Annotated in this window: 44 protein-coding genes (1 of these 44 running past the window's edge); 16 read left to right on the top strand and 28 right to left on the bottom strand. The window is 44.8% G+C overall.

From position 1 onward, the window contains the following. Window positions 1-12: 12 nt before the first annotated feature. Window positions 13-1,161 (bottom strand): NrfD/PsrC family molybdoenzyme membrane anchor subunit, encoded by a 1,149-nt coding sequence (gene nrfD / locus L4C44_RS11765; RefSeq protein ID WP_428805088.1) that lies wholly within the window; start codon window positions 1,159-1,161, stop codon window positions 13-15. After that, a complete protein-coding gene (gene dsrO, locus L4C44_RS11770) occupies window positions 1,158-1,994 on the bottom strand; it encodes a sulfate reduction electron transfer complex DsrMKJOP subunit DsrO (RefSeq protein ID WP_146491020.1) in 837 nt (278 codons plus the stop codon). The genes nrfD and dsrO overlap by 4 nt, the downstream gene beginning before the upstream one ends. 209 nt (window positions 1,995-2,203) lie before the next feature. On the opposite strand from dsrO, the gene L4C44_RS11775 reads away from it, so the two are divergent. The 3 genes from L4C44_RS11775 (at window position 2,204) to L4C44_RS11785 (ending at window position 6,207) form a co-directional block, all read left to right on the top strand. Further along, window positions 2,204-4,075 (top strand): sensor histidine kinase, encoded by a 1,872-nt coding sequence (locus L4C44_RS11775; RefSeq protein WP_428805089.1) that lies wholly within the window; start codon window positions 2,204-2,206, stop codon window positions 4,073-4,075. An 11-nt stretch (window positions 4,076-4,086) separates the two neighbouring features. Beyond that, window positions 4,087-4,689, top strand: coding sequence for a response regulator transcription factor (locus L4C44_RS11780; protein WP_146491018.1), 603 nt, complete (start codon window positions 4,087-4,089; stop codon window positions 4,687-4,689). Window positions 4,690-4,995: 306 nt separating this feature from the next. Further along, window positions 4,996-6,207 carry a tetratricopeptide repeat protein gene (locus L4C44_RS11785; RefSeq protein WP_285953934.1) on the top strand — a complete coding sequence of 404 codons (1,212 nt, stop codon included), beginning with the start codon at window positions 4,996-4,998 and terminating at the stop codon, window positions 6,205-6,207. A 177-nt stretch (window positions 6,208-6,384) separates the two neighbouring features. On the opposite strand, the gene sstT is transcribed toward L4C44_RS11785, so the two are convergent. The 7 genes from sstT to malT form a co-directional block, all read right to left on the bottom strand. Further along, window positions 6,385-7,599: a serine/threonine transporter SstT gene (sstT, locus tag L4C44_RS11790; protein ID WP_132942507.1), complete on the bottom strand. Its 1,215-nt coding sequence runs from the start codon at window positions 7,597-7,599 to the stop codon at window positions 6,385-6,387. Between the two features lie 389 nt (window positions 7,600-7,988). After that, window positions 7,989-9,053, bottom strand: a complete 1,065-nt coding sequence (rsgA, locus tag L4C44_RS11795; protein ID WP_428805090.1) for a ribosome small subunit-dependent GTPase A — start codon at window positions 9,051-9,053, stop codon at window positions 7,989-7,991. 404 nt (window positions 9,054-9,457) lie between these two features. Beyond that, entirely contained in the window at window positions 9,458-9,916 is a 459-nt protein-coding gene (locus tag L4C44_RS11800; protein WP_146491016.1) for a copper chaperone PCu(A)C, read from the bottom strand. Window positions 9,917-9,999: 83 nt separating this feature from the next. Further along, window positions 10,000-10,596: an SCO family protein gene (locus tag L4C44_RS11805; protein ID WP_371714276.1), complete on the bottom strand. Its 597-nt coding sequence runs from the start codon at window positions 10,594-10,596 to the stop codon at window positions 10,000-10,002. After that, window positions 10,593-11,033 (bottom strand): hypothetical protein, encoded by a 441-nt coding sequence (locus tag L4C44_RS11810; RefSeq protein WP_285953842.1) that lies wholly within the window; start codon window positions 11,031-11,033, stop codon window positions 10,593-10,595. Before L4C44_RS11810 ends, L4C44_RS11805 begins: the two co-directional genes overlap by 4 nt. A 203-nt stretch (window positions 11,034-11,236) precedes the next feature. Further along, window positions 11,237-12,157 (bottom strand): polyprenyl-phosphate transporter, encoded by a 921-nt coding sequence (locus L4C44_RS11815; protein ID WP_146491013.1) that lies wholly within the window; start codon window positions 12,155-12,157, stop codon window positions 11,237-11,239. A 605-nt stretch (window positions 12,158-12,762) separates the two neighbouring features. Beyond that, on the bottom strand, window positions 12,763-15,471 hold the full coding sequence (gene malT / locus L4C44_RS11820; RefSeq protein WP_285953840.1) for an HTH-type transcriptional regulator MalT: 2,709 nt from the start codon (window positions 15,469-15,471) through the stop codon (window positions 12,763-12,765). A gap of 566 nt (window positions 15,472-16,037) precedes the next feature. Between malT and L4C44_RS11825 the strand changes: the two genes are divergently transcribed. The 3 genes from L4C44_RS11825 (at window position 16,038) to glgB (ending at window position 23,206) form a co-directional block, all read left to right on the top strand. Continuing rightward, window positions 16,038-18,491 carry a glycogen/starch/alpha-glucan phosphorylase gene (locus L4C44_RS11825; protein ID WP_371714277.1) on the top strand — a complete coding sequence of 818 codons (2,454 nt, stop codon included), beginning with the start codon at window positions 16,038-16,040 and terminating at the stop codon, window positions 18,489-18,491. 175 nt (window positions 18,492-18,666) lie between these two features. After that, window positions 18,667-20,847 carry a 4-alpha-glucanotransferase gene (malQ, locus tag L4C44_RS11830; protein WP_061016348.1) on the top strand — a complete coding sequence of 727 codons (2,181 nt, stop codon included), beginning with the start codon at window positions 18,667-18,669 and terminating at the stop codon, window positions 20,845-20,847. Window positions 20,848-21,022: 175 nt separating this feature from the next. Then, window positions 21,023-23,206, top strand: coding sequence for a 1,4-alpha-glucan branching protein GlgB (gene glgB, locus L4C44_RS11835; protein WP_428805091.1), 2,184 nt, complete (start codon window positions 21,023-21,025; stop codon window positions 23,204-23,206). A 71-nt stretch (window positions 23,207-23,277) separates the two neighbouring features. On the opposite strand, the gene L4C44_RS11840 is transcribed toward glgB, so the two are convergent. From L4C44_RS11840 to L4C44_RS11865, 6 genes are all read right to left on the bottom strand, one after another. Next, window positions 23,278-23,748, bottom strand: coding sequence for a TetR/AcrR family transcriptional regulator (locus L4C44_RS11840; protein WP_210454463.1), 471 nt, complete (start codon window positions 23,746-23,748; stop codon window positions 23,278-23,280). A 224-nt stretch (window positions 23,749-23,972) separates the two neighbouring features. Further along, window positions 23,973-24,812, bottom strand: a complete 840-nt coding sequence (locus L4C44_RS11845) for an energy-coupling factor transporter transmembrane component T family protein (RefSeq protein WP_428805092.1) — start codon at window positions 24,810-24,812, stop codon at window positions 23,973-23,975. Then, complete coding sequence (locus tag L4C44_RS11850; RefSeq protein WP_428805093.1) at window positions 24,809-26,503, bottom strand: ABC transporter ATP-binding protein; 1,695 nt, start codon at window positions 26,501-26,503, stop codon at window positions 24,809-24,811. The genes L4C44_RS11845 and L4C44_RS11850 overlap by 4 nt, the downstream gene beginning before the upstream one ends. 6 nt (window positions 26,504-26,509) lie before the next feature. Then, complete coding sequence (locus L4C44_RS11855) at window positions 26,510-27,058, bottom strand: ECF-type riboflavin transporter substrate-binding protein (protein WP_048662433.1); 549 nt, start codon at window positions 27,056-27,058, stop codon at window positions 26,510-26,512. A gap of 326 nt (window positions 27,059-27,384) precedes the next feature. Beyond that, a complete protein-coding gene (locus tag L4C44_RS11860) occupies window positions 27,385-28,515 on the bottom strand; it encodes an HlyD family secretion protein (RefSeq protein ID WP_146491006.1) in 1,131 nt (376 codons plus the stop codon). Continuing rightward, window positions 28,515-28,910 carry a DUF3302 domain-containing protein gene (locus L4C44_RS11865; RefSeq protein WP_372385714.1) on the bottom strand — a complete coding sequence of 132 codons (396 nt, stop codon included), beginning with the start codon at window positions 28,908-28,910 and terminating at the stop codon, window positions 28,515-28,517. The genes L4C44_RS11860 and L4C44_RS11865 overlap by 1 nt, the downstream gene beginning before the upstream one ends. Window positions 28,911-29,160: 250 nt before the next feature. On the opposite strand from L4C44_RS11865, the gene L4C44_RS11870 reads away from it, so the two are divergent. Then, a complete protein-coding gene (locus tag L4C44_RS11870) occupies window positions 29,161-30,063 on the top strand; it encodes a DMT family transporter (protein ID WP_428805094.1) in 903 nt (300 codons plus the stop codon). Window positions 30,064-30,092: 29 nt separating this feature from the next. Here L4C44_RS11870 and L4C44_RS11875 read toward each other — a convergent pair whose 3' ends face one another. The 4 genes from L4C44_RS11875 to deoD all read right to left on the bottom strand — a co-directional run bounded on the left by L4C44_RS11875 (window position 30,093) and on the right by deoD (window position 35,590). Then, the gene (locus L4C44_RS11875) at window positions 30,093-31,673 is read right to left on the bottom strand and encodes a diguanylate cyclase (RefSeq protein ID WP_428805163.1); all 1,581 of its coding nucleotides are present in this window, start codon (window positions 31,671-31,673) and stop codon (window positions 30,093-30,095) included. Continuing rightward, on the bottom strand, window positions 31,673-33,142 hold the full coding sequence (locus tag L4C44_RS11880) for a tetratricopeptide repeat protein (RefSeq protein WP_428805095.1): 1,470 nt from the start codon (window positions 33,140-33,142) through the stop codon (window positions 31,673-31,675). The genes L4C44_RS11875 and L4C44_RS11880 overlap by 1 nt, the downstream gene beginning before the upstream one ends. Before the next feature lie 185 nt (window positions 33,143-33,327). Then, window positions 33,328-34,797 carry a lactate dehydrogenase gene (locus tag L4C44_RS11885; protein WP_048661020.1) on the bottom strand — a complete coding sequence of 490 codons (1,470 nt, stop codon included), beginning with the start codon at window positions 34,795-34,797 and terminating at the stop codon, window positions 33,328-33,330. 82 nt (window positions 34,798-34,879) lie between these two features. Beyond that, on the bottom strand, window positions 34,880-35,590 hold the full coding sequence (deoD, locus tag L4C44_RS11890; protein WP_048661021.1) for a purine-nucleoside phosphorylase: 711 nt from the start codon (window positions 35,588-35,590) through the stop codon (window positions 34,880-34,882). A 348-nt stretch (window positions 35,591-35,938) separates the two neighbouring features. Between deoD and L4C44_RS11895 the strand changes: the two genes are divergently transcribed. Beyond that, on the top strand, window positions 35,939-36,913 hold the full coding sequence (locus L4C44_RS11895; RefSeq protein WP_146491001.1) for a L,D-transpeptidase family protein: 975 nt from the start codon (window positions 35,939-35,941) through the stop codon (window positions 36,911-36,913). Between the two features lie 184 nt (window positions 36,914-37,097). On the opposite strand, the gene L4C44_RS11900 is transcribed toward L4C44_RS11895, so the two are convergent. Beyond that, window positions 37,098-37,364 carry an Lpp/OprI family alanine-zipper lipoprotein gene (locus L4C44_RS11900; RefSeq protein ID WP_004737730.1) on the bottom strand — a complete coding sequence of 89 codons (267 nt, stop codon included), beginning with the start codon at window positions 37,362-37,364 and terminating at the stop codon, window positions 37,098-37,100. A gap of 361 nt (window positions 37,365-37,725) precedes the next feature. On the opposite strand from L4C44_RS11900, the gene L4C44_RS11905 reads away from it, so the two are divergent. Then, window positions 37,726-39,057 carry a DEAD/DEAH box helicase gene (locus L4C44_RS11905; RefSeq protein WP_428805096.1) on the top strand — a complete coding sequence of 444 codons (1,332 nt, stop codon included), beginning with the start codon at window positions 37,726-37,728 and terminating at the stop codon, window positions 39,055-39,057. Between the two features lie 167 nt (window positions 39,058-39,224). Here the strand turns inward: L4C44_RS11905 and L4C44_RS11910 are convergent, their stop codons facing one another. Beyond that, on the bottom strand, window positions 39,225-40,475 hold the full coding sequence (locus L4C44_RS11910; RefSeq protein ID WP_428805097.1) for an SGNH/GDSL hydrolase family protein: 1,251 nt from the start codon (window positions 40,473-40,475) through the stop codon (window positions 39,225-39,227). Between the two features lie 426 nt (window positions 40,476-40,901). Between L4C44_RS11910 and L4C44_RS11915 the strand changes: the two genes are divergently transcribed. Together L4C44_RS11915 and L4C44_RS11920 are read left to right on the top strand one after the other, a co-directional pair. Further along, window positions 40,902-41,843, top strand: coding sequence for a lipase family alpha/beta hydrolase (locus tag L4C44_RS11915; RefSeq protein ID WP_226088547.1), 942 nt, complete (start codon window positions 40,902-40,904; stop codon window positions 41,841-41,843). A gap of 37 nt (window positions 41,844-41,880) precedes the next feature. After that, complete coding sequence (locus L4C44_RS11920) at window positions 41,881-42,774, top strand: lipase secretion chaperone (RefSeq protein ID WP_428805098.1); 894 nt, start codon at window positions 41,881-41,883, stop codon at window positions 42,772-42,774. A gap of 108 nt (window positions 42,775-42,882) precedes the next feature. On the opposite strand, the gene L4C44_RS11925 is transcribed toward L4C44_RS11920, so the two are convergent. Further along, window positions 42,883-44,526: a methyl-accepting chemotaxis protein gene (locus L4C44_RS11925; RefSeq protein WP_428805099.1), complete on the bottom strand. Its 1,644-nt coding sequence runs from the start codon at window positions 44,524-44,526 to the stop codon at window positions 42,883-42,885. Between the two features lie 465 nt (window positions 44,527-44,991). Between L4C44_RS11925 and L4C44_RS11930 the strand changes: the two genes are divergently transcribed. From L4C44_RS11930 to L4C44_RS11950, 5 genes are all read left to right on the top strand, one after another. Beyond that, entirely contained in the window at window positions 44,992-45,813 is an 822-nt protein-coding gene (locus tag L4C44_RS11930) for a phosphate ABC transporter substrate-binding protein (RefSeq protein WP_017108956.1), read from the top strand. 111 nt (window positions 45,814-45,924) lie between these two features. Then, window positions 45,925-46,854 carry a phosphate ABC transporter permease subunit PstC gene (gene pstC / locus L4C44_RS11935; protein WP_019822958.1) on the top strand — a complete coding sequence of 310 codons (930 nt, stop codon included), beginning with the start codon at window positions 45,925-45,927 and terminating at the stop codon, window positions 46,852-46,854. A 15-nt stretch (window positions 46,855-46,869) separates the two neighbouring features. Continuing rightward, entirely contained in the window at window positions 46,870-47,733 is an 864-nt protein-coding gene (gene pstA / locus L4C44_RS11940) for a phosphate ABC transporter permease PstA (RefSeq protein ID WP_017064256.1), read from the top strand. Between the two features lie 90 nt (window positions 47,734-47,823). Further along, a complete protein-coding gene (pstB, locus tag L4C44_RS11945) occupies window positions 47,824-48,573 on the top strand; it encodes a phosphate ABC transporter ATP-binding protein PstB (protein WP_004732036.1) in 750 nt (249 codons plus the stop codon). A gap of 336 nt (window positions 48,574-48,909) precedes the next feature. Continuing rightward, window positions 48,910-51,054, top strand: a complete 2,145-nt coding sequence (locus tag L4C44_RS11950) for a sensor domain-containing diguanylate cyclase (protein ID WP_428805100.1) — start codon at window positions 48,910-48,912, stop codon at window positions 51,052-51,054. A 95-nt stretch (window positions 51,055-51,149) separates the two neighbouring features. Here the strand turns inward: L4C44_RS11950 and L4C44_RS11955 are convergent, their stop codons facing one another. The 6 genes in view from L4C44_RS11955 to L4C44_RS11980 are tightly spaced (at most 10 nt apart) and all read right to left on the bottom strand, a layout consistent with a single transcriptional unit that may run on beyond the window. Further along, on the bottom strand, window positions 51,150-52,829 hold the full coding sequence (locus L4C44_RS11955) for a BatD family protein (protein WP_428805101.1): 1,680 nt from the start codon (window positions 52,827-52,829) through the stop codon (window positions 51,150-51,152). A 2-nt stretch (window positions 52,830-52,831) separates the two neighbouring features. Next, the gene (locus tag L4C44_RS11960) at window positions 52,832-54,775 is read right to left on the bottom strand and encodes a vWA domain-containing protein (protein ID WP_428805102.1); all 1,944 of its coding nucleotides are present in this window, start codon (window positions 54,773-54,775) and stop codon (window positions 52,832-52,834) included. Then, window positions 54,768-55,760 carry a vWA domain-containing protein gene (locus L4C44_RS11965; protein WP_428805103.1) on the bottom strand — a complete coding sequence of 331 codons (993 nt, stop codon included), beginning with the start codon at window positions 55,758-55,760 and terminating at the stop codon, window positions 54,768-54,770. The genes L4C44_RS11960 and L4C44_RS11965 overlap by 8 nt, the downstream gene beginning before the upstream one ends. After that, window positions 55,753-56,238, bottom strand: coding sequence for a DUF4381 domain-containing protein (locus L4C44_RS11970; RefSeq protein WP_428805104.1), 486 nt, complete (start codon window positions 56,236-56,238; stop codon window positions 55,753-55,755). The genes L4C44_RS11965 and L4C44_RS11970 overlap by 8 nt, the downstream gene beginning before the upstream one ends. Continuing rightward, window positions 56,235-57,161: a DUF58 domain-containing protein gene (locus tag L4C44_RS11975; RefSeq protein ID WP_428805105.1), complete on the bottom strand. Its 927-nt coding sequence runs from the start codon at window positions 57,159-57,161 to the stop codon at window positions 56,235-56,237. The genes L4C44_RS11970 and L4C44_RS11975 overlap by 4 nt, the downstream gene beginning before the upstream one ends. Before the next feature lie 10 nt (window positions 57,162-57,171). After that, window positions 57,172-57,671 carry the 3' portion of an AAA family ATPase gene (locus tag L4C44_RS11980; protein WP_146490989.1) on the bottom strand. Its footprint extends 457 nt past the window's final position, so only the last 500 of its 957 coding nucleotides appear in the window; the start codon falls outside the window, past its right edge; it ends in the stop codon at window positions 57,172-57,174.

The following is a 57,671-nucleotide window of genomic DNA, read 5'->3' on the forward strand; positions in this document are numbered from 1 at the left end:
TGATTCCTCAGACTACAAGCTATGTGAACGGTTAAGTGGTGACGATGTATTTTGGTTTGGCTTCGATGTTGTCTTTGGTGCAGAGCCAGTTGTTCTTGTAGATCCAACAGACACGATTTCAGAGGCGAACAACGCAAGTGCTAACCAAAGACCACACATACCAACAATGCCGAGCAATCCCGCGCTACCCATAGGCAGTTCATAAGGGAATGGACCCACATCAAAACGTGGAATGGTTTGAACTTCCATCATGGTGACCCAACGCACCGCCCAGGCTGAAACCATGGTCGCAAGCGCGACAAGGATGACGCCAAGCTTGCTTTGCGATAGACGCTGCAGCGGAAGAACCAAGATCATGCACAGCAAAATACTGGTGGTCATGATGCCTAAATTGATGCCCCAAGCGTCGTTCTCATAAAGATTGAAATGACCATGGTTAGATGCCCAAATCGAGGTAAGAATGATGGCAAGGCCGCCTGTTAAGGTAATGGTTCTTTGTACTAGAGCGAGGTCTGTTGGTTTCAAGCTTGGTTTGCTTGAAGGCAGCAGAGCCCAAATCAACAGCGTTAAACCCGTTGCAGCAAAGAATGCGGTCGTGAACCAAAGTAGCGGTGAAGCCGGTTGATGCCAAAGCGAGCGGCTCGCCAAAATCGCAATCTCTGCACCTGTGTAAAGCGCGATGCTTAAGCCCGAAACTGCCGTCACTGCAGCGAGTGCAATCATTAGTTTTGTTGAAACCTGCCATTGCCCTAGCGTTAGCCAAGACAAACGTTTTAGAAGCGGGTTTTCACTCTCTTTAAGTTGTGCGATGTCACCTCGTAGATATATCCATGCGGTTGCAACAGCCAGACCAGAGAACAAAGGTAGGAATAGAGAGCCTAACGACATCCATGACCAAGGCGTGATGTGGGCGTAGAAGTGCCAAGCACGTCCTGGTTGATGTAAGTCACCAGTTAGTGCTAGTGGCCCAACAATCGCGCCGATGGCCATCACAAGCACCAGGGCTGCACGAAATTGATGACTGGTTGAATTTTTAAATATCAGGGCAATCAAAAACAGAATCGCAGCCGCGTAAGCCGAACCTATGTAGAAGAAATACTGAACCGCCCACGGTAGCCAAGCGATCTCTTGAGCGGGAACTAACACCTCAGTGATATTCATGCTGTCTCTCCTTGTTTGCTTTGTGTCGCGATTGCCAATTCTTGTTCGCTAGAGGATGAGTTATCGATGGCGGCTGGATCATAAATCGCAGGTTGCCCTTCAATGTGGCTAACGAATCGCTCGTTCATGCCGATATAGAAAACATGTGGGTTGGTATTCTGCTCTGGTTTAAGCACCTTGATGTCGTCTTGGTTTTCATTGAGCAGGCGGTTAATTTCGCTGTTTGGGTCTTTGAGATCACCAATGACACGCGCGCCACCAACACAGGTTTCTACACAGGCGGGCAGCAAGCCATCTTCAAGGCGGTGTGCGCAGAAGGTGCATTTGTCTGCGGTAAGGGTGTCGTTATTGATGAATCGAGCGTCGTAAGGGCAGGCTTGAACGCAGTAAGCACAGGCTACGCAGCGTTCATTGTCGACCATCACGATACCATCTTCGCGTTGGAAGGTCGCTTGAACTGGACAAACCTTGATGCAGGGAGCGTTGTCACAGTGATTACAGAGGCGAGGCAACATGAAAGATTTCACGTCTTGTTGAGCAGTCGAACCATCATCAAGGGAGACTTCATACTGTTTTACGGTGGTTCTGAACTGGCCGATTGGTGCTTGGTTTTCAACGCTACAACCCACTGTACATGCCTGACAGCCCACACATTTACGTAAATCAACCGCCATGGCGTAGCGTTTACCTATTTCGCCTTTGCGGTCAGGTTGGTTGTTATTGCGAATGGCTGTGCTTGCGACTGCGGTATTGATTCCGGTAATGGGAATGAGTGCAGCACCCGCGGAAACTTTGCCGAACTGGCTGAGAAACCGTCTTTTCAATGAGTCCATATTGGTACCTATAAATGGGTATTGGTTCTGTTGAGTTCATTGTCAGATTTTGACCCTACACGGGGTATTGTGGATTTCCACATTCCCAGATCAAAGTTGATCTAGAACAAATGTGGTTTTCGCTATCTAGCTGTTATGCTTTATTTAAAAGTGCTTCAACGCGTTGATAAATCCTTGAATAGGTAACCCGATTGAATAAAGAGATGTCCATGACCGCTCGCAACCTCATCACATTCATCAGTACGTGCTGGCTGAGCTTGAGTGCAGGTAATTGTGTCGCTGCTCAAACGGAGCCCGTTTCGGTAGCGATAAATACGATTGAATCAGAACAGACGATTGAAGTGGGTGTTTTAGCTATCAGGGGCAAACTTGCAGCGCAACAACGCTGGCAACCAACGATGGACTGGTTGTCTGAGCGTATCCCGGGAAAACACTTTGTTCTCAAGCCCTTTAACTTGGAAGAGATGGCCGAAGCGGTAAAGAAGGTCGAGGTCGATTTTGTAATCACTAATCCAGGTCAGGCGGTTCGTTTAGGACGTCAGTATGACCTCTCTTGGATGGCGACTATGACTAGCCACAACTACAACGATCAAGGTGTGAGCAGCACGCGTAGTATCGGGTCTGCATTAGTGGTCAGAAGAATGTCACCTTATATCTCTCTAGAACAATTGAGCGGTAAGCCGATTGCGGCAGTATCTGAAAATGCTTTTGGTGGTTACCTCACTATGCGTTACCAAGTGATGCAACAAGGGCTCAACCCCAATCACTTTTTCTCTAATACTCAGTTCTTAGGTTTCCCTATTGATGCCAGCTTGTATCAACTGCGTGAAGGGCACATTGAAGCTGCGGTGGTGCCTGCGTGTTTGGTCGAGAGCATGATCAGCGAAGGTTTACTGGTGGCTAGTCAATATCGTGTTATCGACAATGAAGCACCAGAAGGGTTCCGATGTCAGGTGTCTACGCCTTTGTACCCTAACTGGTCGTTTGCCAAAACAGAGCGAGCCTCTTCAGCATTAGCTAAGCAGATGAGTCAGGTGTTATTTGCGGTGCCAAAAAGCAGTGCGCCAGCCATTGCAGCGAATGCATCGGGTTGGACTTCACCGACAAGCCTGCTGTCGATCGATAAGCTATACCAACAACTCGACATGCATCCACTGCAACAACCTTGGTGGAAAGAAGCGTTAATCTGGCTCAAATACAATCAACAGTGGGCATGGGCGTTCTTTATTCTTGTCGTATCGCTGAATGCTTACCACTTCTGGTTGGAATACAAATTCAGTCGCAGCAAAAAACAACTAGAAGCGACGCTGTACAAGCTGAAAAGTAAGAGTGAACAGCTAGAGCACTCACAACGTATCGCGGTAGTTGGTGAACTAGGTAGTAGCTTGGCACACGAGATCAATCAGCCTCTGGCAGCAATTCGGAATTATAGCGAAGGCGGTTTACTGCGGATTTCGAAGAACAAACCGCTGACTGACATAGAGCCTGTATTTGAGAAGATCCAGTCTCAAGTGGACCGTGCTGATGCGATCATCCAGCGCTTAAGAAACATGATAAAGAAACGTTCATCAGAGAAGTCTCAGACAGATATTGAGCAGTTACTAACAGACACCATTGAGTTACTGCAATTCCGATTACAGAAGCACAAGATCAGCATTGAACGTTATGCGGTGGGCAAACCTATCAAGCTAAATGTTGACCCAGTGGGCTTGCAACAGGTAGTTGTAAACCTGATCAACAATGCGACTGATGCGTGTAATGCTCAGATGCATCGCGAACAAAGCGCTACGTCTGATATTGGCAACAAAAATAACGAACCATCGACAATTAAAGTGATTACCGAGTATCAACCGGATAAAATGATGTTGTCGATTATCGACAACGGCACGGGCTTAGATTTCACTGAACAAGAAGTGACTCAAGCTTTTGTGAGCAGCAAAGAAAACGGCTTGGGGTTAGGGCTCGCGATTTGCCAAGATGTCATTGAAGATCACAGTGGGCAAATGACGATCACGTCACTTACCCCACATGGATGTCATGTTGCGGTGACACTGCCTTTCTCTCTTTTACGTGATTCATAAGGAATCTTGTTATGTCTGAACTTCATCAAAGGCTTCCTGTTTATGTGGTTGATGACGATGAGTCGATGCGCGACTCGTTGGTGTTCCTATTAGAAGAGCATGATTTCACCGTGTCAGCTTTTGAAGATGGCCCGAGTTTTTTGGACTCAGTAGATTTGAGTGCACCGGGATGTGTGGTATTAGACAGCCGAATGCCAGAGATGAGAGGGCAGCAAGTTCATGAGTTTATGGTGAAAGCGCAGAGCCCACTGTCGGTGATTTACCTGACGGGCCATGGTGATGTGCCAATGGCGGTTGAAGCCCTACAAGCTGGCGCGGTTAACTTCTTTCAAAAGCCTGTCAAAGGTAATGAGTTAGCCGAGGCAATCAAACAAGGTTTGGACGCTTCTGAAAAGCACTTACAAATGAATGTGTATCGCCAAGCGTACGCATCATTAACCGAGCGTGAGATAGACATCCTCAAACAAATTATCGACGGCAAGCGTAACCAGAAAATTGCTGATGAATTGTGCATCGCCATGAGAACTGTGGAAGTACACCGAGCGAGTTTGATGAAGAAGTTTTCTGCGAAAACAGTTGCTGAGCTAGCATACATTTATGGGCAGCTTACCTAAGCATAGATGTAAGGTATTAGGGATGGGGAATCATTACTTTTACCACTGATTCTCTGATGACAGGTGGTCTTCATAATTAATCGATATTGAAGCAAGATCACACCATTTATGGAGTGCATAAGGATGGGTCTTAGGAGGCTTTTTATCGCTATGTATTCCTGAGATACTGAGCTAAGTTCATTTTAGGGCGGAACGTTTTAATAACGGCGCGTTTCCCTGTAATTCGAAACATTCACTATAGGTTGATAACTCCTCGATACCGAGGCTGATATCAGCCGAGTTAGGTTAAAATATTTTATGAGTACAATGGGAATCGCAATTGGTGCGACGGCTCTTTCGTTAATACTTGTCGCGGTGTGGCTGATCTCTTTATCGCTAAGAAAGCAGCGCTTGGAACAAGAACGTAAGGCTCGTGCTGTCGCTTACCGAAAAGCGATTGAAAAAGCGCGCATACAAGAGCAAAAAGAGCGTCACTTTAAAGCCGAAACTGGGCATGTACCGTCGATTCTGTATTTGGCGAAAGAAGCTGAACGTAACAATATTAAGGAAGCTCTGTATTGGTACGACAAAGCGGCGCAACTCGATAATATCAATGGCATGTACGGCATTGTACGCCTAAGCATGAAGCGCAAAGAAGACCTGATTTTAAGAGAGAAAGCCAACTTTTGGCAGCTAGCAATCTCTGCTTTAGACAATGATGTATCGGCGAAATTCGAGATGGGTAAAGCGCTCGTCTTTGGTCGTGGAACCGATAAGAACATCCCTAAAGGCTATACCTATATCGAAGAGTCTGCGGCTGGTGGTAATACCGAAGCGATGCTGTTTATCGGTGACTGGTGTCTAGATAAAGAAAATCCAGATTATTCTGCTGAGAGCTCTGTTGAGTGGTACCAAAAAGCCGCCGAAAAAAATAACCTAGACGGCAAGATCAAACTGGGTATGAGCTATTTGAACGGTGTGGGTGTTGAGCCTAACCATGGCGAGGCTGTTTACTGGTTTGAGACGGCTGCAGAAAAGAACAGTGCAGAAGCGATGTTTAGAGCGGGCGAAGCATGGATCGACCATGGCGAACACGGTAATGCCATCGCTTATATCTGGTTATTCCTCTCAGCTCATTTTGGTTACTCAGAAGCAAAGCATTTAAGGGATAAGGTCGGCGGGGAGCTTGGTGTGGATGCCGTCGTGGGCTTGCAGGCTCTGACTAAGCCGATAATGACTAAGCTGACACAAGAAGCAATCACTAAGCACTCAATAATTAAAGCGCTCAATAAGCTCTACAAACGCAATGTACCTGTTCCTAAGAAAGTGAAAGAAGTGCTCGATGAAGAAGGTAACGAGTTGAATGTAGATACGAGCCGCATAGAGACTCAAGCGCCTAGTGAACAAGAGACTAACGTTGATTATAGCCAACAGGTGAATATCGAGCAGGTACCAACAGATAAACAAGCTAGTCAGAATAGTGGTTCTCTAGACTTTAGTCAGTCTGCGGTTGACTCTAGTTGGAACAGAAACCAGTAAGTTGTGCTCATTAGCTGTGTACGATTATCTATGGAGCAACTTGCGATTAGTCGACATATAGCTTTAGCTCTAATCGAGAAACTCAAGACAACAAAAAGGGAAGCTGATGCTTCCCTTTTTATTTATGTGCTATTTGCTTTTAGAGCTTAGAGCTTAGAGCTAATACCTAAGAGCTTATTAAGCTTTGTTTTGTTCAGCTTTACATACAGCCGCAGTGAACACGACGTCAGTTGAGCTGTTAAGCGCTGTTTCAGCTGAATCTTGAATCACACCGATAATGAAACCAACCGCTACAACCTGCATCGCTACATCGTTAGAAATACCGAATAGGCCACATGCTAGTGGGATAAGCAGTAGTGAACCGCCAGCAACACCCGATGCGCCACATGCCGATACTGCAGCAACAAGGCTTAGTAGAATCGCCGTGAAGATATCAATCTCAATACCCATTGTGTGTACAGCTGCAAGTGTCAACACAGTGATGGTGATTGCAGCACCCGCCATGTTGATTGTTGCACCTAGTGGGATAGATACAGAGTAAGTATCTTCGTCTAGGTTTAGTTTCTTACAAAGGTTCATGTTCACTGGGATGTTTGCAGCACTTGAACGAGTGAAGAATGCCGTTACACCAGATTCACGAATACATTGCAGTACAAGTGGGTATGGATTCTGTTTTGTCTTTACAAAGACAAGCAGTGGGTTAACCACAAGAGCAATGATCAGCATTGAGCTTAGTAGAACCGCTAGAAGTTGACCGTAGCTTGCAAGTGCATCGAAGCCCGTTGTTGCGAATGTTGTCGAAACAAGACCGAAGATACCGAATGGCGCAAGACGAATAATGAAGCGAACAATGTGTGAAACACTGTGGCTAAGGTCTTCGAAAACTGCTTTGGTTGTTGCAGATGCGTGGTGCAGTGCAAGACCAAGGCCGATTGCCCAAGCAAGAATACCGATGTAGTTCGCGTTCATTAGCGCGCTAACTGGATTATCTACAAGTTTGAATAATAGGGTATGAAGAACTTCCGCAATACCTTGAGGTGGGTTAGCACCTTCAGCGCCAGCAACCAGTGTCAAAGTGGTCGGGAACATGAAGCTCAATACTACTGCGGTCAGTGCAGCAGAGAACGTACCAATCAGATAAAGCACAATGATTGGACGCATATGGGTATGCTGACCTTTCTTTTGGTTTGCGATAGAAGCTGCAACAAGAATGAATACTAAAATTGGGGCAACAGCTTTCAGAGCACCAACAAACAGACTACCTAGTAGGCCTGCATCTTGAGCTGCTGAAGGAGAAACCATGGCGAGAACGACACCGAAAACAATACCAGCAAGGATCTGTAGAACGAGATTTCCACGAGCGATGCGGGCGAGCATGTTGTGATTTTGCATAAAATACCTGCAATTGTTAATTTATTATAGTGATGTATCTTTTTATAAAGTTGTACCAAATCCGACTATACACTAGTGGAATGGGCGGTCATATTAGCGGGATCTAAGAGGGTGTCTAGGAATAGTTTACTTTTAGGGTGATTGTTTGCGCTACGTGGTGTTTTTAGAGCTAAATGTTAAATAAATGTATTCTTAATGAGCTATAAATCTGCAATGTGGCATTTGGTTAACTCATTATAGTGAAAACATCGAAATGTAAATCACTACTAATAAGAACATTGTGTGCATAAATAGTCACACTACGACCAAGTTGAAACAAAAAGCCCCACGTCTTTAATAAGGTGGGGCTTAGTTGTTTAAATAAAGCTTATTGTGATTACCTCAAGGGTTTAGTCAGAAGCTTTTTTAATGTTGCGGCTTTCTGATTGCACGGTTTTGTACATCTTGGAAAGCTGTTTGCTGTTCGCGCGTTGCTCTGCCAATGAGGCGCCATTTCTGGCTTGCTCTCGCAATAGCTTTTGATAGTTATTAAATCGTCGTTCAGACAACTCACCACTCTCAATAGCTTTGCGTATTTTGCACCCTGGCTCTGATTCATGATGACAATCAGAGAATCGGCAATGCATGGCTAACTCTTCGACATCAGAAAAGGTTTCACTCACGCCTTCAGCGCAGTCTGCAAGTTGTAGCTCTCGCATTCCTGGAGTATCGATCAGTAAACCACCTGATGTTAGCAAGTGGAGTGAGCGTGATGTAGTTGTATGACGGCCTTTACTGTCGTCTTCACGAATACCACCGGTCGCTTGCTGAGTTTCACCGAGCAATGAATTGACGAGCGTAGATTTTCCGACGCCAGACGAACCCATCAAAGCAACAGTTTTGCCCGTTTTACACCAAGGTGACAATACTTGAGTTGAGTCTTGGTCTAGGCTGTTTACCGCTTCGATCATTAGCATAGAATCTAAGCTTTGCACTTGTTGTACTTTGTATTGGTAGTCGTCACACAAGTCTTTCTTGGTGAGTACGATAACGGCTTCAACGTGCGCTTCATTCACGAGAGCGAGATAACGCTCGATGCGGCTTAGATTAAAGTCGTTATTTAACGAAACCACGATAAAAACGGTGTCGATATTGGCTGAAATATATTGTTCAGCTACGCGACTGCCAGCAGCTTTACGGCGGAAGAGCGATTGACGGTCTAGTAAGCGGTCGAATTGCAGATCAGAGTTCAAAATCACCCAGTCGCCAACGGTCATTGCCGGTTGGTTTGGGTGGATGGGTAGAACAATTTCACCTTGCTCTGATGCTAATGTATAGCCACTACGGTGATGTGCGACGATACGAGCAATGGCGGAATGGTCATAGTCTTCGAGTGTCAGTTGTTGTTGGAATACAGGTTGCCATCCAAGTTGTTGAAGTGACATTGGATGAGAAAATGCGTTTTGTGAATTCATGTCTATTTACCCAGACGTGCGAGCTTTGATGGTATGAATTTAAAAGCGTCGAAACGTCAAAAATGCTTTAGAGTTTGGGGCGAATTCAAATAGATAGGACCCCGGATTGATTCATGCGTCATGTGCATGCCTTGATCATGTGCGAGCAAGTGTAAACCGGGTAAAAGTGTGCGGTCGTCAATGGATGACGATAAGTTGGTAGCTCGGTGTTTAAGTTTGATTAACCAAACAAATTAACGCGTTACTTTTACTGCCAGTTTTAGTGTGTTCATTACAATCATCTTCTATTCTCCTTGGTTATTAATGTGGTCAGGCTTTGAATGAAAAGCGAGCTCAGTTTAGCAAAAAGCCACGATGGCGAGAAGTCATCGTGGCTTAATTTATTTCATTGATTGTGAATCCGATTAGTGATGATCGTGATTCATCTTTTTCATGCCGCTCATTACTTTCTTAACTGGCGCTTCAAAGGTTTGCGTTTCACCGTTAGCGAAGGTCAGAGTCATCTCGATCTGCTCACCTTCTTTTAGACCATCTTTTAGGTCGAACAACATAATGTGCAGGCTGCCAGGTTTAAGTACCGCTTCACCATTCGCAGGAATTGTGATCTCATGAACTTGGCGCATCTTCATTACGTCGCCATCAACGATAACATCATGAAGCTCTACTTTGCCTGCTGCGGGTGTAGTCGCAGAAACAATAGCGCGATCTTTGTCACTGTGGTTCATCAGAGTCGTGAATACCGCGCTGTTCACTGCTGAGGGCGGTGTTGCACGTGCGTACGCGTCGTGAACCATAATGTCGCTATTCGCGTGAGCAAAGGGAGTGAGCAATAAGCCTGCTAGAGCAAGTGCTTTTAACTTCATGTTGTTGTCCTTATTTTTATGTTTTGGTCTGGGACCTGACTTTAGGTTTGAACTTTATTCGTTAAGTTCTTTGTTGTTACGTTTTACTGCGTCAGCTTGTTGATAGCCTCAACAATTGGTGCAGGTGTTAACGTGTGCGGTACTTTAGTAATCAAGGTACCGTCGGGCTTTAAAAAATAAAAATATGAGCTGTGGTCAAGGGTATATTCCAACTCTGAACCTTCAAGCTTGGTCTTTCTGAAAATAACACCGTAGTTATGTGCAAGCGTTGTTGTCACATCTAACGGGCCACTTAACCCTTCCATCATTGGGTGGAAGTATTGTGCGTATTCGTATGAGGCTTCTGCTGCATCACGCTCAGGGTCAAGAGATACAAACATCGGGCGAATCTTGGCTTTTGCTTCATCAGAAACTTGGTTAAGTGCACCGGCTAACATAGCTAGAGAAGTTGGGCAGACATCTGGGCAACGTGTGAAACCGAAGTAAACGATACGAATTCTGTCATCGGTTTGGTCAAAGATTTCCGTTGGCTGGTTGTCCTTGCCGAAAAGAGTCGTTGCGGAGAACTCTTGTTTTGCAGCGTGTTTTTCTTGAGTTTCGTTTTGCCCATCAAGATAACTTTTGATACCAAAGCCAAGTACAAAAGCAACAACCAATGCTAACGACCAATTTCTACTCATCTTGCCATCCTTATTGCAGGGTTTACAGTATCGACACCATCAGTGAGCTCACCGATCCATGTCATCTTATCTAAAGTGCATACAGGTAAAATCACATCACCTTCATAGGTATTATTGCCAATGCTCTTTAATTGAAAACGAGCAGATCCCATTTCCATTTCTAAGCCAATAAGAGACAGCATTAATGTGTCAGAAGCTGCGCCTTCCCAAACTACTTTGATTTTGCTTGGAACGAGTGGCTGAGCCGTTTCACTATCGAGTGTCATCGCAACCGCATTTTGCTCACACGATGTGGTTGAAAGCATGCAGTAATCATCTAAGTTAACGTCAGCAGAGGCTTGCTCCATCGCTGATTTAAATTGCTGAATTGCTTGCGGCCCATAAAAGCCTGCCACGAGAGCGATCCCAACAGCAGCAACCTTTAATGCAGAGTGCATGTCGTGTTCTCATCTAATTTTATAAGAGCGGCGATGTTATCATACCCCTCAATACGTGCTTGTATCAAAAAGCAATTTTGTGCGTATGGTAGAACTAAAAAAGCGAAGCTATTGGCTTCGCTTTTGTTTGTTTAATCGAGAGGTGAGCTTAGTATTTTTAAGCATTATCCGTTTTAAACGCTTTCCAGAAGTTGGCTGAATGATTAGTCAGCGTTGCGCTCTGCAAATTTCTCTAGTCCTAGAACCAAGGCAATCGCAACAAACATCATCACAATCGCCATGACCAGCTGAGAAGGCTGAGAGGTTACGGCTTCAAAATCAAACGGTGATAGGTTTTCTTGAATCAGAGGAACTTGTTCACCTTTTGAGTTTGTGCGCCAGCTGATGGTCTCTTTCCACGGCCAAATCTTAGGTAGCGTACCGATCATCAAACCGGTTAAGAACACAAGCGTGAAGTCGCGGAATGAACGCAATAGCCAAGACAGTACATGTGAGAAAGTCAGTAGACCAATCACACAGCCGCCAAGGAATAGGGCAAGCACATCGATTTGAAACGATTTAACGGCGCCAAGTACTGGGCCATACATGCCAATTAGAAGCAGGATAAAGCTGCCTGAAATACCCGGTAAAATCATCGCGCAGATCGCAATCGCACCTGCAATCAGAACATTGATGCTGGTTGGTTCCATTTGCAGCGGCTTAAGCACGGTAATGCTGTAAGCGAAAGCAACGCCAAGCAGTAAAAACACGAATCGAATCATATCGCGCTTTTCTACTTGCTTAAGAATATGGAAAACCGACACCAATATCAGGCCAAAGAAGAAAGACCACAGTGGAACGGGGTGGGTGACCAACAACCAAGAAATCAGTTTTGCAAATGTCGCAATGCTCGTGAATACGCCTGCGAACAGTGAAATTAGGAAGAAACCATTGATGTGATTAAACGCGGCTTTGAAGCCTTCACGTTTCCATAAGCCAAGTACGCTAGGGTTAATTCTTCGAATGCTTTCTAGCAGCGTATCGTAGATACCAGTGATGAATGCGATGGTTCCGCCCGACACGCCAGGAACAACGTCTGCTGCGCCCATCGCCATGCCTTTGAAAAAAGTACTTAAGTAGTTCATTGCTTCATAGAGTTGAGGGTGATTTTGTGCAGTATACAAACTTTAGTGTAAAAAAAGTATGAATATGCCATTGGGGAAGGGCTTTTATTACTCTCTTAACTGTAAGGCAATAAGTTGAAGTGAACATTTGCCTAACATTTAAAATACAACCACTTAGTAATTTGTCATTAACAGTAGAGATGAAACTGATCTCTTATCGATATTGCATCTTGGTTGCATTATGCAAATGCACTTTGCAATTCGCATGACAAATTCATGGTTTTTATGCGATGCAGGGCTTATAAAACGTCGAATAAAAGTTGGCACGCTAACTGCATTATGTACATTGACCCTTCTTAAGCCGAGGGTCACCTAGCCAACTGACGTTGTTAGTGAACTTATGATTTGTTCACAAATATATAGAGCCAATCGCGATTATTGCGGTTGGCTATTTTTTTGCCTGTCGTTTGGTTATCTCTAGTTTTTATCGGTTATCCCTCATTTTCCAAGCGAAAAAAAAGCCAGCCACCATCGGTGACTAGCTTATGCTTTCTCGAATCAATCTCGAATCAATCTCGAATCAATCTCGAATCAATCTCGAATCAATCTCGAATCGTGAACCTGTTTTAGTACCCCATCAACTGCAGCAAGTTCTCCGCTGTGCTGATCGCTTCTTTACGGTTAGCAATGTTGAGCTTTTGGTAAAGGTTACGGATGTGAGTCTTGATCGTGGTACCTGCTACATCGAGTTCTTGAGCGATCTGCTCATTACTGAACCCTGAATAGATCAGACCAAGTACTTGCCATTCACGCTGGGTGAGTGGGCTAGTGCGCACAAGCTCAGGAATATTCGGGTGATTAACCAAGTTCTCAACAAAGTCTTCATCGAAGTGAACCGAGCGACTGCGCTGGGTGGTGGAGATATCCTTCATGATTTGTTGTGCGCGGTGACGTTCTAAGTCACCTAAGCCAGGCTTGTTGCTCAACTTATCCAAGATATGCCCGATAGTCCCACCGTCTACTAAGAAGTTACCGACCATACCGGTTTGGTTAGTCATATGAAGCGCTTCCTCAAGCAGTACACGTGCGCTGTCTTCATCGTTAATTTGTGTACGTAACACGGCTTCAACGATCAAGTTGCGGTTGGTGTCTGTAATCAGGTGCGAACGCTGGGCTTCACTCTTAAGGAAAGTCAGCGCTTCTTCGGCCTCTTCGTATTGCTCAAGGATGATGTGAGCACGAACGATGTTTCTCCATTGAAGCTGGCAGAAGTGGTTGCTTGCCGATTCAGGTCGAACAGCAACGCTCAACCAGTCGCGGATTGCGTCTTTATCGCCTTTCACTTGCCAGAATAAGATCAGAGAAAGTGACGCATTCGCTGTCCAATCTACGTGGTAAGTCGATTGACGCAGAAGGTGTTGGATTTGGTCAATAAATTTCGACGCTTTATCAATCTCGCCGCGACTTAGTGAAATACGAGCCAGCATAGAATAGCTGTGCAGATGTTTACTCGGAGAGTGGTGGCCAAGGATATCTAAGCCTTTGTAGCAGCACTCTTCCGCTTCATCCAATCGGTTCCAACACCAGAAGATCTGAGCGCGGACACGCAATAAGAATTCGTGCAGAGGTACGTATTGAAGCTGATGTTCTTCAATCAATTTGAATGCACTGTCTTGCAGTTCAAATGCCGCTTGAACATAACCTTGAGCAATCAAGATTTCGCTTTGTTGCAGAATCGCCCATAGAGCCTGATGGTAAACCTGATACTGACGTGCCAGTTTTTCGGTTTGTTGCATCATCGGTAGCGCACGGCTTAGGTTACCCATTACGTGATTCACTTCGCCCACAACTGAGGTTGCGACAATGCGGCTACGATAAACGGTGGTGTTCAGTTGGCTCAACGAAAGCTCAGCCAATTCCAATGCTTTTTCAGGCTCATTGCTGTTAATGGCAACTTGTGCACGTAAGGCGTTGTATTGGCCTTGCTGTTGAGTATCGAGTTCAATGTTTCGAGCTTGATATTGAGTCTCAGCCTCTTCCAACAAAGTACCCACTTGGTCATAGCGGTGCTGACTTTGTGCCAACCATGCGCGCAGCATTGAAAGCTTTGGCTCGCTGTAGAGTTGATCAGTAGTCAGTTGCTTGATCGCCATCTCTAAAGATGAAAGCTCACCTTGGTTGAACATCGGCCAACCGTGCTCAGTCAGGATTTGAATGATCAGTTCTGGATCTTCAGCGCGCTGTGCGTGACGCAGAGCTTGGTGTGGAGTGTTTTGCTTGATCCACGCTTTTGCAGCACTTCGATGCAGTTCAGCTTCCTGTTGAGGAATTCGAGCTTGACGCTCATGTGCGAGGAATTCACCAAACAAGTTATGGAAGCGATACCAGTTCTTTTCACCTTCAAGCGGGTAGATGAACAAACCAAAACGGTTGAGTGACTCGATCATACCTAACGCATCTTCACGCTGTGTAAGTGCACACACAAGCTCATCGTTGAAGTGATCAAGCACAGAACATTGCATCAAGAACTGTCGGGTTTCTTTGTCTAGCAGGTCGAATACTTCTTCAACCAAATAGTCCCAAAGATGGGCGTGGTTAAAGTGAGAGAAAGACTCTGCGGACTGTGCCAGGGTGCGTTTTTGGTGTTGTGCCTGTAGCGCGATAAGTTGCAGTGCAGAAGGCCAACCCTCTACATAACTACAAATACTGTCTGCAGTGGTGTCATCAATGCCGTCAGCTACGCGTTGGTTGAAAAAGCGTGTGGTTTCTTCGGTATCAAACGCCAACGAGTCATTACCTAATTCGATCATTAAGTCACGAACGCGCAGGTTTGCTGTACCAAGTGGTGGGGTACCTCGACTGGTAGCAACCAACGTTAGGTTGTCGGGCATGTGTTTGAGGAAGAAGCGCATGGCTTCGTGGATGTCGTCATTGTTGACCAAGTGATAGTCATCCAACACCAGAAAACATTCGTGATGGAATTCCGACATCTCGGCGAACACTTCACTCAATAAAGAATGCAGCGATGAAAACTGTCGTTTTTCTGCCAGTTTTTGGGCATTCGGACAGGCATTTTGAGTCGCTTTATTAAGTGATTGAAGTAGGTAGTTGATAAAGCGGAAGGCATCGTTGTCACTATCATCAATGCTGTACCAACCCACATTGGGTTTATCTACCAGCCATTGTGCAGCCATGGTGGTTTTACCGTAGCCCGCTGGAGAGCGGAACAACACAAGCTTATAGCAATCTGCATTGTGAAGCAGATCGAGAACCCTAGGTCGTAGGATTGCATTATGTAAGCGGCCGGGACGAGTCAGTTTCGAAGGGATCCACATATCGAAGTTTTACACCTATTCCGTGGCTATGTTCTGGAATATCCCAATCTATTGTTGAGTGCATTCCAATGACATTAGCCTAATTACTTAAGTCTTTACTCATATTACGTGAAGCAAAACGTTACCGACTATGATCCTCCTCAGAAACCTTGCGCTCCTGCATGTTTTTGGGTGTCTACGCCCTTTATTTGAGACTTTGCTCACGTTGTGGGTTGGTTTGTGAATGTGACTTCGTTCCTCCCTACACGGGGATCTATGCAAAAGATGAGAGCTGGAAATTATTTTCGTGATCTGAAACTCAGATTTGACAATGACTTTAATCTGGTTAAATAAAAGTCACATTAATTGAAGTTAAGTTATCGAACGGGAGCTTGTGATCTTAGTCACTTCAAGTTTTTGTTCGAAGTCAGAACATGAGAGTCAGATCACTAACCCTAAGTCGGTACGCCCCCTACGCCCTCCCATCTACTCCTAGTTAGTCGCGTTAGCGGGAGGATGTTTAGTTTATGGTGACCATGCACGATATGTCACAGATGAATTAGAACTATTAAAGCGAGATTTCTGAAATGAAACCAACTCAGCAAAAAACTTTCGATAAAGTGTCGTTCCAAGAAAGCGTTAAGAAGCATTTATCTGCAACCTACGCAACAACGATTGAAAACGCGGATAGCCGCGCATGGTACCTAGCAATGGGTCGCGCATTAGCAGAACTCACAACATTCGACCTGCTAGAAACTGAAAACGATGAAAAAATTAAGAACGCGAAAAGCGTTAACTACCTTTCATTAGAGTTTTTGATTGGCCGTCTAACAGGTAACAACCTGATCAGCATGGGTCTATACGAACAGATCACGCATGCAATGGAAGAGCTAGGTCAAAACCTAACTGACCTTCTAGAAGAAGAACGCGACCCATCACTAGGTAATGGTGGTCTTGGTCGTCTTGCTGCTTGTTTCATGGATTCTTGTGCCGCTCAAGAATACCCAACAGTAGGCTACGGTCTTCACTACGAATACGGTCTATTCAAACAGTCTTTCCAAGACGGTCGCCAGCAAGAAGCACCTGACGCATGGCGTGGTGTTGAAGGTTACCCATGGGAAGTCGCTCGTCCAGAACTAGCACAACACATTGGTTTTTACGGTCATGTAGAAGTTGAATTCATCGACGGTAAAGAAGTACGTACTTGGGTTCCAGGTATGGAAGTAAAAGCAATGCCTTGGGATCTACCAATCGTAGGTTACGAGTCAAGCACGGTTTACCCGCTGCGTCTTTGGGAATGTCAGGCAATCGCACCATTCTCACTAGCAAGCTTCAATAACGGTGATTACTTCGAAGCGCAACACTCGCTAATCGATGCAGGTAACATTACTAAGGTTCTTTACCCGAATGACAACCACGAGAAAGGTAAAACACTGCGTCTAATGCAGCAGTACTTCCACTCAGCAGCATCGGTTCGCGATATTCTACGTCGCCACGAAGCAGCAGGTTTTGCTCTAGAAGATCTGCCTAAGCAAGAAACGATTCAGCTTAACGATACGCACCCAACGATTGCGATTCCTGAGCTAATGCGCATCCTGATTGACGAGAAAGGTCTATCTTGGGATCAAGCATGGGAAATCAGTGCTCACACGTTCGCTTACACGAACCACACATTACTTCCAGAAGCGCTAGAAACTTGGTCTGAATCTTTGATCAATCGTCTTCTTCCACGTCACATGGAAATCATCTTTGAAATCAACCACCGCTTCATGCAAGAAGTTCGCAAGATGTGGCCTGGTGACGGTGAGAAGCAAGCGAAGCTTTCTATCATCCAAGAGGGTTTCCACCGCATGGTTCGCATGGCAAACCTATGTGTGATTGGTTCTTACAAAGTAAACGGCGTAGCTGCACTTCACTCTCAACTGGTTAAGAAAGACTTGTTCCCAGAGTTCAACGAAATCTTCCCAGGTAAACTGACTAACGTAACAAACGGCATCACGCCACGTCGTTGGTTGAAGTTCTGTAACCCAGGTCTATCTACACTAATTACTGGCAAGATCGGTACTGAGTGGCCTGCAAAACTTGAGCAGCTAGAAGGCATCGCTAAGTTTGCAACAGACGCGAAATTCCAAAAAGAATTCATGGCTGTTAAGAAAGAAAACAAACAGCGTCTTGCTGATTGGGTTCAAGAGAACATGGGTATCGAGCTAGATACTAACGCTATTTTCGACGTTCAAATCAAGCGTCTTCACGAATACAAGCGTCAGCACCTAGATTTGCTACACATTCTATCTCTGTACCACCGTATTCTTAACGAACCTGGTTTCGAGTGTGAGCCTCGCGTATGTTTCTTCGCAGCGAAAGCAGCACCGGGTTACCACCTAGCGAAAGAGATCATCTTCGCAGTTAACAAGATTGCAGAGAAGATCAACAACGATCCTCGCATCGGCAACAAGCTTAAAGTGGTATTCATCCCTGACTACCGTGTAAGCATGGCTGAAATCATCATCCCTGCAGCAGACGTTTCTCAGCAAATCTCACTGGCTGGTAAAGAAGCATCAGGTACGGGCAACATGAAGATGGCTCTAAACGGCGCTCTAACTATCGGTACGATGGATGGCGCGAACGTTGAGATTCGTGAAGAAGTTGGCGATGAGAACATCTACATCTTCGGCCTAGACGTTGATGGCGTTCAAGCACTGAAAGCTCAGGGCTACAACCCATACGACTACTACAATGCAGATCCACTACTGAAAGCATCTCTAGATCTATTGACTGGCGATGAGTTCACTCCAGGTCAACCAGGTCTTCTACGTGCAACGTTTGATAGCCTGCTAGACGGTGGTGACCCATACCTATGTCTTGCTGACTTCGCATCTTACGTGAAAGCGCACGAAGACATGGGCACGCAATACAAAGACCAAGCAGGTTGGGCTAAGAAAGCGATTCTTAACACAGCATTGGTTGGTAAGTTCACATCAGACCGCTCTATCCGCGACTACGTGAACAACATCTGGAAACTTGAAGCGGTTAACCGTTAATAGTTCCAAAAGTAGCCAAGGCAGTTTCTGCCTTGGCTCAATTAGCTTGTGAGCAAACAGATGGCTTATCCGGTAGCAATGCTTACAAACTGATTGTCACAAGCTAATTGATTAGTAACAAATTAGATAACAACCCTACAAAATAGAAAGCGTCAGAACGTTTTCGGAGAGAGCGATGAAAGAACAGACCGTATTAAAACAAGTCGCAGAAATGGCAAACATTGCCGACAGTTACGTTAGTGCGTGGGGCGATGAAGCACAAGTATCAGACGAGACGATTACGTCTCTATTGGCTTCGTTGGGCTACGATACAAGCAGCGATGATGCACTGCTTAAGTCAGCAGAAAGAAAACACAAAAAAGATGTACTAGACCCAGTTCTTGTCTTGCGTGACGGTGAGCCAGTAGAAGTGGCGCTTAATCTAGGTGTGAGTGCTCGTGAAAGTGAGTTCAGCTGGCGCTTAGAAACCGAGCAAGGAGAGGTACTTGAAGGCTATCTTCAATCTCAAGTCGTTCGTGACGAGCGTGCCGAGGGTGGCCCTTTAGTGTTTGCATTGCCAAGTGATTTGGCATGGGGTTATCACAAGCTAATTGTGAGCCGTAAGCGCCGTAAGAAGCCTTACGAGATGACACTGATTATTACGCCAAAAGCGTGTTTCAAGCAGTCACCAATCGAGCAAGGCAAAAAGCTGTGGGGACCAAGTGTTCAACTTTACACACTAAGAACTCAGCACAACTGGGGTATTGGTGATTTCGGTGACCTAAAACAGCTTGTTGCTGATATCGCTTCTCGCGGTGGGGATTTCGTTGGTCTAAACCCAATCCACTCATTGTTTCCTGCGAACCCTGAAGGCGCGAGCCCATACAGCCCGTCTTCTCGTCGCTGGTTGAACATCCTATACATTGATGTGAGTTCAGTACCTGAATTCGCACTAAGTGCAGAAGCACAACAAACGGTAGGCAGCGCAGAGTTCCAACAACGTCTACAAAAAGCGCGTGAAGCACACTGGGTAAACTACACCGAAGTGTCTGAACTTAAGATGAGTATCTTGCCTCTGTTATTCGCAGAATTTAAGACTCGTCATCTAGACAAGAACAGCGACCGTGCTCAAGCGTTCTTAGCCTTCGTAGAAGAGGGTGGCGACAGCCTAATGCATCAAGCCGCGTTTGATGCTCTACATGGTGAACTACACGCTGAAGATTCTGGCATGTGGGGATGGCCTGTATTCCCTGAGAAGTACCGTACATTCGACAGCCCAGCGACACAGAAGTACATCAAAGAGAACCTAGAAAACGTTCATCTGTACATGTACCTACAGTGGCTAGCAGATTGCCAGATCAACGATGCACAGTCTCTTGCAGAAGAGAAGGGCATGGCAGTTGGTCTGTACCGTGACTTAGCGGTAGGTGTTGCAGATTCAGGCAGCGAAACTTGGGCTGACGAAGGCAACTTAGTTATGGATGCGAGCATTGGTGCTCCACCTGATATTCTTGGTCCTTTGGGTCAGAACTGGGGTCTACCTCCTCTAAACCCAGAAGTGCTTCAAGAAACAAGCTATGACGCTTATATCAAGCTACTTCGTGCGAACATGAAGCACTGTGGTGCACTGCGTATTGACCACGTTTTAGGTCTACTGCGTTTGTGGTGGATTCCAAAGGGTGAAAACGCAACCAAAGGCGCTTACATCTACTACCCAGTGCAAGATATGCTGTCGATTCTTGCGCTTGAATCTCACCGTTACCAATGTAGCGTTATCGGTGAAGATTTAGGTACGGTGCCAGATGAGATCGTAGACATCTTAGCAGATGCTGGCGTGCACTCTTACAAGGTGTTTTTCTTCGAAACATCAGAAGAAGATGGTGGTTTCATATCTCCGAAACACTACGCATCACAATCAATGGCGGCACTGTGTACGCACGATATGCCAACATTACGTGGCTTCTGGCACTGTGATGACTTGAAGATGGGTCAAGAGATTGGTTTATACCCAGACGCAGCACAACTAGAAACTCTGTTCGATGACCGTCTTGAGTGTAAGCAAGGTATCTTAGATTCAGTAGCATGGCACGGTTTCCTACCTGAAGGTGTTGGCCGCGATGCAAGCCAAGTGCCGATGGATTCTTACCTTGCTGAAGCTCTTCAACTGCACGTAGCAGCTGGTGGTTCAACACTACTGAGTGTTCAGCTGGAAGATTGGTTAGAGATGGATAAGCCGGTAAACATTCCTGGCACGGTCGATGAGTACCCTAACTGGCGTCGTAAACTATCAATGAACTTGGACGAAATCTTTGCTCACGAAGGCGTTAATCGTATCGCTTCTAAGCTGACTGACGTTCGAGAAAAAGCAGGTAAGTAATGACGTTGAGTGACTTGAAATTAGGTGGTTTTTTGCTTACGCCGTACGAAACTACAACCTCGGTCACTCAATAATGAATGCTCATCTGGTAGAATAAACCGTCGTTATATTGCCCGCACTAATAGCGGGCATTTTTGTATTATGTTTTTTGGATGTTTGGTTAGGGAGAAACGTTTTGGAACTAAGTTCGATTTCAAAGCAAAAACAAATATATACCCAACTATCACAGGCTTGTTTCACAGACCCATTTGCGTTTTTAGGGCCATACTTACCTTCTGAGCAAGGTGCATTACGTGTCTGGATTCCTGGGGCAGATAAAGTCGAATTGATAGTTGGAAAGGAACCTCGTATTGAGTTAGCGCGAGAGGGTGAAAGTGGTTTCATTCTTAAGCAAGAGAGAGACTTACGTTTCACTCACTATAAGCTTGCAGTTGATTGGGCTGGAGTAGAGCAGATCATTGATGATCCATACCAGTATCATGATTTGTACGCGAGCTATGAAGATCTTCACACACCTAAGGATATGTACCATCACATGGGGGCTCAGTTTATTACGTTAGAGCGTGATGGACAGACGATTTCAGGTACTCGTTTCTTGGTATATGCTCCGCACGCAACAGCGGCAAGCTTGGTAGGTAACTTCAACTCTTGGGATGGTCGTCGCCACCCAATGCAGCGTCTCGATTATGGTATGTGGGGCCTATTCATTCCTGAACTGGAAGAGGGCGCTCAATACAAGTTTGAATTAAAAGGACCTGATGGCGAAGGCTTACCGCATAAAGCTGACCCATGGGGTTTCTACTCTGAGCAATACCCATCATTTTCTTCTGTGACTTACGATCACGCTCGTTACGAGTGGCAAGATGCTAAGTGGCAGAATCGTCCAGTGACGCAAAAGCGTAAAGAAGCGCTTTCGTTCTATGAGCTGCATGCCGGTTCATGGAAGCGTAATGCTGAAGGCGAATTCCTAAATTACCGTGAGCTAGCGGCAGAACTGATTCCATATCTAACGGATCTTGGCTATACGCACGTTGAATTGATGCCTGTTTCAGAGCACCCATTCTACGGCTCTTGGGGCTACCAACCTGTTGGCCTTTTCGCACCAACCAGCCGTTTCGGTTCACCGGATGACTTCAAATACTTTGTAGACCAATGTCACCAAGCGGGCCTTGGCGTTGTGCTTGACTGGGTTCCAGCTCACTTCCCAAGTGACGATCACGGTTTAGCTAATTTTGATGGTACGCCGTTATTCCATGATCCAGACCCACGTCGTGGTTGGCACCAAGACTGGAACTCGTACATCTATGACTTAGGTCGTGAACATGTGCGTCGTTTCTTGGTGGCAAACGCGCTGTACTGGTTCGAGCAATTCCATATTGATGGTATCCGTGTGGATGCAGTAGCTTCGATGCTGTACCTCGATTACTCGCGCAGCCATGATCAATGGATTCCGAACGCAGACGGCGGCAACGAAAACTATGACGCTATTGCAACGCTTAAGTGGATGAATGAAGAAGTGTACAAACACTTCCCGAATGCGATGACCATTGCGGAAGAATCGACCGCTTTTCCTGGCGTTTCTGCACCAACCTATATGGGCGGCTTAGGCTTCGGCTTTAAGTGGAACATGGGGTGGATGCACGATAGTTTGTCTTACATTCAAGAAGACCCAATTAACCGTAAATATCACCACGATACGATTACTTTCCCACTGGTTTACGCCCACAGTGAGAACTATGTATTGTCTCTGTCTCATGATGAGGTTGTTTACGGTAAGGGCTCTATCCACAACAAGATGCCGGGTGATGAATGGCAGCAAACCGCTAACCTGCGTGCTTATATGGGTTACATGTATGCGCAGCCGGGTAAGAAGCTGAATTTCATGGGTGCAGAATTTGGTCAGACGGCCGAATGGAACCATGATGACCAACTGCAATGGTTCTTGCTGGATTACGAACGTCATCAAGGTGTTCAGCGTTTAACGAAAGACCTGAATAACCTGTATCGCTCTGAAGCTGCAATGCACGATCTTGATTTTGATCCGAAAGGATTTGAATGGCGTCTTCAAGATTCCGCAGAAGCGAGTATTCTAGCGCATGAACGTATCAGTGAATCTGGTGAGCGTATATTGGTGGTATCTAACTTTACGCCAGTTCCTAACGAGCACTTTCGTTTAGGTGTACCAGTACAAGGTAAGTACTCACTATTGTTGAATACTGACTCGACTGACTACGCCGGTAGTGGTTTTGAAGTGAAGCAGACTGCTGAGATCGAATCAGTAGAAAGCGAAGGTCTGGATACATCGATTGAGTTGCGTTTACCGCCGCTATCGACGGTATTCTATAAGCTGAATTCGTAATATAATTCACGTAGTCGAAATACAAAAAAGGGAACCTTATGGTTCCCTTTTTCTACTTCAGAGCATTTGGTTTAGTGCTGCTTGAAGTTCGTAAGGTAGAGCATAGAACGTCCTACCACGGTTTCAATAATCCTAATGGAGTCTGTTCCAAAGCTCTCAAACATCTTCTCACGAAATTCACCATTTGAGCTGAGGTCGAACTCTTCAGGGCTTTTAACCTGAGATGCATGGAAAAACATGAGTTTGATAACGTAGCGGAATTGTTCATCATCTAAAGCATCTTGCCAAGATTGAACAAACGCCGCTTCTGACGAGAAGTCTAAGCTTTGGATAACAATCGATAACATGTGCTTGTGAAGCACTGAGCGGATAGCGCGTGTCGATGAATAATAGCCCTGAAGCGTCGTTAAACTAATGCCAATCTCTTGAGCAATCCTTGCATAAGTTAGTGCTTCATGTCCTTCAGCCAGAAAAAGGTTTAGTACGATTTCATCGTAGTGTTTTTGGTTTTCTAGTTTCTGTACTTGAGTAATTCGAGCCATTACAAATCTCTATTGAGTGTAATATTCTGTAAACACAGTATATTAAGAGTTTCTGAATTAAATCTCAAACTCCAAGGGTAAATAACTGGTCAATTTATCGTTAAATATAGTCAGTATTGTGTCATTGGTTCAATTATCAATCAGATTTTGGCATAAACAAAAACACCGCCCTATTGAGCGGTGTGTTATTTAAAGTCTTTGTTTATCTTTGCTAATTCAGATGACTAGAACGGATACCAAAATAACTGCGGCTCTAGAATGCGTTTCGTAATGGCTAACACCACGATAAAAGCGATGACACTTAAACAAACAAAATCGATACGTTTCAAAGGTGCATAGCTATACCAAGTGCGTGCTTTGTGTCGACCAAAACCTCGTAATGTCATTGCGTTAGAGATCTCGTCTGCGCGGTCCAAACTAGAGAAAATGAGCGGGCCTAGAACCTTAGCTACATTTTTGATTCGAGTAATTAGAGGCGCTTTCTTTGAGAGATCTACACCACGAGCTTGCTGTGCATGCATGATATTGATGAAGTCTTTTTTAACTTCTGGCAAGTAACGCAGGGTTAGACTCACCGCATAAGCTATTTTGTAAGGAACACCGATACGGTTGAGGCTCGCTGCAAACTCAGTTGGGTGCGTTGTGAAGACAAAAATCAACGCTATCGGGAACATGCTCATGTATTTGAGCGTAACGGTCACCAAGTAAAACAGTGTCTCTTGGCTCAATGAGTAATTACCAGGAAGCGTCAACAATAACGTTTCACTGCCGATGAGTTCAGGACCCTGTTGTGGAGCCAGTAAATACATAAATAAGGCATTTAGGCTCAGAACACTTGCAGTACCAATCAATAGCGGCTTGTAAACACGTACTGGAACTTGAGTCAGCTTTAATAGGTATAAGCCCGTCAGGATCAAAACAACGATGAGTCTGAGATCGAACGTTGTAAGGACAACGGTTACCCAAGCTAAAAACAGCGCAAACTTGGTGATGCCATTTAGAGCGTGCAGCGGCGATTTGGTATCGATGTAATTGATGCCGAATTTTACTTTTGATGCATTCATTGAGCGCTTCTCTCGTAGTCGATGAAGTACTGCATAAATGCATTGGTGTCGTCGATTTTCATCATGGTCGCGAGTTCATAAATGCTGGTGGTACAAAGATTTGCGCGTTCTAACAGCGAAGGCTGACTGAATACTTCCGTCATCGCGGCATTGGCAATCAGCTTACTGTCTGCAATCACGATTGAACGTGTGGTGTACTCGAGAACGAGGTGCATGTCGTGTGAGATAATCACAACGGTGATGCCTAGGTCGCGGTTGAGTTTTTGAATGAACGCCAGCATCGATGTGTAGTTACGGTAATCTTGACCTGCAGTCGGTTCATCCAAGATAAGAAGCTCAGGCTCCAGCACTAAGATAGACGCGATGGTTACACGTTTTTTCTGACCGTAGCTCAGTGCTTCGATTGGCCAATGGCGAAACTTGCTCAAGCCACAAAGCTCAAGAACGTTTTCTACTTTGTCTTTGATTTCGTCTTCTGTAACGCCACGATTACGAAGGCCAAATGCAACCTCATCGAAAATCATATGATGCGAGATCATATGGTTTGGGTTCTGCATTACCACACCGACTTTCTGACTTCTTTCGAAAATAGAAAGTTCAGATAAGTCTTCGCCGTTCAGGTACGAAGAGCCTGAATCCGCGTCAATCACACCCATGATAATCTTGGTGATGGTCGATTTACCTGAACCGTTCTTACCCAATATTGAAACAAACTCACCCTTGCCAATCTTAAAGCTGACATCTTCGAGTGCGTTTTTTTCACCGTCGTAAGAGTAAGTCAGGCCATGCACTTCGAGCAAAGGTTGATACTGCTTTTCAGCAACGGGAGTAGGGCGTTCAGCAAACCAAGCTTGAACCGCAGGACGGAACCTTTTGTAATCTAAAGCTTTGAGGTTGGACAGCTTGTGTTCGCTTGTTAAAGGTGCTTTGGCTGCTTTAAGGGCTGATAGATAAAGCGGTTCACGAATACCGTGTGTCTCAAGCAGTTCAGAAGCCAAGATTTCATCGGGTGTCATGTCTGCAACGATTTCGCCGCGTTCCATTAAGATCACACGATCAATATCGCGATGTAGAACATCCTCAAGGCGGTGTTCGATAATCACGATAGTTTTGTTGGTTTCTTTATGCAGTTGGTCGATGATCTCAATCGTTGCCTTGCCCGTCTTAGGGTCAAGGCTGGCCAGAGGCTCATCAAACAGCAAGATATCAACGTCATCAACTAAGATACCCGCTAACGATACTCGTTGTTTTTGACCACCAGAAAGGTCGTGTGGAGAGCGATCAAGCATATCCGCCAAGTCGACCATTTTTGCAGTCGACTTAACGAGAGGATACATATCGATGTTCGACATTAACTGGTTTTCCAATGCGAATGCGATGTCTTCGCCGATACTTAAGCCGACAAATTGGCTGTCAGTATCTTGCAATACTGTGCCGACTTGCTCGGTATAATCGTGCATCGAAAACTCAGAGATATTCTTGCCGTTTATCGCTAAAGAGCCAGTTACCTCACCTTTGATTGCATGAGGTATCAAACCATTGAGACACTGACCTAGGGTAGATTTACCACTACCACTTGGTCCAATAATGACGATTTTCTCTCCTTTCTCTATCCTTAGATTGATATTTTTTAGCGTCGGTTTATCCAGCGACTCATATCTAAAAGAGAAGTTCGAAAATGCTATAGTCATTATCGCTTATGCCTCAGTCAGGTTGCGGCTTTGTTTGTTACGCTTAGCGACTGATTTTAGGATCAGGAAGCCAACAACAGCGATCAGAACGGTATTACCCGCTGCGATGATAGACAGTTGAGTGAAGACTTTAGTAAACGGTTCTGCGTATAAGATGGTATCTAGGAATGCAGAACAGCCGTAGCCTACAACATTACCTGCGAGAGCCAGTACGACAAATAGCGCAAAATCTTTCATTGGCAGTTCGCCTTGTTGAAGACGGTTTTTAGTCATCATAGGAAATAGACCAATAACCATGCCCACGATACCTGAGCCCAATACCCAAGTTAGCCATACGCCCCAGCCTGCGAATAAGTCTGTTACCCAGTGGCCAATGAAGCCGACCAAGAAGCCTACAATTGGGCCGAACAAAACAGAAAACAGTGCTAGAACTGCCATTGCTGGTTTCAATGTCGTGTTCGCAAACACTGGGACACCAAACATAGGTAAACCACCAATGCCGTACAGTGCCGCGCCAATGGCGATAACGACGACTGTTTTAGCTGAAAAGTTCATAGATAACCTCGAATACTGAAAGATAAAACATGATAAAGAACGAATATTCGCCATTATTAATATGCGTCTCAATGAGAACGTTTTTTGGGCAAATATAAAAAATAAGGCGCGCATTATACAGTAGAACCCTTCCATAAGGGAAGGTAAGTGTCTAGATGTCTAAAATTCCATCTGAACACCTAGATATGATGAAAAATACACAAATTTACGGTTAATCAAACAACAAAAAAGCCAGAGCGGGTCTGGCTTTTTCATTCATATTAACAATGTGTTAGTTCTATTTTAGGGCTAAGCATCGCTAATTTTTTGGTTTAGCTGACGGTAACTTAGTGATCTAGGTATAGATAGTTCTGCCAACTCTTCATACGAATAAGCACCTTACGCATGATAGATACGTGGGTGAAGCTGTCTGAATAAACGGAAACTTCAACCGCAGTACCCATAGGTAGATGGTATTCAGATAGGTCATCAGTGATGGTTAACTTAACAAACACGCGACCACTGGTACGCAGAGCATCCGTACCTAGTAAAGCACCTCGAGCTTGGAATTGGCTCTCACCAATCGCTGGCAATACTTCATCAATACGGCCTTTAAATACTTTGCCAGGCAGAGCTCTGAATAAAAACTCAGCTTCGAACCCTGGTTGTAGACGCTGCAATGAGTTCTGTCTAAAGGCTGCGGTGTAGAACTGAGCTTCGGTGTGAACAAACGTCATTACTGGCGCCAGTGGAAGTGGCACGGCCATGACACCTGGGCGAAGGGCTAGTTGCGTCACGTAACCATCTGTTGGCGCGCGAACCACAGTCTGTTCTAAGTCAAACTGAGCTTTACGCAATTCCGCTAATAGGCTTAACACCGCAGTGTTCTCACCACCTATCTCAGAATCCAAAGCAATTTTTGTTCTTTCTAAGGTCGCATCTGCCACTTTAACGGCAGCTTCTGATGCTTTATAAGCTTGTCTGCGAGTATCCAATTGTTGCTCAGTAAAGGCGCCACTGTCGTAGCCGCGTTTGTAACGAGAGAATTCACGTTGGGCTTTGTCTCTTTCTGCAATCGCTTTGATTCTCGCTGCTTCTGCTTCAGCGACATCAGATTCCATTCCTAGCGCACCCTGGCTTGCTTCTTTTACTTTCGCCTCTAATCTTGCGACCTCAGCCTCGAACGGAATAGGATCGATTTTGAAAAGAATATCGCCTTTTTTTAGAGGTTTATTCGCTTCCACAGGCACTTCAATTACTTTGCCTCGAACACCGGAAACAACAGGCGTTGTTGAGTAAACTTGGTTACCGATCTGTGTGAAAGGGTGGTTATAGTTCATCAAAAGGATCAATGTACCTATGATGATGACGCCGCCAAGTACTGCAGTTGGAACCGTCCATTTATTAAGCGGGATATTGAACACCTTGAAGATGGTGATACAAAGTGCCGCATAGGTCATTATCAGCAGTAAATCCATTACTTAACCTCCTGATCTTGAGGGTTGTTTGTTTCTTTCTCTGGACTGCTTTGCTCAGTACCGGCTTGCTTGAGCTGTGCGATTTCTTCCTGAAGGGTACTCACTTGATCGATGAGAATATCGACGCGATGATGAATATCGTGTTGCTCTTCTTCTAATTTAGCGAAGCCCCAACCACGATCTTTGCGCCATAGCGTCGCCCAAATCCAAAGGAATGGCCAGATAGTGTGTAAGGTGAATAGGCTAACCCAGCCTGAGACATGAATAGCATCTTGATGAGGGTGATTGCGTTCTTTCGCAATTTCATAGGGAATATCGTGAATAACGATGATGCCGTAAAAGATGACTAATGCTACGAAAATAAGTAGACCGAGCGCAAAGTAGTCTAAAAACATAACAGATCCTTGTAATGTTAGATATTAGTTATAAATATACTACGCTATCATCCAAGTAATTGTTATAAAAATGATTTACCGAGTTGAAAATAATGTGTTGTCGCTTCTAATGCGAATAAAAGCATTGATGAATCTTATAAAATCCGATCGCGTTTGAAGAGGCTATTTCGGCTTTCTGGTTGGTATTTCAGCTGAAATGATGACAGTTACGATTCTAAATGACGGGCATAACCACTAGGGACAAATACGGATGTATATAGGTGAATTGGCGGCCATTGGCGCTGCAATTGTGTGGGCGTGTGCGACATGGATCTATGGGCAATTTGGACATCGCTTCTCTGCGATGCAATTGAACATTGTTAAGGGTGTAGTGGCGTCAGGGATGATGTTGCTGGTCATGCCTTTTATCCCAATGCCGGAGTTTGAACTGAGTACTAACCATTTTCTGATATTGGCAATTTCAGGTGTGATTGGCATTGCGATTGGAGATAGCGCCTATTTTGCGGCGTTGAAAAGAATCGGTGCCAATAAGACGTTGTTACTTGAGTCTTTAGCCCCGCCTCTTTCTGGTGTGTTGGCATTAATGTTCCTTGGCGCTGTATTGACAGTGCAAAGCTGGCTCGGCGTCGTGATTACAACACTGGCGGTGACCTTCGTTGTCTTCCAGCCATCAAAATCGGCGAGCGGTGAATCGAATGACAAAGCGCAGTGGGGTGGTATTGGTTATGGGCTCGTGGCGAGTGTCTGTCAGGCATCTGGTGTGGTTATTTCTCACTACGCGTTAGTGGCGGGTGACATTCCACCATTGTTAGGTGCACTGATTCGCCTGACGATTGGCGTGTTTGCCGTGATGCTGATTATCCCTTTCGTTGAAAAGAAGCCGTATTCATCGATAAAAAGAGATTTATGGGAAATGACCAAGTTCGATAAACTGTGGTTATTAGGGGCAATCTTTGTCGGGACGTTTCTCGCTCTATGGCTTCAACAAGTAGCATTGAAAAATGCTAACCCTGCGATTGCGCAAACGTTGATAGCGACCAGCCCGGTCTTTATTTTGGTAATTTATGCGCTGAAAGGGGAGAAGGTGTCAAAGCAAAGTGTCATCGGGACGCTTACCGCCCTTGCTGGAATTTCTCTGTTCTTCTATCAATAAGGTGCAGGCCTTAACTACAGAACCACATGTCACTCTGTGCACACTTGGTTGCGACCATTGGCTTTGGCTCGATATAGTGCTTTATCAGCGCGGTAGAAGGTTCGTTGAGTATTCTCTCCCTCACGATGTAAAGTGATACCGATACTCACGGTTAAACCTCGCTCTCCGAGTATTTCATGCCATCCGAATTGGAAGATGCGTTCTCGATAATTTTCAGAGTGCATTTCTGCCTTAGCGAGATCGCTGTTCTCTAGGATGACCAAGAACTCTTCTCCACCAAACCTGACACATGAAGCTCCTCTGAACTTAAAGTACGCTCTAAGTTCTTGAGAGACGCTGACAATAGCTTTATCACCCACTAAGTGGCTCAGTTCATCGTTGATAGATTTAAAGTGGTCGATATCAATAACCATCAGTGCGAAAGAGGTTTCATGCAGCAACATATCCTTTAATTTCACATCTAACCAGCGACGGTTGTGTAACCCTGTCAGTGGGTCGGTGAAAACATCTTGCTGTAGCTGAGCAACTGCATTCTTGTGTTGTTCAGTCGTCTCTTTCAGTTCTCTGTTTTCTTGTTCAGAAAGGATGAGTTTAAGCTGTAACTCAAAACGTGACAGGCGGCGTAATTGACTCGCCCCCAGCTCACTGATAGGAATCTTCTTCATCAGATCGGTTTCAATTCGGTAACCTTTTTTCTCATAGCTTAGAGCTTCTTGAAAACGGCCCTGATTCATACATACGTCACTCAAAGAGTCATAGAAACGCTTCGCAAGCACTGGCGATGAGTATGGTTTCACACGCTTGTCTGTGCTCGATAATATCATGCTTGCATAGTCTTGCTTTCCTATTGCACTTAGGCAATGTGCTAACTCTAGTCTAGTCATGGTCGCAAGCCAGCTTGCTTGAGTACTATTGGCTGGATATTGAACCTTAGACAAACAGCGTAGCGCTTCATTGTATCTTTTCTTAGCGCGCAGTACCTTCGCCTGGTAAAGCAATATCTGAGCAGTGAGCAGCTTGTCACTTACCAAAATACTCAGTTCTTCGCATTCATTCAGTAAATCGCTGGCTGCAGTAATGCGGTTGAGCAGGAGCAAGCTTGCAACCATATGGAGTTTGAACTTGAGGCGGAGTGAGCGACTGCTTATCGCATGGTCAATACTGCCAATTTTTTGATAGTAACGAAGGGCTCTGTTGTGATCACCATAGGCATCGCATAAGTTCCCCATGCCTAAGATTGCCAATACATACTCATCGATATGGCCGTGTTCAACAGCGATGGTTGATGAGCTGATAAATTCATTCAGTGCAGAAGTGTAATCACCAATTTCGACTAAGCGGTCACTTAGGCTGGTTTTTACTGTAAGAATGTCTTCGATATCCGCAGGAAGATGGAGTAGGTCAAGAGCAAGTCTTAGCTCTTCTATACTGGTTTGCTTTTGTTGTAATTCGGCACGGTATTCAGAGCTGATAATATAGCAATGCGCTTGCTCTGTTTGTGTAGTCGAAATGTGCTGGCGAATGTGGTTCCAGAATATGATCGCTTCTTCACCCGATACCGATGAAGGGTCTAAACCGGCATCTGTGATCTTGCTTAGTAGAGTTTCCATCATCCTGTGACCTCAGCATCGTCTTCTTCAAGTTGTTCAAGAGTGAACGGGAACGTCAAAATATCGTTGAGGCTGACAGCGGGTCTCGAACCTTTTAATCCTCTTCTATGCCAGGGATAGATATCAAGCATGGTGCTGAGAGTTTGGAAGGTTTGCTCTGCGACTTCGCCTTTTTCGGAAAGCATAAGCGCAACACGCTCGGAACTCAGCCTAGCGATGAAGTCGTTTTGATTACATAAGGTATGAGCAATCTCAGTACAGACATCTAAGTAATCAGTATCGACATGATGGAACATAATGATGCTGTGGTTTGAACGCTTAAGTTCTGTTTTAAAGAGTACCAGTTTCTCCCACCAAAAGGTTTCAGAGACGACATAAGAGAGGTGCTTTTCAGGATCGTATTCGTGTTGACCACGAATACGATTAATAAGCTTTCGTGCTCTCTGCTCAAGCTGGCGTTTTGAACTGCGTGCTTTGTCCAAACCGACACGATTAGTTTGCTCTTTAAGCATACCGATAGAATATTGACGGTATTTTTTAAAGGCGACTAACGCAGCTTTGAAATCTTGGTTTTCTTCTGCTACCAAAGATTGCTGGTAACAAATTTGGCTAAGCAACTCACCATTATCGAATTCATTTGCGGATTGTTCAGCGAGCCTCAGTAACCCTGCTGCTTGCTCTGGTTTTTTTCTCAGGAGCTTTAATCGAGCTCGACTGATGTAAGAGTGCGCTTTCATCCAGACAAGGTTGTGCTCTACCGCTAGATTGTGCGCTTTGGCTGTAGCGCGCTCGGCATCATCTAAACGCTCAAGGCCCAGTAGTGCAAGACCTCGAAAGTCCCATACTTCAGCATGCCAGGTGTTATCTTTATGGTCTTTTAATGCTTCTTCCGCCCCATCGAGCACCGACAGCATTTCAACGTAGTTGTTAAGCAGGTAGTAATCCCAGGCGAGCAGTATTCTTGCCTTGCCTTCTAACCAACCAATGCGGCTGTTGTTAGCCACTTTAACGGCAAGCTGATGGGTAGAACGTGCAAGCTTATATTCGTGAGTCATTCGCCAAATGTTGCCCAGACCAATGAGACATTCAATTTGAATCTCGACTTCATCAACCAGTGCAGATTGTTCTAAGGCATTGATCCAGAACTGTTGAGCGGAGTAATACTTGGCTTGCCCCCAGAACTGGAGCGCGTGTAAGTGGAGAATTTCGGGAAGAAAAAGGTCGGTATCTAGTTGGCTTTGACGCTTGTAGGCTTCTTTGATGTATTTCAAACCTTTTTGGTAATCCATCAGGTTCCAACAGCATCTTGCCATTAACATCAATGACTGGATAGCCCCCTCTTCAAACAGAACTTGCTCTGATCTGACTAGGCACTGTTGAGCAACCTCTAGGATCACTGAGGGCTCAGAGTCGGCACGAGTTTTGAGTTGTTCTAGTTCTGTTTCAAGAAGGTACTGATTTTTGTCCAAGACTTAGATCCATAATTATCGAACATATTGATAACACAATCATTATAAGAGTGTGATTTGAGATAAGCACCAATTATCTTTCCCAGAGCGTCAAAGGAACATCGATCTTTTCCAATTATGGGTGTTACCTCATGTTGTCGCTTTAAAATCAAAGAGTTCCCGAATAATTATCTAGATGTCCGTTTTTATGAAAGTAGTTGCTTTAGGGTCAATGGCTGCTCTGCTACACCTAAGCGCTGCGCTGCAGTGAGCCCTTGCTTATCTTGGTAGCACAGATTGTGCCAAGCTCTAAATATGTCGAGTAATGGAAGAATGCCTCCAGGACGAAGCTTACGTCTAGGTTCATTAATGAAGCTATCAAATAGCAGCTGAAAGCGTTGTTGATAGAACTTAGTTTGCTGAATAGAAGCCGTGTTAAACCACTGTTTTGGTTCTGGATTGTTACCTGTTAGGTAGCAAATACCTTTCTGATTATCACCTTGATTCGCGATAGCCCAACGATCGCGCCACCAACTCATGTGAACGATGTCGATCTTTTCGAAACTTTGATCGTCTTGCCAGCCTGAATCTTCCTCTACATACATAAGGTCAATGTTTTGACTCTGGATGCGCGGCAAACATACGCTTAAAGCGGCAGATCTTAGTAATGGATCTTGTGGCATATAGATGGCGACATGTTTGTCTTCATTACACATATCAAGCACATGTAGGAAGTGAGCATATGAGGTATAAGGCGGCCGAATTAGTGCGCCTTTCGAAGGGTAGCTAAATGTAGTGAGGTTGCCCATAGGGTCCTCAACATTACCTCTTGCTAGAATTACTTGGTATTGCTGTTCAATGCGTTCTTTTAGCTTGTCAGAGGGCTGAGGTAGTTCGAGATTAGCTTCTGAAGAGTGTTCTTTGGATACAAAGCGCGCAACATCATCATAAGGATTATGGTCCACATTCCCTGACGGTTCTTCATTTTGAGAGTAGTTAACGTGTTGGCAAAGGATATAACCAGAATGCGCCTCACCCGTCGCTATCCAAACCACACCGTTGTTGCTTTGTGGTTGTAGACGTTGGTAGTGAGAAGCGAATTCGTAATCTTTCGCATGGTTAACCCATCGAGCATCGATCATCGCTAATTTACGACGGCAACGGCTGGCGATATGGTCAACATGATCATAGAAAGTCTTTGGGTTGATCTCTAATTTTCTACAGATTTCACGCACGGAATAACCCATGAACAATAGACCCATGAGGTTCTCTTGAAACTGAAGTTTTTTATTGGATCCAGACCATTTATCAACGAAGGTTGATTGGCAATCTTTGCATCTGTAGCGCTGCCTGTCGCCACTGTAGCCGAAGGCATGATAAAGATGTTTGTGTGTATGAACCGATAAGCCGAAGTTATCGCAATCATCATTACGACAAGCTGGGAGCCCATCGCTGTGAAGTTGTCTTAGGCGATGAAGTTCGCTTAACACTTCACGGTTGTTAAGTAAGGGGGGGAAAGCTCCACATTCACGACAAACCATCGCTGGACGCTTAGGGTTCGCGTGTTGCAAAACATACCGTTTTGCATCGCTCAAGCCAAAGTTGTCACACGCCAATGTTTTACAAAAGTTGAGTTGCAAACCATCCGCATCTTTTGGCAGCTTGTCGTTAGACACGATCTCCCCCTCGGGATTATTTGAGCAGCCAAGCGAGCCTGGCTGCGGGGTAACGCTTTTCAATGTATCTTTTATCAAATCGTTAGATGTTGATTGCAGTCTCTAGAGCAACTTTCATCATGTCGTTGAAAGACTTCTGACGCTCTTCAGAGCTTAGTTTCTCACCACGGATGATGTGATCTGATACTGTTAGGATAGTCAGTGCTTTAGCACCAAGATCCGCAGCAACACCGTAGATACCAGCCGCTTCCATATCAACACCTAGGATGCCTAGCTTTTCCATTTTTTCGAAAAGGTCAGCTTCTGGAGTGTAGAAAAGGTCTGCAGAGAATACATTACCAACTTTAACTGGAACTTCTTGTGCACGTGCTTGGTTTACCGCTTCTTCTAGAAGACCGAAATCAGCGATAGCCGCGAAGTCGTGGTTGTTGAAACGAATGCGGTTTACTTTTGAGTCAGTAGATGCACCCATACCGATAACAACGTCCATTAGTTTAACGTCGTCACGTACTGCGCCACAGCTACCTACACGAATAACGTTCTTTACACCGTACTCAGCGATTAGCTCGTGTACGTAGATGCAGCATGATGGGATACCCATACCGTGGCCCATTACAGAAACTTTCTTACCTTTGTAAGTGCCTGTGTAGCCAAACATGTTGCGAACGTCACAAACTTGCTTCACGTCATCAAGGAATGTTTCTGCAATGTATTTTGCGCGAAGCGGGTCGCCCGGCATTAGTACTGTTTCTGCGAAATCACCAGCTTGAGCGTTAATATGAGGTGTAGCCATGGTCGTTCTCCAAAGTTTAAACGGTAATTATAGGAACAGGATTTAATCAATTACCGATTCTGTTGAATTGAATTCGTTTTGTTGAGGCAATATTAGCGAGTTAAAACGAGGCTCCATGAGACTTTAGTCACAAAATAGGTTTGCCATTATAGTTTTATTAATATTGATAACCAAATATGTTGAAAGCGTAAAGGCAATCGATTTTGCGTGTCCATATAGATATGCAACAGTACTAAAAGGTACTTTTAATTGTGTAAACCAACGTGAGTTTAGCTACAACTAACCGTTGTAGAGACGTTTGAACAGCGATAATCTAAACTTTGATAAAAAGACAAACCAAGGATTTGTATGTCGTATTGCGCTAACTCGACGCCTTTGCACTCGATGAAAACACAATTACGTAAAGTAGCGTTGCTTGCAGCGAAAGTAACTTTGATTGCCGGTGGGATGGTGTCGTCGTGGGTCTCTGCGGCAACTTTTGAGCTCCCTCCTGCAGAAAGCCGCATTGTGGGTAGAATACAGCAGCATGAAGTAGCATCAGGTGAAACGTTAGCTATTATTGCTAAACAATACGATATTGGCTTTCTCTCTTTAATGGCGGCAAACAAAGGGGTAGACCCTTTTCTACCTCCGGAAGGATATATACTAAGTATTCCTAGCCGTTTGATCCTGCCAGATACCCCACGAAAAGGTATTGTTATTAATCTTGCGGAGTTAAGGTTGTATTACTTTGATCCCGAGAAAAATCAGGTGCATGTGTTCCCTGTCGGTATCGGACGAGTCGGACGTGATACGCCGGAAATGATCACCAAGATAAGCCAAAAAAGACCAAATCCGACTTGGACGCCCCCGAAGTCGATCCGCAAAGAGTATTTAGAGAAGGGAATTGAGTTGCCTAAGGTCGTTCCTGCAGGGCCTGAAAATCCACTTGGTGAGTATGCTCTAAGGCTTGCTTATGGCGCAGGCGACTATTTGATACACGGTACCAATAAAGATTTTGGAATAGGCTTACGCGTAAGCTCTGGGTGTATTCGCATGGAGCCTAAAGATATTGAGTGGCTTTTTGAGCAAGTGAGCCGTGGCGAGCAGGTCACTATTATTAATGAGCCGATCAAGGTGTCATTAGAGCCAGATAGAAGCGTGTTTGTTGAAGCGCATGAACCATTGACGCGAAGCGATGGCTCTAAGAAATCCTTACAAATACCTGTCGAGTTAGAATGGTGGCTTGAAGATGCTGACTTGCCTAACTCAAAAGCCAAAGCGGTTATCTTTGCTCAAAATGGCGTGCCAGTTGAAATTGCTCCGCCAATGATTTCTAACTAAATAAGCTATTTATAAATTTCGAATAGTGTGAGCACCCAGGGTTGTTCTTCCCATTCATCTGTTGAACTTTGGTTTATTGACCTTGAAAACAAAACACCACCTCTGTGAAGAGGTGGTGTTATCAATTTACTGCAATGTATATACGTCTTTTGAAATTTACAGCTTAATTGCGCTTATAGTTAAATTACTTAGTGTAAGACTCTGCAATATTGTCGATGCGGTCGTTAGCACGATCTGCTTCTTCTTTTGCTGCCATAGCGGCTTCAGATGCTTCTTGAGCCTTCATTTCTGCTGCTGCTTTGTCACTCTTAAGCGCTTCAACTTCGCTTGTAAGTTGAGCAACTTGGTTAGTTAGTTGATCCATTTCTGACACTGCAGCTTCTTCTGGCTCTGAAGAACAACCGGCTAAAATGAAAACTGAGGCCGCAGCTGCGATTAACGTCTTATTCATAAGAACTCCTTGCTTATTTATCATCAAAAGATGCGCTATACATTCTTTATCATATAGTCGCTTCATTAATGATTGTAGCGACTAATTTTTTAAGCGCAAAAACAATAACCAAAGAAATTGCTAAATTTTTGAGGTAATTAGCTGAGCATCACGTTCTGTCTCACTTATGAGATGTGAAATATGGATGCGGCTTTGATGTGGTTTTAGGTAGATGCTCCTTTACTCGTAATGCATACAATGTTCTAGCTGAAGATAGATTAAGGGATAAATTTACTGTGATCTCTATCCTTATAAAGTACTTTCGCGGTATCATGTCACGTTAAATTAATTTTATTCAATACCATCATGACTGGAGAGTCCTTTGCACTTTAAAGATTTAGGCTTAGATAACCGCTTACTGAAGAACTTAAAACATTACGACTTCAAGAAGGCGACAGAGATCCAATCAAAAGCGATCCCTGTTGCTATTGCTGGTAAGGATCTATTGGCTTCATCAAAAACGGGATCAGGAAAAACATTGGCGTTTGTGTTGCCGATGATACATAAAGCATTAAAAACAAAAGCGTTTTCTGCTAAAGATCCTCGTGGTGTAATTTTGGCTCCTACTCGTGAGCTAGCAAAGCAAGTTTACGGTGAACTACGTAGTATGCTTGGTGGCCTGTCTTACGAAGCGGCGCTTATCTTGGGTGGTGAAAACTTTAACGACCAAGTTAAAGCACTGCGTAAGTACCCTCGTTTTATCGTAGCGACTCCAGGCCGTCTTGCTGATCACCTAGAGCACCGCTCTTTGTTCTTAGATGGTGTTGAAACGCTGATCCTTGATGAAGCGGACCGCATGCTTGATCTTGGCTTTGCTCCAGAACTGCGTCGTATTGCAAACGCGGCTAAGCACCGTCGTCGTCAGACTCTAATGTTTTCTGCAACCCTGGATCACGCCGAAGTGAATGGTATTGCAAATGAAATGCTAGACGCACCTAAGCGCATTTCGGTGGGTGTTTCTAACGAGCAGCACCTTGATATCACACAGAAATTCTACCTTTGTGATCACTTAGATCACAAAGAAGCGATTTTAGACCGCGTTCTGGAAGAAGCTGAATACCGTCAGGTAATGATCTTCACAGCAACTCGTGCTGATACTGATCGTCTAACCGACAAGCTTAACGAGAAGAAGCTTAAAGCAGTTGCACTGAGCGGTAACTTAAACCAAACGCAGCGTAATGCGATCATGAGTCAGTTTGAGCGTGCGGTTTACAAGATTCTAGTAACAACAGATGTTGCTTCACGTGGTATCGATATTCCAAACGTAAGCCACGTAATCAACTTTGATATGCCGAAGCACACCGAAGAGTACGTTCACCGTGTTGGTCGTACTGGCCGTGCAGGTAACAAAGGCGATGCTATTTCTTTAGTTGGTCCAAAAGATTGGGATAGCTTCAAGCGTGTTGAGCTTTACCTTCAACAAGATCTTACTTTCTCTGTTCTTGAAGGTCTTAAAGGTAAGTTCAAAGGCATTAAGCCTCGTAAACCTACGTTTGCTAAAGGCGGCCCTGCGAAGAAGAAGACCAATACTCAAGCGAAGAAAACACCTAAGAAGCCGGTTAAGCGCGATAAGAGCTTCCACCAGAATGTGGCCGTGGGTGATACCGTGTTTATCCCTAAGAAGAAAGTCGCACCAAAAGTGGACGACGAGTAATCAACTCGCGTGACCTAAAAGCTTGGCTTTGAAAGGTTGATGCAACTAAAAACCGCCGATGATGGCGGTTTTTTTGTATCTGTACTTTGTCTATTTCTCGTCTCTCTTTATCTTGCCCTATGCTCTTTTAACTTCTGAAAAGCTTGAAAGGACTCTTATCTTTGCATCTATTCAAAGTCGAAGGTCGAAAATGAAGACATGAGAATATTATCCGCTAGATATTTATGGATTGCGGTAGTTGGGTGCGTCACTCCCCAAAACACATAGCGGTCTGAGCCATAGGTCGCGCAATCATTAGTCAAACTGTGGCGATATAAGTAATCGGAAGCTGAATGGCGTTGAATATCTAAACATGCATCCGTAGCGTTCTGAAATCCATGCTGCTGCGGGTTTTCAGTAATGTGGTTAAACAGATCATGAGCATTGAAAAGTACGACATTAACCCCCCTAGTTTGGTAATACTCAGCTTGCTCTTTGATGAAGAGGTTAAACTCAATTATTTTGCTATGAACAATAGAAATCTCGTCTTCTGTTGAGTATTTAAATTGTGGAGCTTTTGTGGCGTCAGGGAGGGTGAAGAGCAAAATGTTTTGAGCCCCACTTCCTATTAAACGAATTAGAGCGCTGCTGAAATCAGCTTTTACATCAGCTACCGACCGTTCGTAATTCATAAAGTCGTTAAGGCCGAACTCTAAAGTAAATAATGAGTTTTCTGGACGGTAATTCTTTGCGGCTTCCATGTATTTCAGGTACGACGTGACTTGGTCATAAACACCTTTGAGGACTCCATACTGATTTGTGCCAGCAGCCCCACCAACTGCCCAGTTATACAGAGGTATGTTTTTTTCTCTAGCCAGGTACTCAGTCCAGACTAAGCCATTTGAGAAGTGACCTAAGAACCATGAGTTAGCATTGGGAAGAACCCATTGAGAACCGTTGAATAAGTTTCCAGTATCAGAAAGGCTATCCCCAAATGTGATGATTCGATTAATTTTATTATCTTGGAGTTCTTCGTCATTAGTCCATATCGAGTGGTTGTAGGAGAACCGACTGTCTGCTGCAAAATAAGTGATGTCGGCGGCATCATGCTGGATGTCTAGTGTCTCTTCGCAACGTTGTTCTATTTCTGATTGTGGTGTTCCACTAAAGAACATGTTTTTATACGATGAGGGCGACCACCAATATCCATCGATAGTGTAGTAATTGCCATCTTCGTTTCTTGCCCATTTCCAATCAGTTGCAACTGAGTCATTCGATATGTCGGTTCGGTACCAGCATCTGATATATGATCGTGTATCAAGCATCTGCCCTTGTGCTACTTCGTCAGGAATTGTTGCATCTAGAGGCATTGATGTATCTGCGATAGCTGATGCAATTAGAGGCATTGTCAACGTAAATACCAAGATCATTTTCTTCATTTTAGAGTACTCATTTAGCAAAGTAAGTAAGGTTAATTACTTTATTATTAATAATAAGAATAAATATCATTTAGATAATGTATTGAATATTACTCATTGTTGCGTCAATAACTCATATGAAGCACGTATAATAAGTGTTACATAGATCCAACTTTCAACGGTTTTGCGTTCTTTAATTTTTCTCTGGACGAGAGTCCATACCTACTTTATTAACATTTACTGTTAATAGTTATCTCACTTAATTATTATTAATCAATTGCTTACTTGTTTTTTCGTTTATTGTGACTTTGGTTGAGTAATGTTCATCACAACTGTTTAATTCAAGCTCAATATCACAAATATCGAGTCACTCTTTTTAGTTTTATAAAATCATCAACTACGGTTCTCTTTACTCATCAGAGGTCTAATCTGTTTAAGGAAAGAGCATTGAAAAAGATATTAATTTGGACGATAGCCTGTCTATCCAGTTTTGGTGTCTATGCCGGAACGAGCGCATCGGCATTAGAAGTCAGTGGATACACGGAAACGAAATACCCCATTATGTTGGTACATGGTTTGTTTGGTTTCGATACATTAGCGGGTGTCGACTATTTCTATGGCGTACCTGAATCCCTAACCAAAGATGGTGCCAGCGTCTATGTAGCGCAAGTATCAGCGACCAACAGCTCTGAAGTGCGTGGCGAGCAATTGCTAGCCCAAGTTGAAACACTGTTAGCCGCAACAGGGGCAAGTAAAGTGAATCTGGTCGGTCACAGTCATGGCGGGCCTACGGCGCGTTATGTCGCATCGGTTCGTCCTGATCTGGTTGCTTCGGTGACAAGTATTGGCGGTGTTCATAAAGGATCTAAAGTCGCTGACCTCGTGCGTGGAACCGTATCAGAAGGTTCAACCGCGGAAGGTATTGCGGTTAAGTTGGCTGGCGGATTGACTACGCTTATCAACCTATTATCTGGCGGAACGGATCTTGATCAAGATGGCCTTGCTTCCCTTGAAGCGTTGACCACTGAAGGTTCGCTTGCATTCAATCAGTTTTACCCTGAAGGCGTTCCGACGTCTGCGTGTGGTGATGGTGAATGGCAAGCAAACAACGGTGTTTATTACTATTCATGGACAGGATCTTCCACTTTTACCAACCTTCTTGATCCTACCGACGGAGCGATGACAATCCTTGGTTTAGCCTTTAACGAACCTAATGATGGGTTAGTGGGAGCATGCAGCGCGCATTTGGGCAAAGTGATTGGTGATGATTACAAAATGAACCACCTAGACGAGATTAACGGTTTATTGGGTATTCACCACTTGTTTGAGACCGATCCTGTGACGTTATATCGCCAGCATGCCAATCGATTGAAGTTGGCTGGTTTGTAGGCTGGACACCGTTTAATAAGAAAACAAGGAAAGTATAATGAAAAAGACCGCCATTTTGTCGATAACTACGATAGCCCTGATGAGCACAGCGGCGGTCTTTTTATATCTAAAAAAGGAAGAACCCAATACACATAATGACAACGAACAACGCGTCTCCTCATTGAAGGTTGCCTCTCAACAAGACACCGACATCGATAACGCATCAGCAAAAGACATGATGGAATATTTCGTGTCCGGTAATACCGAACTAACACTTGAAGATATTCGCGACAATGTGGCACAGCACTACGAGCAATCATCAACTGCCTTGGTTGATGAAGCACTGTTTGCCAAATATCTTGAGTATAAGTCGGCACTAACGTCGTTGGACGTGCAATTCGACACCACATCAATATCCGCTGAGGACTTACGCGCACTGAATCAAGCGTTGCTCGATCTCCAATCTCAATTCTTCAGTGAGAGCGAGGTAAGTATTCTATTTACCCATGACAACAGAATGAGGGAAATCGCTTTAGAAAAGTTACTTCTGAAGCAAGAAGGGCTAGACGAGTCGGAATATCAACAAAGGCTTGAGTCTTATCTATCTGAGCTGCCAGATTACGTTCAAGTCAGTCATCAAAATCAGGTATTACTCCCACAGCTATCCAGTTCAGAAGGTCTCGATGAACAGGGTAAATACTTAAAGAGAAGCGAACTTGTTGGTGAAGAAGCAACCCAAAGACTTGAAGCTCTTGATCAAAAAAGAGCGGCCTTTGAAGGCTCGTTAGAGGTCTACTTCGCAGAACGAAATGATGTTTTGAACGACTCAGCCCTCTCAGAAACCGAGCAACAAGAGACGATTGCGCAACTTCGGACTGAACACTTCCTACCAGAACAGCTGAGAAGGGTAGAAGCGATTGAAAGGATCAAAGCGGCTGAATTTGATCAGTAGTGTCTAAAAGCGAAAAACCAGCCATCATGGCTGGTTTTTTTTGTTTATAGGCAAGTTCTAAAGAGCATACAGCTTGAATCTGTTGCCTTGAACTTCGTACATTAAACCCTACACCTTAAAGTAATCCAACTGCTGCTTCTGTTGTTCAGCTAGGTTAGATAGCTCGTGGCTTGCTGCTGCGGCTTGGGTAATGCCGGTTACGTTTTGGCTTACTAGGCTGTAGATGTTTGAGATATTACGGTTAATGTCTGCAGTGACTTGGCTTTGCTCTTCTGCAGCAGAGGCAACCTGGGTGTTGATTTCAGTCATGTCGGTTACTGAGTTAGCAATACCTGAAAGGGCTGCACTTACCTCGCCCGAGAGCGTTTGGTTGTGCTCTAACATCGACAGTGAACTGCTCATGCTCTCATTAGCGTTGCCTGATTGAACCTGCAAGCCTTCGATGATCGCTTGGATCTCTTTGGTTGAATCTTGGGTTCGTGCCGCCAGCATTCGAACTTCATCGGCTACAACTGCGAAACCACGGCCACTTTCACCAGCACGAGCCGCTTCAATTGCTGCATTAAGCGCAAGAAGGTTCGTTTGTTCAGAGATGCTTTGAATTACTTCAATCACCTTACCAATCTGCTCTGAGTGCTCTTTTAGCGTGCCTACAACGTTTGCTGCTTCACTCAGCTGAATCGCCATTTGCTCGTTTGCTTGGTTGCTCTCATTAAACAAGCTCATGCTGTGTGTCGCCATCTCGTCAGCTTGCTTAGACGCTGAATCGGCTTGTACTGCGTTCTCGTTGACGTGTGCTGCTGTACTCTCAAGTTGGTTCACGGCGGAAGCAACTTGCTCCACTTCTTGCTTCTCTTGATCTGAGTTAACGCTTGATTGTGTCATTACAGCCGCTAACTCTGTCGACGCAGAAGCCACTTCGATACTTATTCGAGACAGCGAACTTACCGTGTCGCGCAATTGGTCAACGGATTTGTTTACATCTTGCGCAAGGCGCGAGATTTCGTTGTCGCCATACTCTTCGGCTTTAACCAGCAGGTTACCTTTTGCTACTTCGCGCATGGTTGCTTGAATATTGCTGATTGGCTTAACAATGATGCCAGCAAGCGTCCAACTGATGACTAATGCGATAGAAAGAATCGCTAGCAGGGCAATGGTCGCCGTATCCAGTGTGCTGGTGTGTTGCTGTCCATTGATGTCGACTTCTTGAGTCGCAAGCAGGTTCAGCTTCTTAGACAGAATGTTGATCGCTTGCACCATTTCATTACCCGCGTGACGGTATTGGTCGATTGCGATCTGGTAGCGGTTGTCAAAGTCAGAAGGGAGAACTGTGTTGCCGTGTTTAGCTCTTAATAGAGGAAGCATAGTGGTGCGAGAAAAGTCGACGTAGTGATTCATCGCTTTGCGCATTGCGGCTACTTCATCTTGCATGCCTGGTACGGTATCAAGTGAATTCAGTAGGCGAGTATTTTGGTCGCGTTTTTGATTTAGCGTTTCGACCAGTGTTTTAACGTCGTCAGGATTAAACAAGCTGTAGATCGCTTTGATACGCATGCCGTAGCTGTTGTCGACGATTTCACTGAGTTCTTCTTTATGTAAGATTAATTGGTCTGTTGCTGTTGATACATCTTTAAAAGCATTTTCCAGTTTGTCACCACCGATAATGACACCCGTCAAAAGTAATACGACAGAAAAGAGTACTGGAATGAGAATTTGTATTTTGATTGATAAGCCACTGAGAAGTTGGCGCATGTAATGTCCCTCTTTGAATAAATAAATGAGCAGAAGCAATTGTTATTATTGTAATTAGCAGGTGATTCTAACTTCTGAGAATGACAATTCAATCAGTAATAGATTCGATTTTGATATATGAGATAGATATTTGATAAATTTTGAATATTTATTGCACAAACAAGGCTTTAGCCATTTTTAAGGTAGGGTTATTTGACACAGAACCTTGTGTGGTATTAGGTAATAAAAGGGATGGCGAGATATTGAGTGGTTTGGCTTAAATAGGTTGGAATGAATATTCGGTGCCTATGAGTGAGGCCAATTGATTACTTCAAGGCTATTTGGTAGGGGAGAATAAGAAAATAAATTGTAGTTGTCATATAGGCTTCAATTAAGTGAAACACAACTGTCACATTCAGATTCTAAAGTGGGCACCGTTCAAGCAAAACAACATTACGGCAATAACGCCACTAAAGGAAATTTGTGATGAAAAAGACAGTTATCGGTGCAATCGCACTACTAGGCGCTCTAACAGTGAATACAGCTTCAGCTAAAGAAACTATCTCTGTAGTTGGCTCTAACAGTGCTTCTCCACTGGTTGAAGTTTTTGCAGAAACCTACATGAATAAAGGCGAACCAGTGTTCATCGAAATTCAAGCACCAGGTTCTTCTGCAGGCATCAAAGCAGCAAAAAATGGAAGTGCTGATCTTGGTATCTCTTCTCGTGACCTTAAAGAAGAAGAGAAAACAGCTGACCTGAAAGAGCTCGTTATCGCTCGTGACGGTATCGCAGTTGTTGTTAACCCAAATAACGAAGTATCTGCTCTTACAGCTGAGCAAATCACTTCAATCTACAAAGGCGACATCACTAACTGGAAAGATGTTGGTGGTGCAGACAAGCCAATCGTAGCAATCACTCGTGATACTGCATCTGGTACACGTGGTGCATTCGAAGACATCATGAAGCTTAAGAAGAAGATCGGCGATAAGAAAGTATCGGCTATCTCTCAGCGTGCACAAGTTGCAAACGGTAACGGCGCACTTAAAGTTTCTGTAGCAAGCAACCCATACGCTATCGGCTTTATCTCTCTTGGTACTGTAGACAACACAGTTCAAGCTCTAACTATCGACGGCGCAGAAGCATCAGTTGATAACGTTAAGAACGGCTCTTACAAAGTTGCTCGTCCTTTCCTAGTTCTTTACAAAGCAGGCGCTCCAACAGCTGAAACTCAACAATTCCTAGACTGGATGGTTGCAGACGAAGCTCAAGCTATCGCTGGTAAGAAAGGCTACATCACAGTTAACTAATCTTAACTGACTCAATCTCAATTATTGCTCAGCCTGCTTTAGGCTGAGCCTTTTCTTTCAACTTTGTTTATTTCGAGCTCTTTTTGAGCCACAAAGTTTGAGATTTTATATATGACCATCGCAAATAGTGAAAAGCTTATGAATACTGAAGCGACTCAAATCAATAAGCCAAGTCTACGTGCTAAGAAGCGCATCGACTGGAGAGAAAGAATCTTCCACGGCTTGTTCTTATCGAGTGCTGTGATCGGCATCGTATCGCTAGCCGTTATCGCTTACTTTATCGTTGCAGAGAGTATTCCTGCATTCCAAGAGGCCGGTGTTTCTGGCATCGTTCTGGGTGTTGATTGGTTACCTCCAGCTCTATTCGGTGTTGCAACCATGATTGTTGCATCGATTGTTTCGACACTTGGCGCTGTAGTTGTTGGTGTACCGGTAGGTGTATTAACCGCTATTTTTATTGCTGAGATTGCTCCCAAGCGTCTTGCAGATATTATTCGACCAGCAGTTGAGCTTCTAGCGGGTATCCCGTCGGTAGTTTACGGCTTCTTCGGTCTAGTAATTATCGTTCCAATGATTCAGAACATTTTCCAAGTACCAGCCGGTAATACTATCCTGGCGGGTATCATTGTTCTGGGGATCATGATTCTTCCTACCGTTATCACGGTTTCTGAAACTTCGATTCGTGCTGTACCTCGTACATACAAAGAAGGTTCACTTGCACTGGGTGCTTCGAAAATCTACACGATTTTTAAGCTACTCGTTCCTGCTGCACGTTCAGGCATTATGACTGGTGTGATTTTGGGTATCGGTCGCGCACTTGGCGAAACGATGGCAATCATCATGGTTATGGGTAATGCGCCAGCAATGCCAGAAGGTATTTTGGATTCTGCTCGTACGCTAACAGCAAACATTGCAATTGAAATGTCTTACGCAAGTGGCGTTCACGCTAACGCGCTGTACGCAACAGGTGTTGTACTTCTAGTGTTCATCATGATGTTAAATGGTGCTCTACTTTATCTTAACCGTGAAAAAGCAAAGTAGGCGAGGATAAGTAATATGGATCGCGTAAAACTAAAACAAGCACGTCAAACCAAAGATAACATCCTAAAAGGTTTTATCTGGGCAGCTGCGGCTGTAACCGTTGGTTTCTTATTCTGGATTATTTGGTACATCTTATCGAACGGTCTGCAATACGTAGATTGGAACTTCATCACTGACGATTACACTCGTACTGGTGAAGAGCGTGGTATTTTCCCAATGATCATCGCCACGATCTACATGGTAATTGCATCGATTGCGGTAGCCGCACCACTAGGCATCATGACGGCGATATACCTAACTGAATATGCGAAAGTAGGTAGTCGATTGGTGAAAGTGATTCGATTCTGTACTGAGTCGCTAGCGGGTATCCCATCGATTATCTTTGGTCTGTTCGGTATGACCTTCTTTGTTTCGATTCTGGGTCTCGGCTTCTCGATTTTGTCGGGTGCATTAACGCTAAGTATCCTGATTCTTCCTGTAATTATTCGTACTACAGAAGAAGCATTGATGGCAGTACCACAAACTTATCGTGAAGGCTCATACGGCCTTGGCGCTTCAAAAATCTACACTATCTGGCGCTTGATCTTACCAAGCGCAATGCCAGGTATCTTAACTTCGGTCATTCTGAGTATTGGTCGTGTAATTGGCGAATCAGCACCTGTATTTTTAACAGCAGGTATGGTGGCACGTGTTCCTGAGTCGGTATTCGATTCTGGCCGTACACTAACGGTTCACCTATATAAGCTGACAACAGAGCTATTTACTATCGATGAGTGGAACCAAGCCTACGGCACGGCGACAGTCCTAATCGTATTGGTTCTCTTGATCAACATGGTTACAAAACTGATTGCGAGACGCTTCAACACGGCAACTTACTAAGCTCATTAGCCGGCTCAATAATAAAGAGAGCCCCCGTGATAAAGAAAGCGTCAAGTTAGACACGAATTTAAGAATTTAGAGATTACGAACATGAACAAATTTGATATTGAGAACCTAGATCTGTTTTACGGCGACAATCAAGCGCTTAAATCTATCAATCTGCCAATTCCAACTCGTCAGGTTACGGCACTGATTGGCCCATCAGGTTGTGGTAAGTCAACGCTACTACGTTGCTTGAACCGTATGAATGACCTAATTGAAGGCGTTACTATTAAAGGTAAGCTGGATATGGATGGCACAAACATCTATGGCAATATTGATGTGGCTGACCTACGTATTCGTGTAGGCATGGTATTCCAAAAGCCAAACCCATTCCCAATGAGCATCTACGAGAACGTAGCTTATGGCTTACGTGCTCAAGGCATCAAAGACAAGAAGCACATTGATGAAGTAGTAGAAAGCTCACTGCGCAGTGCAGCACTTTGGGATGAAGTAAAAGATCGTCTTAAAGCACACGCATTTGGCTTATCTGGTGGTCAGCAACAGCGTCTATGTATCGCTCGTACAATTGCAATGGAACCGGATGTAATCCTGATGGATGAACCTACATCGGCTCTAGACCCAATCGCGACACACAAGATTGAAGAATTGATGGAAGACCTGAAGAAAGATTTCACTATCGTTATCGTAACGCACTCAATGCAGCAAGCGCGTCGTATTTCAGACCGTACTGCTTTCTTCCTAATGGGAGAGCTAGTCGAGCACAACGAAACGAGTGTTATCTTCAGCGAACCAAAAGATGATCGTACTAAAGGTTACGTAAACGGTGACTTTGGTTAATTCGATGAACTAAGTGCTGTTTTAGTTTTTTTAAAGGACAGTACGCTAACTGAAACGCAGGTTAGATAATCGAATAGATCGACAGAATTATCACTATAACTATAAGCGATGGAAGTTTTGCCCCACTCTAATGTGGGGCTTTTTTATGTTCTTAAAAAAGTCCTAATGTCGATGAAATTTTGGGCAGAAAATCCCATTTTTGTCGTCCTTCTCATGCTTGTGATAATGTTAAAAGTGAAATTGCGACCCGCTTAACATCTCATTTTTAGTTACATTGATTGCATATCAATGCTTCGGTATTTTTGCTTCATTCTCAATAGCCAATGGACGGAAGCTGTGCCTGTTAAAGCCTTTGCAAAACAAATATCTGCTGCGCGCGACCATCGTTTATTGGCTGAATCTCTTTTTGACTATCTGGTTAAGGTACTCGCTCCTCAAGGGATTGGAATATTTGCGGAGCCGACGCCGGAGAGCGATTCGTTAGCGCTGTTCTCTTACGGCGAATTAACCTCGTTATCGAGTTATCCTTCCACATTTTGGCCTTGGGTTGCCCAGTTCGATACCGCAGACGGGGTGTTGCCTATGGCTATCAATACTTGTAAGTGGGAGCATATGAAGGTGCTCGGTGGAGAGTCATTCATCATGATGCTCGACAACGCGCCTGCCTGCAGAACTTATTTAATTGTTCAAAATTGCAGTGCTGAACAGATAAACCAAACTTTCGATCAAGATCTTGATGTTCTCCAACTCGCCGCAGCCCGTTGGCAATGCGTTCGTGCAGAAAAGAACGCTGCTATCGAGATTAAGCATCGGGATACCCGAGAGGCGCAGTACCTGGATGAAATTAAGCTTCGCGAATTGTTTGTCGAGAACATGAAGTTAGTACATCAGGTAGCGTTAGAGCTATCGAATCCAGAATCTTTAGACGCACTCTATAAAGCGTCAGTAGAAGCTGTACGTGACCGCTTAGGCTTTGATCGTGCGATCTTTATGTTGCTTGATATGAAAAAGCGGTGTTTTAGTGGAACTTACGGCACTGATGAACTGGGAAAAACTAATAGCGAGCATCATACTCAATACGACTTACATCAGCTTGAAGCGGAGTATATAGAGGCTCTGTCTGACAGCCACACCAACTTGGTTATTATTGAACAAGCGCCTCTATACACTGAAGGCAAAGTGGTTGGACAGGGTTGGAATGGTATGTTGATCTTACGAGAAGGGGATAAACCTGTCGGCTGGATCGCCATGGACAACTACATTCACCGTTCGCCAATTACCAATTACCAAAAGCAGATGCTTGAATCGTTCGGCTCTCTGCTTTCTCAAATCTACATTCGTAAACGCCAAGAACAGAACATACGTATGCTGCACTCGAGCATGGTTGAGTTGTCTCGCTGCGATAGTGTCAGTGAGGTGTGTAAGTCTGCAGTAAGTTTTGCTATTCAGCACTTAGGTATCGACCGATTGGCGGTTTTTCTTACCGATAAGAACTGTAGCTACATGCAAGGTACATGGGGTACAGATATTAAAGGTGACATTGTTGATGAATCCTATTATCGCTCTGAGCTAGTGGAACGTGACATTGTCGCTGCGGCTCGTGCTTGTCCTAACCAAGTTGCATTTGAAGAGTCGGTCCCTATTTATCACGATTTCAATATTGTCGGAGTCGGTTGGACCGCAATGACGATGCTCACCACTAATACGGGTGAGCCGATTGCGTTTATTGCCGCTGATAACTTGCTAACACGCAGTCCTTTAACTTCTCAATTGCGCGAAGTGATTCGTATATTTGCCTCTAGCCTTGCTGAGGTATTGCAAAGAACCATGGCTCAAGAGGAGCTCAAAAAGCTCAATGAAACGCTTGAGCAAGAGGTCAGCAAACGCACTCAAGAGCTAGAGTTGGCTAATGAGCAATTGGATATCATTTCTAAACTAGACCCGCTGACGCGTCTTGGAAACCGTCGTATGTTGTCTCAGGTTTTAGATGATCTCAATTGTGATGATCAAGGGGCATTTGCCACAGAGGATGAAGTCACGTTTGGACTGATTCTTGTCGACCTTGATCACTTCGGTTTGTACAACAGTGTCTATGGCCATACTGAAGGGGACGCGGCACTGCGGACCATAGGTAAGATACTTAATGCTCATGTTCATAGCGATAAGGAAACGTTCTGCCGTATAGGCGGAGAAGAGTTTATGTTGTTGATGATCGGCACCAATCACTCTGAGACTAAGCTGCGAGCAGAGTCGATCAGGAAATGTATTGAAGAGGCGAAGATCCTCCATTGTGAAAGTAGCACTAGCCCATATTTAACCGCGTCTGTCGGTTATGCGTCGATAACCTCTGATCAGCACCAGTTCGATTTTGACCTGCTTTATGGCAAGGCAGATAAAGCCCTGTATCAAGCCAAAGACTCAGGGAGAAATAGAATCGTTTCAGCATTGAAGCGAAAAAAGGTCGCGGTTTCAATTTCTTAGCACAGTACTTTTTCTTCCTATCTTAGAACGAATGAAGCCGTGATGCTCACAAGGTGGTCGTCACGGCTTTGTTATTTTAGAGTTTTGCTAGTTAATTAAAGCGTTTCTAGTGAGCTTTTACGCGTTTTGCTAGAAACTCGCTTTGGCTTCTTAACCGCTTTGATTACTTTAGAAGGAGCCCATGATGGTTTTGTCGAGCTAGCTTCACCATAGAGACTCTGGTTTAGCTTATTTAGCTCGGCTTCAACGACGTCTAACGTCTCATCGCTCAAATCTGGGTTTTCAGCTTTCCACTGTTCAAACAAGGTTCTTGTCATCACACCATCTTTCGTTTTTAGAGCTTCAATAAGCGCTTCTGCTGTATCTGATTGACGTTCAACAGTGTGTGTTGGTTTTGTCGTTACATCGCGGCGTGACCAGAAGTAGAAAGCCATCACTGAGCTAAGCAACCACAAGGCTGCGAATAGCGCGGCGAGATAAGGCCAGAACCCCGGACTATCAACAGTCACAACCGTTGGGCTTACTTGTTGGGCTGGTGGTGCTGTAACCGGTGGTGTGCTAGACGTCGCACGGTCACTTGCTTTTACCGCTAACTCTAGCCCAAGCGCTTTGCTGGTTTCTTGTGATTGTGAGTCTGTGTTAAACCAAGCTTGAGAAACATCAGGAAGAGAGATGCTTCCTGATTCCTTAGGGATTAGTACCTGCTTATAGACAACGACAGCATCACCGGATTGGGTGGTGCCAAATTGCGGTTTTTCTTCATAAACACGCACCGTTTTAGGGTAGGTGATGTTCAGTTTTGGTAACTGATGTTGGGTCAAGTTACTGGCTGTCATAGTAATGGTTCGAGTTAGAGAATCACCCGCTTCCATTTCAATCTTCTGCTTGTCGCCACCTAAAGCATTGCCATCCGTCAGTTCATTACCTTGGCTGTCTGACCATTGTTGTATCAGCTTAAAGTTTGATGTTGGTAACCACTCACCTTGGTAGCCTTTTGGTACTGGATTCACTGTGACATCTAAGGTTTCAACAGGCGTGTTCAGTTGGAACAGACGCGTTGTGCTGGAGTTGTTGGTTGAGTAAACAACAGCACCGGTTAACTTTGGCCCTTGAAGCTGAAATTGTCCTGCTTGCTGTGACGATATATGGAAAGATTGCTGAACAACTGTGACTTCTTGTCCATTGAGGACATCTTGAAATTGCTTCGATTCACCAATAGGTTCCACATCTAAGCTCTGCGAGCTCGGTGGCGCTATTTTAGGATCTTGCAGTCTTCTTGGGTCAGCTTTAATTATCAGTTTTACATCCAGCTCAGCGACTTCTTGTGGGTACAGCGAGTCTTTACTCAGATTAAGCTGGAACTCAGCCATATCATGTTGAGTAGGTGCAGCTTTATTAACGGCAACATTGATGGTGATTGGCTTGGTTTTTGCCCCTTCAATATCGAAGCTAGGAATCTGAACCTTCCCCAAACGCAGTGGCGCAAGGCTGACGTTCCATTCACTTGACACCGAACGGCTGCCATTGACGATTCGCATCGACGACCCAAAACTTGGTGTGCCAACATAGAAGTCCTGTTGGAGCGCCTTTAGATCTAAAGCATCAGAAGAGACCTTTTCATCAGTCGCGACTCTAAGTAGAAATACTTGGTCTTTGGTGACACTGTTTTGTGAAACGCTCGCTACGGCAGTAGCCGCCAATGCAGAAAAGGACGAGAAAGCTCCTAACGCCAGCGTTAGGAGTATGGATAAAAATGGCTTGTTAAGAAATCGCATGGTTACCACTTTTTGTTCTGGTTGTTAGGAGCACTTTTTTGTCGTGCTTGTAAAATCATTTGCGCTTTAAGCAGCTGGCTTGGGTCTCGTGCACTCTCGACTTGCTCAAGCTTTCGCATATCAGGATCGCTCGACATAGGTTGACCTGATACTTGTGCTGCAGCTTGTTGAGTGTTGTTATCACTGTCTTCCTTAGCAGCCTCTTGAGCAGTCTGAGATGCAGAGTCATCTTTGTCCTGTGACGGCCTACCTGCTTGATCCGCTTTGTTTTGTTGCACAGCTTGCTTGTCGTTTTCTTCATCCATCTTGGAATCAGAGCGGTTATCAGCTTGGCTTTGGTCAGTATTCTGATCTTGGTTTTCACTTTGATCTTGGCTGCCGCTTTGACTTTGCGACTTGCCATTGTCAGCAGAGCTTTGTTGTTGATCCTGCGAGCTTTGCGAAGAATCATTTTGCTGACCTTGCTGACCTTGCTGACCTTGCTGACCTTGCTGACCTTGCTGACCTTGCTGACCTTGCTGGTTTTGGTCTTTCTGGTCTTTGGATTCAGAATCGCCTTGCTGTTGCTGTTGCTGTTGCTGTTGCTGTTGCTGTTGCTGTTGCTGTTGCTGTTGCTTCTGGGCTTGTTCGACGACCTCTAAGTTCTTCTTAGCATAAGTATGTTCAGGGTTGCTTTCGAGAATACGTTGATACTCTTCAATTGCTTGGTCGTACTTGCCTTGCTTTGCTTGTGCATTGGCGAGGTTGTAGCGAGCATTTTCGTCAGTCAAACCTTGTAGTGTTTGTTCTGCAGCTTCGAAGTCACCCGCTTTGTATTGTGAGATGCCTTTCCACTCTTGTTGTTTGAATTGTTCAGCTGCCTGCTGGAAGTTCTCATCTTGATATAATTGATAACCCACCTGATCATCGGTTTTCCAAGGATTCGCAAACGCAGTATTCGGCTGGCTGAACGATACAAGCACAGCTAGGCCACACCAAATAACCCCTTTTCGAAATAGCCCAAGGACAGGAAGTAACAAAGATGGCAATAACCAGAAACCATTGTTCACTCTGGTATTGAGCGAGTTATCGGTTTTAGTCACTTCTGATGTTGTAGCAATTCGGTCGAGATAACTTGCGATGTGTTCAACGTCTGAGTTATCAAATTGTACCTCAGTGAATGTGCCTCCAGAGCGACGAGTCAGGTCGCGCATATTGTCTACGTTGGTTTTCGCAACCACGGTTTGTCCTGCGTCGGTTTGTAACATCGAACCTGTAGGTAACGAGATCGGCGCGCCGCTTTCCGTGCCTACAGCCAAGACTGACAACGTCCAATTACTACCAGAGAGTAGCGAGTCGATATCTTTCTTCTCTTGACCATCAATATCATCAGCAATCAGTACCAGATCGCCTTGGTAGATATGAGCGCGAGTCATCATCTCAATCGCAAGCTTAACTGCCGATGCTGCATTGCCGCCTTGGAAGGGCATGATATCTGGTGATAGGTTGGGTACGAGGTTCTTGATGGTATTGATGTCTGACGTCAAAGGACTAATGGTGTAAGCATCTCCGGCGTATGCCACCATTCCAGTTAGGCCTTCTTTCCATAACGAAAGCAGATCCAGAGCCTTGTATCGCGCCTGTGTTAAACGGTTTGGTTTAATGTCAGTGGCATACATAGACATCGACATATCCATGATCACAACTCGCGCCTGTGTTTTTTCAAAGCTTGGCTGTTCATTGTTTTCAAAGCTGGGACCGGCTAGTGCGATGACACCGACTATCCACCAAATACCAAAGTAAGTACTACGGTTTTTCGATGGCTTGCTTGATTCTGGTGCCAAGTAGCGAGCGATATGAGAGGCCAGTAATCCTTGTTTAGATTGTCTCTTGCTGAGCCACCAAATTGCGGGCAGCACGGCAAGCGCTAAGAACCAATATGGGTAGATAAAAGTAAAGTTAGACATTGTTTCTCCTAATGGCTAACAGCATAAATGCGAAGAACATTGCCGCCGACAGTGGCCAGACAAACCACTCTTGTTGTGGTCGCCATATCTTAGTGGCGTTCGTCACGGGCTCTAACTGATTGATGGTGTCGTAAATCGTTGCCAGTTCTTTGCTGTCTCGCGCACGGAAGTACTGACCGCCAGTACGTTTGGCAATTTCTATTAGAGTGCGTTCATCCAAGTCTTGAGCAGTATTGACCTTACGAGTCATGAAGAACTCTTTGACCATCATTTCGCCCGCACCGACACCCACGGTGTAAATCGTCGCGTTGTACTTCTTAGCAATATCTGTGGCTTCTAGTGGATCTAATACGCCCGCGGTATTGCTGCCGTCACTGAGTAGAATCATCACACGCTGAGGGGCATCGCTGTCAACGAAGGTTTTGGTGGCAAGGCCAATACCATCACCGATCGCAGTTTGAGTACCGATAAGCTTTAACACCGCTTGATTGAGTTGTTGTGATAGCGTGTCTCTGTCTAACGTCAGGGGAGTTTGCAAATACGCATGATCGGCAAAGAGCACCAACCCAACTCGGTCGCCTTTGCGGCGTTCAATAAAGTCACTCAACACATGTTTGACCGCCGATAATCGGTCGATGTATTCACCATTGAACTGCATGTCCTCTTGGCTCATCGAGTAGGAGAGGTCGACTACCAACATCAAATCACGGTGCTTCGGCTGAAACTCCACCGGTTCGCCATACCAGACTGGACGCGCGCTCGCCGTTACTAGCAGAAGCCAAATAATGACTGACAACGCCTTTGGTATGCGAGTGCTCGGAATTTTGGTGTTACTGTCCTCTGGCAGAAATGGAAGCTTAAGGGCGCTGTTTGATTTCGCCTTTGGTGACAATAAGTAAATGACAAACGGCAGTGGCACGAGGAAAAGCATCCACCACCAAACGAATTCAATGTTTAGCAAGTTAGTGCTTAGAAGATTAGTCATTATTACCTCGCTTTGGAGGAAGGGCTTTACGAAGCCAAGTTTCGCAGTCATTAACCAATTGCTGTTGAACCTTTTTCTGTTCGTCGGTCATCAAGGATGCATCTTGGTATAGCGCTTGTTGCCATTGTGATTGCTTTACGGAAAATAACGGCTTCGCTAATTGTGCATCCAAGAACGCCAACCAATCATCACCAGACAAGCCTGCCACTTTTTCGCGTGGGAAATAACTCAGCGCTGCTTGACGAAGGATGCGTTGTGCTTCGCTCGGAGACAAGCGATTTGAAGACTGACGATTGCTGAAATAAGACAGCGCTTCTTGCTTCGGTAGTTGGTTGTTTTTTCTGCGCTTTACAATAAAGAACACCAAGGCAATCAGGGTAATGGCTATGACAATCACAGCCCACCAACCCCATGCTAGAGGCCACCATGTTGGCGCATCTGGTGTAATCACAGGGCTTAAATCTAAGGGCTGCTTCATGACTGAGATCCTGATATCTGACTCATCAATGGTTGTGCACTCGACAGCGAGCTATAGGGCATCGCGAGAGATAAGCCCAACTGTTGTAGCTGCTGCTTCTTTAGTGAAAAAGCGTGGTTGAGTTTTTGCTTCTCTTTATTGGAGGAGAAATTAAACCATTGGGTTTTATTGCCATCGGTGATCTGTTTTGAACCTTTGAATGCAGTAACACCTTGTTCTAATGGATCGTAAAAATGAACCAAGCGAACTCGATTATGTCGACGTATTTGATTGATAAGTGAGTAATTACTTTCGTTATAACGGACGAAATCACTGAGCATAATGATATCGCTTCCTTTCGAGCAAAGCTGGTGAAGAGATTTCAGCCCATGCTCTAAGGTTGTGTCGCTGTTATTGCCTGGGTTGGTCAGCGCTGCGTTATTGATTTCTATGACTTTTTGTAAAATACGTAGCGGAGCATGGTTGCTAGCACTGGGTTTAATCTCAATGATCTCTTGGCCAGTATCTATCACTGCGCCAATACGGTCTTTTTGAGCGACGGTTAACCAGCAAAGTTGGCTGGCAAAGTGCGCGAGTTGAACCGATTTAAGTAACAAGGTTGAGCCGAAAATCATACTGCTCGACAGATCTAAGAACAAAATCACAGGCTGTTCTCTTTCTTCAGAAAACAGTTTGGTATGCGCCTTGCCTGTTCTCGCCGTGACGCGCCAATCAATGCTGCGGATGTCGTCGCCCGCCTGATATTGACGAACCTCAGAGAAATTCATCCCGCGACCTTTACGATTGCTCTCGTGTTGACCGTTTAGTTGCGACCACAGGCTCTTGGCTGGAGGCAACCAGCGAACAGACTGCGCTTTGTATTGCAGCAGTTCGTCTAGATTTAACGTGACACCGTCACTATGGTTGGGTAATTGATTATTCATGCGCTTATCCCTATGCGCTACCAACCAGTGATATAAGGTGTGCGATCACTTGGTTTGCAGTGACCCCTTCAGCTTGTGCGTGGTAGCTACGAAGCAGGCGGTGGCGCAATACAGGGAATGCCATCGCTTGAACATCTTGTGGAGTAACATAGTCGCGGCCAGCAAGCCAAGCGTGAGCGCGGGCACAACGGTCTAACGCGATGGTTGCACGCGGGCTAACACCCATGTCTAACCATTGATCAAGTTGGTCGCTGTATTGTTTAGGTTGGCGAGTCGCCATTACCAGTCTGATTATGTACTGCTCAATGGTGTCTGCCATGTGAATGCTGAGCACTTCTTGGCGAGCTTCGAAGATAGTTTGTTGAGAAATAGGCTCTGGTTGAACAGGTTGATTGCCTTGCGCTTCGCCTCTGTTTAGGCGCAAGATCTCCAGCTCACTTTCCATGTCTGGATAAGCCACTTCTAAATGCAGCAAGAAACGGTCTAATTGAGCTTCCGGCAGCGGGTAAG

This window comes from Vibrio satsumensis (assembly GCF_050337435.1).
GTDB classification, from domain to species: Bacteria; Pseudomonadota; Gammaproteobacteria; order Enterobacterales; family Vibrionaceae; genus Vibrio; species Vibrio satsumensis.

Excerpts from the sequence above, each read along its gene's own strand:
- nrfD (WP_428805088.1), bottom strand. The coding sequence starts at position 1,161 with ATGAATATCACTGAGGTGTTAGTTCCCGCTCAAGAGATCGCTTGGCTA.
- dsrO (WP_146491020.1), bottom strand. The coding sequence starts at position 1,994 with ATGGACTCATTGAAAAGACGGTTTCTCAGCCAGTTCGGCAAAGTTTCC.
- L4C44_RS11775 (WP_428805089.1), top strand. The coding sequence starts at position 2,204 with ATGACCGCTCGCAACCTCATCACATTCATCAGTACGTGCTGGCTGAGC.
- L4C44_RS11780 (WP_146491018.1), top strand. The coding sequence starts at position 4,087 with ATGTCTGAACTTCATCAAAGGCTTCCTGTTTATGTGGTTGATGACGAT.
- L4C44_RS11785 (WP_285953934.1), top strand. The coding sequence starts at position 4,996 with ATGGGAATCGCAATTGGTGCGACGGCTCTTTCGTTAATACTTGTCGCG.
- sstT (WP_132942507.1), bottom strand. The coding sequence starts at position 7,599 with ATGCAAAATCACAACATGCTCGCCCGCATCGCTCGTGGAAATCTCGTT.
- rsgA (WP_428805090.1), bottom strand. The coding sequence starts at position 9,053 with ATGAATTCACAAAACGCATTTTCTCATCCAATGTCACTTCAACAACTT.
- L4C44_RS11800 (WP_146491016.1), bottom strand. The coding sequence starts at position 9,916 with ATGAAGTTAAAAGCACTTGCTCTAGCAGGCTTATTGCTCACTCCCTTT.
- L4C44_RS11805 (WP_371714276.1), bottom strand. The coding sequence starts at position 10,596 with ATGAGTAGAAATTGGTCGTTAGCATTGGTTGTTGCTTTTGTACTTGGC.
- L4C44_RS11810 (WP_285953842.1), bottom strand. The coding sequence starts at position 11,033 with ATGCACTCTGCATTAAAGGTTGCTGCTGTTGGGATCGCTCTCGTGGCA.
- L4C44_RS11815 (WP_146491013.1), bottom strand. The coding sequence starts at position 12,157 with ATGAACTACTTAAGTACTTTTTTCAAAGGCATGGCGATGGGCGCAGCA.
- malT (WP_285953840.1), bottom strand. The coding sequence starts at position 15,471 with ATGTGGATCCCTTCGAAACTGACTCGTCCCGGCCGCTTACATAATGCA.
- L4C44_RS11825 (WP_371714277.1), top strand. The coding sequence starts at position 16,038 with ATGAAACCAACTCAGCAAAAAACTTTCGATAAAGTGTCGTTCCAAGAA.
- malQ (WP_061016348.1), top strand. The coding sequence starts at position 18,667 with ATGAAAGAACAGACCGTATTAAAACAAGTCGCAGAAATGGCAAACATT.
- L4C44_RS11840 (WP_210454463.1), bottom strand. The coding sequence starts at position 23,748 with ATGGCTCGAATTACTCAAGTACAGAAACTAGAAAACCAAAAACACTAC.
- L4C44_RS11845 (WP_428805092.1), bottom strand. The coding sequence starts at position 24,812 with ATGAATGCATCAAAAGTAAAATTCGGCATCAATTACATCGATACCAAA.
- L4C44_RS11850 (WP_428805093.1), bottom strand. The coding sequence starts at position 26,503 with ATGACTATAGCATTTTCGAACTTCTCTTTTAGATATGAGTCGCTGGAT.
- L4C44_RS11855 (WP_048662433.1), bottom strand. The coding sequence starts at position 27,058 with ATGAACTTTTCAGCTAAAACAGTCGTCGTTATCGCCATTGGCGCGGCA.
- L4C44_RS11860 (WP_146491006.1), bottom strand. The coding sequence starts at position 28,515 with ATGGATTTACTGCTGATAATGACCTATGCGGCACTTTGTATCACCATC.
- L4C44_RS11865 (WP_372385714.1), bottom strand. The coding sequence starts at position 28,910 with ATGTTTTTAGACTACTTTGCGCTCGGTCTACTTATTTTCGTAGCATTA.
- L4C44_RS11870 (WP_428805094.1), top strand. The coding sequence starts at position 29,161 with ATGTATATAGGTGAATTGGCGGCCATTGGCGCTGCAATTGTGTGGGCG.
- L4C44_RS11875 (WP_428805163.1), bottom strand. The coding sequence starts at position 31,673 with ATGGAAACTCTACTAAGCAAGATCACAGATGCCGGTTTAGACCCTTCA.
- deoD (WP_048661021.1), bottom strand. The coding sequence starts at position 35,590 with ATGGCTACACCTCATATTAACGCTCAAGCTGGTGATTTCGCAGAAACA.
- L4C44_RS11895 (WP_146491001.1), top strand. The coding sequence starts at position 35,939 with ATGTCGTATTGCGCTAACTCGACGCCTTTGCACTCGATGAAAACACAA.
- L4C44_RS11900 (WP_004737730.1), bottom strand. The coding sequence starts at position 37,364 with ATGAATAAGACGTTAATCGCAGCTGCGGCCTCAGTTTTCATTTTAGCC.
- L4C44_RS11910 (WP_428805097.1), bottom strand. The coding sequence starts at position 40,475 with ATGAAGAAAATGATCTTGGTATTTACGTTGACAATGCCTCTAATTGCA.
- L4C44_RS11920 (WP_428805098.1), top strand. The coding sequence starts at position 41,881 with ATGAAAAAGACCGCCATTTTGTCGATAACTACGATAGCCCTGATGAGC.
- L4C44_RS11925 (WP_428805099.1), bottom strand. The coding sequence starts at position 44,526 with ATGCGCCAACTTCTCAGTGGCTTATCAATCAAAATACAAATTCTCATT.
- L4C44_RS11930 (WP_017108956.1), top strand. The coding sequence starts at position 44,992 with ATGAAAAAGACAGTTATCGGTGCAATCGCACTACTAGGCGCTCTAACA.
- pstC (WP_019822958.1), top strand. The coding sequence starts at position 45,925 with ATGACCATCGCAAATAGTGAAAAGCTTATGAATACTGAAGCGACTCAA.
- pstA (WP_017064256.1), top strand. The coding sequence starts at position 46,870 with ATGGATCGCGTAAAACTAAAACAAGCACGTCAAACCAAAGATAACATC.
- pstB (WP_004732036.1), top strand. The coding sequence starts at position 47,824 with ATGAACAAATTTGATATTGAGAACCTAGATCTGTTTTACGGCGACAAT.
- L4C44_RS11955 (WP_428805101.1), bottom strand. The coding sequence starts at position 52,829 with ATGCGATTTCTTAACAAGCCATTTTTATCCATACTCCTAACGCTGGCG.
- L4C44_RS11960 (WP_428805102.1), bottom strand. The coding sequence starts at position 54,775 with ATGTCTAACTTTACTTTTATCTACCCATATTGGTTCTTAGCGCTTGCC.
- L4C44_RS11965 (WP_428805103.1), bottom strand. The coding sequence starts at position 55,760 with ATGACTAATCTTCTAAGCACTAACTTGCTAAACATTGAATTCGTTTGG.
- L4C44_RS11970 (WP_428805104.1), bottom strand. The coding sequence starts at position 56,238 with ATGAAGCAGCCCTTAGATTTAAGCCCTGTGATTACACCAGATGCGCCA.
- L4C44_RS11975 (WP_428805105.1), bottom strand. The coding sequence starts at position 57,161 with ATGAATAATCAATTACCCAACCATAGTGACGGTGTCACGTTAAATCTA.